This window comes from Ramlibacter sp. (assembly GCF_035548915.1).
Lineage (GTDB): Bacteria > Pseudomonadota > Gammaproteobacteria > Burkholderiales > Burkholderiaceae_C > Ramlibacter.
In genome coordinates this window covers 55,010-112,508 of sequence record NZ_DASZSE010000054.1, presented here as the reverse complement: position 1 = coordinate 112,508, position 57,499 = coordinate 55,010, and the positions used below count along the sequence as shown (strand labels likewise).

Here is a 57,499-nt window from a genome sequence, read left to right as displayed (position 1 = left end):
CACCGCAAAGCGAAGCGGGGACGCGAATCGAGCCGTTCGTGTCGGAGCCGAGCGTGAGCGGGACCTCGCCCGCCGCGACCGCGGCGCCGCTGCCGCCGGAAGAGCCGCCCGCGGTGCGCGACGTATCGTGCGGATTGCGGGTCGGCCCGTAGTGTGTGTTCTCCGTGGTGAAGCCGTAGGCGTACTCGTCCATGTTGAGCGCGCCCACGAGCACCGCGCCCGCAGCCTTCATCCGCTGCACGAGAACGGCGTCTTCGCGCGCGGGCGAGTGGCCCCGGTTGATCTTCGAGCCGGCAAGCGTCGTCACGCCTTCGATGTCGAAGAGGTTCTTCACCGCGTAGGGCACTCCCGCGAGCGGGCCGAGGCGTTCGCCCGCCGCGCGCCGCGCATCGACCGCATCGGCTTCGCGCCGCGCGCGCGCGAACGTGTGCTCGGTGAACGCGTTGATGCGCGCATCCGTCGACTCGACGCGCGCGATGGCGGCTTCGCAGACCTCGCGCGCGCTCGCCTCGCCGCCAGCGACGGCGTCGATCAGGCGCTCGGCCGCCGTCACGGCGCGTCCTCCGTCGGGAAGGGCGCCGGGCAATAGATTTCGGCGGGCTCGTTCGAGGAATGGGACGAGGACGATTCGAGCAGCCGCGCCATCGCCGCCGTGCGCGAGAGGTGCAACGCGACCTCCCGGACATGCGTGTCGTCGAGCGCGATGCCGGCGAGCGTCGCAGCCGCGCGCACGTACTCGATGAGCGAGCGCTCTTCCATGCGTCAGCGCCTCACTTCGCGCTGGAAGACTTCCAGGCTGCGCTTCTTGGTGGCGACGAAGCCCGCATCGGAGAGCGTCTCAACGGTGCGCGGGCGCGCTTCGCCGTAAGCGAGGATTTCGGCGATCTTCGTCGGCCGCTTCGTAAGCAGCAGCACCTGATCGGCGAGATACACCGCCTCCTCGAGGTCGTGCGACACGAGCAGCATGGTCGTGCCGGTGTGCATGAACACTTCCTGCAGCTTCTCGCGGATGAAAAGCGTCATCTCGAAATCGAGCGCGGAAAACGGCTCGTCCAGGAACAGCACCTCGGGGCCGTTCGCGAGCGCGCGCATGATCGAGGCGGTCTGCTGCTGGCCGCCCGACAGCTCGTAGGGGAACCGGTTGAGATCGAACTTCACGTCGAACGACGCGACGAGTTCCTGCATGCGCCGGTCGACTTCGGCCTTCGAGCGTCCCTCCAGCCGCAGCGGATACGCGATGTTGTCGATCGTGCGCATCCACGGAAAGAGCGCCTCGCGGTAGTTCTGGAAGACGTAGCCGATCTTCGTCTCCTTCAGCGACTTGCCGTCGAAGAGGATCTCGCCCGAGTCGATCGGGATCAGCCCCGCGATCATGTTGATGAGCGTGGACTTGCCGCATCCGTTCGGGCCGAACACCGACACGATGCGGTTCTTCGGGATGTCGAGGTCGAAGTTCTCGTAAAGCGGCCAGCCCGCGAAGTGCTTCGTGAGGCCGCGGATGGTGATCTCGGTGCCCGGCGGGCCCGGCTCGAACGCGCGCTTCGGCACGTCGGGGTAGGGCTCGATGGGAACGTTCAGGACGGCGTTCATCTTCCGCTCCAGTGCACGATGCGCCGCTCGGCGACGAGGAAGAGCACATTGAGCGCATAGCCGAGCGCGCCCGCCGCGAGGATCGCCGCGTACATGCTCCTCACGTTCAACACCTGCTGCGCGTCGATGATCCGGTGGCCCAGGCCGTTCTCGGAGCCGATGAACATCTCGGCCACGATCACGATCACGAGCGCCATCGACACGGCCGAGCGCAGGCCCACGAAGGAGGGCTGCAGGCTTTCCCAGAACAGCACGTCGCGAAACGTCTGCCAGCGCGTCGCGCCCATCACCTTCGCGGCCATCACGCGCTGCTTGCGCGCGTTCATCACGCCGTAGGCGCTGTTGAAGACGACGATCAGAAACGCGCCGAACGCGGCGATGGCCACCTTGTTGATGTCAGACACGCCGAAGATGAGGAGAAAGAGGGGGATCAGCGCGGAAGAGGGCGTGGAGCGGAAGAAGTCGATCAGGAACTCGAGACTGCGGTAGGCGCGTTCGGTGCTGCCGAGCGCGATGCCGAGCGGCATGCCCGCGGCCGCCGCGATCGCGAAAGCTTCCAGCGTGCGCTTGACCGTCACGGCGAAGTCACCGAGGAGGGCGCCGCCCAGGAGGCCGCTCACGAGCGTTTCGACCGTGGCCGCGGGCGGCGGCAAAAGGATCGGCTTGATGAGCCCGAAGCGCACCACCAGGTCCCACACGACGAAAAGCAGGAGCGGTCCGAGCGCGGGCAGCGCGCGCGAGAGGTGTTTCGCGTTCATGCTTTGTAGAGCAGGTCGGCGACGGGCACCTTGCGGCTGAAGATGCCCTTTTCCGTGAAGAGATCGAAGAAGCGCTGGAAGTAGGCGATGTCGCTCGGCCTGAAGTCGCTCGAGAAGAGGTAGTCCGACATCGGCACTTCCGCCGTGAGCGGGCCTTCGATGGCGGTGTAGCCCTTCAGGTGCGGACGCGCCTCGTCCGGCTTCGCGCGCACCAGATCGACGCCGCGCTTGTAGGCGGCGATGAACTTCTTCGCGACGTCGGGATGCTTCGCGATGAAGTCGCTCGTGAGGGTCGCCGAGCCGCCGTGCCACGGCGCCATCGGGTCGCCCAGCACGTACTTCGCGATCACGCCGACTTCGAGCGTGCGGGTGGTCCCGTTGAGCCGCCCGACCGTGCCGGTGGGCTCGAGCGTGTAGGCGGCGTCGACCTGTCCGGCGGCCACGGCCGCGACATGCTGGCCGATCGGCAGTTCGGTGACGCTGATGGCGCCGGCGCCGCCGCGCTCGAGCACCGTCTTCGCGAGCACGACGTTCTGCACGCCCGGGCCCGACGCGACGCGCTTGCCCTTCAGGTCCGCCATCGACTTGATCGGGCTCTCCTTCGCGACGATGAATTCGTCCAGCACGTATTTCGCGTTGGTCGGATTGGTGCAGAAGATCTTGAAGAGGCCCGGCTGCGCGATCTCGCCGATGGCGAGCACCGCGGATGCGGTGCCGTTCGAGCTGCCCTCGGCACGGCCGGAGAGCATCGCCTCCATCACCTGCTGCGCGCTCGCGAACTTGAGCGCCTCGACATCGAGGCCCGCTTCCTTGAAGTAGCCCTTGTCGACGGCGGCGAAGAAGGGCAGGCCCGACGCGACAGGCCAGAAGCCGATGCGGATCTTCGGCGTGGCCTGCGCTCGCGCGCGCGGCAGCGCGGCGAGTCCGAGCACGGTGGCCGCCATGGCGCCTTGCAGGAGTCTGCGGCGGCCGGGGACGCGAGCGGTCGGGATGTTCATGGCGAGTTCCTTTCGAGGTTCATGGCTGCAAGCGATGCGATGTGGTTGCGCCAGCCGCCGCTCGCGGAGATGTCCTGCGCGCCGTCGGTGGCGAGTTGTTCGCACAGGAAGCCCTGCACGCCGCTGCCGTCGGCGAGCTTCAGGGTGCCGATGGCGAGTGGCGAGGGCACCATCGCGACGAACGATCCGTACTGCGCGAGCGGCACGCGCCACACTTCGATCGCGATCGCGTGGCCGCGGCCGGGCGCCACGCGCACGAGTCCGGGCTTGGGCGGCACCGTGCCCGGCAGCGCGTAGAGGCGGTAGTCGGGCGCGGTGCGGTCTTCGCGCACGAAAGTGGCGCCACGCCCGGTGAGCTGGGCGTTGAGCGGCATGCCGCGCAGATGGGCGCCGACGACGGCCAGGTCCACCGAATCCCGCGCGCTCGAGAGCCCGGGGATCGGCTGCATCGGCGGCAGCGGTTTGCCTGTCGCGCCCTGCATGAGCGCGGTGGCGTGGTGGTAGCGTTGCCCGAGCTCGGCGAGCTGCCAGTCGCTGCCGCACGGCGCGACGAGCGTGATGCCGAACGGCAGGCCGTCGGGGCGCATGCTGCTCGGCACGGAGAGCGCGGCGCAATCGAGCAGGTTCACGAAGTTGGTGTGCGCGCCGAGGTTGCGATTCAACGCGACCGGGTCGGCCTGCATCTGCGCGATGGTGTAGTGCGTGGGCGCGGTCGGCAGCACCAGCACGTCGATCGCCTCCCACATCGGCGCCGCGCGCTGCGCGATCGCGTGCAGCCGCACCTGCGCGTCGCACCAGTCGGCCGCGCTGTAACGCCGCCCGCTTGCGATGATGCTTCGCACCGGCTCGATCACTTCCGCTTCGTGCGCGTCGAAGAATTCGCGCACCGCGGCGTAGCGTTCGGCCACCAGCGCGCTTCCGTACAGCATGGAAGCGGCCTCGGCGAGCGGCTCGTAGTCGATCGTGACCGGCGTGCCGCCCAGGCCGCGCAGACGCTCGACGGCCAGCGCGAACGCCGCTTTCTGCACCTCGTCGCCCTGGAAGTCGAGCGCATCGGGCACGCCGAAGCGAAAGCTCGCCGCCCACGGCGACGCGGCCAGAGCGATGCGGCGCGAATAGGGGTCCTGCGCGTCGGGGCCCGCTACCACCTGCAGCACCTGCGAAGCGAGGCCGACCGTGCGCGCGAAGATCGCGACGCAGTCCACGCTCTGCGCGGCGGGCACGACGCCATGCGCGCTCACGAGTCCGCGCGAGGGCTTCAGGCCGACGATGTTGTTCAGCCCCGCGGGCACGCGGCCGGAGCCCGCGGTGTCGGTACCGAGCGCGAAATCGACCTCGCCGCTCGCGACGACGAAGGCCGAGCCGGAGCTCGAGCCGCCGCCGATGAAGGCCGCATCGAACGCATTGGGCACCGCGCCGTAGGGCGAACGCGTTCCGTTCAGGCCGCAGGCGAACTGATCGAGATTGGTCTTGCCCGCAAATCGCGCACCAGCTTCGAGCAGCTTGCGCACTACGGTAGCGTGGGCCGTCGCACGCCGCGCGAACGCGGGGCAACCCGCCGTGGTCTCGAAGCCGGCAACGTCGATGTTGTCTTTGACGGCGAACGAGAGCCCCGCGAGCGGGCCTTCACGATCCGTCGGGATCGGGCCGTCGGGCTTCGAGATCCACGCATTCGCGCTTTGCACCATCACTGAGCATCCCACCTTGAATACAAGATGTGATGCAAAGGCCGTGCCATGGCACAGCCGTGGCGCGAAGCGTCACCGTGGAGGATGGCCGGGCGCGGGTTCCTTCGCCAGCATGCTGCGGATCAGATTCATCAGCAGCAGCGGATTCAGGTGGTTGATCCGAAAGGAGTTGTCCTGGGTGAGCTGGATGCCCTCTTCCACCAGGATGCGACGCGTCGCGCGCAGGCCGTGCGTGCGGCTCAGGGCCCGGCTGGCTTCGCCGAGGGCTTTCAGGATGAAGTCGCGTGTCGCCACCGGCAGCACGACAACGTCATCGGGCCGGGAATCGGGGGTGGACATGAGGCGCTCCGTCTGCTTAACGTGTTTGAAAAGAGTCTCTGCACATCGACGGCAAACCCTTGTCGGCAAAGGGCGTGACCCACCGTCAACGGGGGCCGACCGGGCCTTTTGTAAGAACAGGACGACAAGATAAAGCGGCCTCGGCCCATAAGCTAGGTCAGCCATTGCGCGGGAGTCGGCGAAATAATCTGCCTTCACGGGATGCAAAAGCGTCCCGCACCGGAAGGCCAACGCAACATGAACGATTCCATCATCAAAGTCGGCATCGTCGACGATCACGCGATCGTCCGATCGGGACTCAGGCAGTTCTTCAACGAGCAGGTCGACCTGCGCGTCGTGGGCGAAGCGTCCACCGGGCGCGAAGCCATCGACCTCGTGCGCACGACGGAGATGGACGTGTTGCTCATGGACCTGTCGATGCCCGGCCAAAGCGGCATCGACGCGCTGGCGATGATCCGCGCGAAGGCTCCGGATGTCGGCATCCTGGTGCTCTCCGGCTATCCGGAAGAGCAGTACGCCGTGAACCTGATCCGCCAGGGCGCGAGCGGCTACCTCAACAAGGGGTGCGAGCCGATGGAGATCGTGAACGCCATCCGCACCGTCGCGCTGGGGCGGCGCTACATCTCGCCCACGGTGGCCGAACTGCTCGCGCGCCAGCTCAACCGGCCCGAGGCGGGCGCGCCGCACGAGCAGCTTTCCGAGCGGGAATTCCAGGTGTTCCTGAAGCTCGCCAAGGGCGAATCGGCGGGCGACATCGCGAAGGACCTGTCGCTTTCGGTGAAGACGGTCAGCACGTACCGCACGCGCCTGATGGAGAAGATGAATCTCTCGTCCAACAGCGACCTCACGTACTACGCGCTGAAGAACAAGCTGATCGATTGAGGGAAAAGACTCACCGGCGCATGCAAAGCGCGGCGGCCTGATTCAGGCAGTGCAGGCCGATTGAATTCCCGTCACGCCTTCCCGGGCTTTCGCAGCCGCGGCGCTTCGCGCGTTCGCAATCGAAGTCTCGACGCTTGCGGCTTGCCGGGTGTCTGGAAGCGCCCGGAGGTAGCCTTGCAGGCGCTCGTAGCAGCGCACCGTCGGGTCCTGAGCGGCCGAGGTATTGGCCGCGTAGATGGCGCAACTCGTGCGCAATTGCTCGATGGCACGTGGTCGATTGGCGGCCGCCCAGAGCACCTTCGCCTCCGTCTCCAGGACAGCCGCGTATTCAGGGGAATGGCGACTTTCTTCGGGAAAGGATGCTTGCGCCAATTCCAGCGCGGGAAGCGCCAGGCGGGCATGCTCGCCATTGGCATCGACCAGCCCGAGCAGTGCCTGAAGGTAGAGCGTCTCCTGAGCCGCTCGGCCCGAAATCCGCTGCGCCATACTGAAGGCCTCCTGCAGCACGGCTTCGCTCCTTTGCTGCGCACCTTGTGCGATGAGCGCTTCCCCCAGAAAGCGAAGCACTCTCAGGTAGCGATATTCACCGGTGTGCCTTTGCTGCGCCAGGATCTGGCGCGCATCCGAATACGAACGTTCCGCGGCCGCCCAGTTTCCCTGGTGGAAGGCGACATGCCCTTCCAGCACGACACGACGGAAGCGGCTGTTCCAGTTCTCCGCCGGCAGTCTGAAAGCCGTTTCGAATACCTGGCGCGCGGCTGAATATCGGCCTTCCCGTATCAGTTCCGCCGAGAGGTTGTATTGCGCAATCCGGGTCCGCTCGCTGCGCTCGCCGGCCAGGCAGCGCCACAGATTCTCCGCTTGCGCGGCCCGCTGCCGAGCGACGTCGAACTGCCCTATCGAGTCGTACAGGGCCACGCTGTCGTTCAACAGCTGCGCGAGGAATTCCGAGCGCCGCCTTGCCAGCACAGGCAAGGCGGCATCGAACGCTTCCTTCGACTCCCGGTTCCTGCCCTGGAACCACAGCGAGATGGCGCGAAGACCGACGTAGTGGGCGAGGACATAGTCGTCGGATCCGCTGGCTCGAGCGTTGTCCTCGTGCCGCTGAATCAGCGCGTCGGCAATGTCGTGCCTGCCGATGTTGAGCGCGAGTCCCACCGCGCTGTCGAGAGCCTTCTCGTTGCCGGGCTGCGCGTCGGCGGCACGGGAATATTCGTCCAGCGCTTCCTCGAATCGCCCCGAGAACTCGAGCATGTCCGCGGCGATGGTCCTCGCGCGCGCCGCGGATGCCTCGTGAGAGGCGGCGATCTCCCGCAACTGCCGGATGGCAACGCTCGCGTCGCCCTTTTCGAGCGATGCCTCGATGTCGTCGATCTGGCGTGCCCCGGCTTGCTGCTCGCGCAGCAGGGCCCGCATGTCTCGAAGGACCGCGTTGAAGCGCTCCTTCTGCTGGGGAAGCGAATCGCGAGCGTATTTCTCGCGGGCAGAGGGCGCCGCGCCGCCCGTCACCGTCGCGGCCTGTGCCTGCCCGACGAGCATGTCGAAGATTTCCGCCTTCTGGCGGTTGGAGTCGCTCTGCGTGAAGAGCCAGGCACCGATCCCGATCACGGCAATCCCGAACGTCAGAACGATGACGAGCGTCAATATGTAGGTGGCCTGCCTGACCGGAAACCTGGGCAGGTCCAGCTTCTGGACGATCTGCCGGATGATCAGGAGGAAGACGGTCATCCCCATGCCGGCGACGCCTGCCACCTTCCCCCAATCGCGAACGATGTCGGTGACGATCATGAGGCCGGTGCCATGCCGGCTGCGGCGGTCGCCGCCGCCTTCTTCAGTACCGCCAGCATGGCTTTGGTTTGAGCCTGCACGGTGAGCCGGCATTGCTTCGTTTCACGCACCGCGAACGTTCCATGTTCGGCCAGGCGATTGGAGGTGAATGCGCCGCCGCATACGCCGTAGTACTCGCATCCTGTCCGGCAGGCATCCACCCCCGCCGAGACCTCGTCGAAGAGATCGGCGTGGCGCGTCGCCGCGCCGCGGATGGACGCGGCGTCATCGAAGATGTCGCCCAAGGCGAAGCCGTCCGGATAGCGAGCTGCTTTCGTACCCGCGAGTTCGGGAGAGAACGTGTAGTACTGGCCGGTGCGGTCCACCGTGAGGATGCGAAACGGCGTGGACTCGTCGGCTTGTCCGCCGGGTTTCGAGAAAATATTTCTGAGCGTGTTTTCGAATTCGCGGCTGAAGGGGGCTTGCGGGCCCGCCGCCTTGACGGACTCAAAGTATGTCTCGAAGAATCGATCGACGACTGCCTCGGTTGCGTGGGCGAAGAGCGTCGACGCTGAATTGCAGCCGTCGATTTCTTCGAGATTCAGCGAAACGGAAGCGACACCGAGACTTCGGAAGTAATCGTACAGACCGCACGGATCGTCGAGCGATTCGCGCGTGAGGACCGCCAGCGCATGGGCGGCAATCCCGTGCTTCTGCAAAAGGCGCAGGCCCCGGAGGGTGGCGGAGTGCGTGCCTTTGCCGGTTCGCGTGACTCTGTGCGCATCGTGCAGCCGGGCTGGGCCGTCGATGCTGATGCCCACTTCGATTCCGTGTTTCAGAAAGAATTCGCACCATGCATCGGTGATCAGGGTCCCGTTGGTCTGGACCACGAATCGGAGTTTCGTCGCCGGAAATCGAGACTGGAAGACGGCGATGCAATGTGCGTAGCCGCTGGCCGGGTACACCAGCGGCTCGCCTGCGTGGAACAGGATCGACAGGGCGTCGCCCACCAGGCCTTCCGAATGCAGCTTCTCGGCGGTGCGGTCGAACAGGCCGAGCGGGGCGAACTCCTTGACCGATCTTTCCGGAAGGTAGCAGTAGCGGCAATCCAAGTTGCAAAAGGGCGTGCCCTGGATGATCAGCAACTTGATCGTCCCCACAATGCACCTCGGCCGAGGCTTCAGGCGGGAAGCTTGTTGTCGAACTGTTTTTCGAAGGTCTTTTCGAAGTCCGCGACCAGGGTCTCCTCACCTTGCGCACCGGCGCGAAGGACCGATGCCGCGCCACCGTCGAAACACTGGCGCACCTCCTGCAAGGTCAACGCACCTTCGCTGCCCGCCCAGGCAGCGATCGCCTCGGACGTGGCGAGCACCGACAGGCCCGCGCCGGCAATCAAGACGATTCTGGCGGCAATTTGCTTGGCTTCACGATCCATGGCCATACCTCCTGGTGAGGCGGTCAGGGTAGGGCGATCCGTCGATCCGCGCATCCCACAAACGGATGAGGCAATAAGTTCGAGAAAGCGGATCACGCAGCGCGCAGGTGCCAAGCCTTCGGCCGCGTGAACGCCTGGATGCCGTAACGCGACAGCGTGAGCCCCACCCCGCTGTCGCCCACGCCGCTCCACGGCAGCCGCGGGCTCACGCGGTCGCAGCAGTTCCAGTAGACGCTGCCCGCATGCACCTGCGACAGGATCGCGCGCGCCCGCGCTTCATCGGGTGTGTAGACGCCGGCCGTGAGGCCATAGCGCGTATCGTTCATGAGGCGGACCGCCTCGGCGTCGTCCTTCACCTTCTGCACGCCGATCACGGGGCCGAAGCTCTCCTCGCGCATGATCGCCATGCTGTGATCGACGTCGGTCATCACCGTCGGCTCGAACCATTGGCCCGGCCCCTTGCCGATGCCGCCGCCCGCGAGCAGCTTCGCGCCGCGCGATCGCGCATCGGCGACCTGATCGGCGAGCACCTGCAGCTGCGGCGCGCGCGTGATCGCGCCGATGTAGGTGTCCTCGCTCATCGGATCGCCCATGCGATACGTCTTCACCGTGTCCACCAGCGCCGACACGAAGGCGTCGTGAATCTTCTCGTGCACGTAGATGCGCTCGACCGAGCAGCAGCTCTGGCCCGTGTTGTACATCGCGCCGTCGGCGAGTGACTCCGCCGCGGTGCGCGCATCGGCGTCGTCGCACACGTAGGTCGGGTCCTTGCCGCCGAGCTCCAGCTGCAGCTTGATGAAGCGGTGGCCCACCGCTTCGGCGATGCGCCGCCCCGTCGCGACCGAGCCGGTGAAGAAGACGCCGTCGATCGGCTGCTGCAAGAGTGCGGAGCCCACCGCGCCCTCGCCGATCAGGCACACCATGATTTCGCGCGGCACGCCGGCCTCGTGCAGGAGGCGCGCGATTTCCTGGCCCGTCATCGCCGCGAACTCCGAGGGCTTGTACAGCACGGCGTTGCCCGTGACGAGCGCGGGCAGGATCACGTTGCAGCCTACGAACCACGGATAGTTCCACGCCGAGATGTTCGCGACGACGCCGAGCGGAACGTGCTCGATCTGCTCGCGCATGCTGCCTGCAACGCCGCCGCCTTCGTCGTACACCGTTTCGCGCGCGACCGCGCCCTCGGCTTCCTTCAGGAAGAAGTCGATCCGCGGCAAGAGGCCGTTCAGCTCGTTGCGCGACATGCGGATCGGCTTGCCGGTTTCGCGCGTCATCACCGTCGCGAGCACTTCCAGATCGCGCACGACCAAAGCGCGGAAACGCTCGATGCAGGCGAGCCGCTGCGAAAGCGGCAGCGCCGCCCAGGATGGCTGGGCATCGCGCGCGGCCTGCGCCTTGGCGGTAACCGATGCGGTGTCGTCCGCGGGCAAGGTGGTGATGATCTCGCCGGTAGCGGGGTTGCGGATGGTGAGCATGCTCATCGTTTCTTCGTTCGTTGCGCTCGCGCCGATCCGGCCGCCGCGAGGAAGTCGCGCAGCAGCGGCGTGTCGTCGATCACGCCGAGCTCGGGGAAGTGGAATTCGGGATGCCACTGCACGGCCGCGATCCACGCGTCGCCCGCATGGCGGATGGCTTCGATCACGCCGTCGTCGGGCGACACGGCCTCGACGGTGAAGCCCGGCGCGAGCTTCTTGATGCCCTGGTGGTGGACGCTATTGATCTTGTGCCGGCCGGCGCCGCCCAGCAGTTGGGCCAGACGCGTGTCCTCCAGAATCTCCACCGGATGGAAGTTCAGGTCGTACGCCGCCGCGTCCCGGTGCGTAAGCGCACCGTGCTTTTGCGTCGAGATGTCCTGGTAGAGCGTGCCGCCGTGCGCCACGTTGATGAGTTGCAGCCCGCGGCAGATGCCGAACACGGGCTTGCCCGCGGCGTGAAAGGCGCGCACGAGCGCGATCTCGTAGTCGTCCCGCAGCTTGTCGCCGCTCCACTCGGGTTTGAGCGGCGCTTCGCCGTAGCTCGCGGGCGAGAGGTCCGCGCCGCCATGCATCACGAGGCCGTCCAGCCAGCGGGCATAGTCGTCCACCGTCACGTCGCCGCGCGCAGTGTCGCCGAAGGGCGAGGGGATCATGACGGGCAGCGCGCCTTCGGACATGACCCAGTGCGCGGTCGATTGCTCGATCCATTGGAGCGTTTTGGACGGTGCCGACTTGCGCTCGGGGTCGGGATGAAAGAAGCAGGCGCTGATGCCGATCTTCAGACGCTCAGGCATGGTGGCGACGCCTCACTGCATGGCTTCATGAAACAGCCGCTCGAAATCCTGCGCCGTGCACGGTCTCGGATTCGTCTGGTGGCAGATGTCCGCCACGGCGATCTCGACCAGCCGAGGAATCTGCTGCGCCTTCACGCCGTGCGAAGAGAGCGTTCCCGTAATCCCGATCTCGCGCTTCAGCTGCTCCAGCCATGCGATGAAGTTCGCCCCGCCGCCGGGCACCTGGCACACGTGGGCGAGCTCGTCGAACTTCTGCGGCACCGCTTGCTGGTTCCACGCGAGCACCGTATCGATCATCAGCGCGTTCGCGAGACCATGATGCATGTCGCATACGGCGCCCAGCGCGTGCGCGCACGAATGCACCGCGCCCAGGTCTTTCTGGAATGCGATGGCGCCCATCATGGAGGCCATGAGCATGTCGCCTCGCGCGGCCAGATTCGCCGGCTCCCGCACGGCCGTGGGCAGTGCCCGCGCCGCGATGCGCGTGCCTTCCAGCGCGATGCCGTCGCACAGCGGATGGTAGGCCGGCGAGAGGTAGCTTTCGATGTTGTGCGTGAGCGCATCCATGCCGGTCGCCGCGGTGATCGCCGAAGGCAGGCCCGTCGTGAGTTCCGGATCGGCGAACACCCGCTTCGCGAGAAGCTTCGCGCTGAAAACGATGCGCTTCAGGTGCGTGTCGTTTTCGCTCACGACAGCCGAGCGCCCCACCTCGGACCCCGTGCCGGCGGTGGTCGGCAACGCGACGAAATACGGCAGCTCGTGCGTGATGGGCCGCACCTTCGGGTGATCCCACGCGTATTCGAGGATGTCGCCTTCGTGCGTGGCGGCGACACCGACGACTTTCGCCACGTCGAGCGCCGCACCGCCGCCGAAACCGATCACCGCGTCCGCGCCATGCGCCCGGAAGGCCGCCGCGCCCTCCATCACCTGGCTTGCCGTGGGATTGCCGAATACGCCGCCGTACACGGCGGCGTCGAGGCCGGCGAGGTGCGACCTGAACTCGGCGAGCACCGGCAGCGCCGCGAGCGCCTTGTCGGTGACGATGAGCGGGCGCTTCACGCCTTGTTCGCGCAGATGCGCGGCGACTTCCTTGCGAGCGCCCGCGCCGAAGAGGATCGCCGTCGGAAACGAAAAGCTGCTGAGGCTCATGGGTTCAGATGATTTCGAAGTAGCGCTTCATTTCCCAGTCGGTCACCGCGTCTTGCCACTGGCGCCACTCCCACTCGCGGGTGGCGGCGAAATGGTCGACGAAGGTGTCGCCCAGGAAATCCCGTGCGATCTTCGACTCGCGAAAGACGCGCGTGGTTTCGATGAGCGTGCGCGGCGCGCGCGCAATGTTCTCGCCGCCCTGGTTGGTGCCGGTGATCGGCGGCGCCGTGAGCTTCAGGCCCTTTTCGACGCCGTAGAGGCCCGCCGCGACGACCGCGGCCATCGCGAGATAGGGATTCACGTCCGCGCCGGGGCAGCGCGTTTCCAGCCGGGTTGCCTTGGGCGAGCCCGCGATCACGCGGAACGATGCCGTGCGATTGTCCAGGCCCCAGGTCGGCTTCACGGGCGCCCAGAAGCCGTCCACGAGGCGCTTGTAGCTGTTGATCGTGGGCCAGATCATCGGCGCGAATTCCATCATGCAGGCGAGCTGCCCCGCAAGGTAGCTCTCGAAGAGCTTGCTCATGCCGCGCGGATTCTTCGCATCGGCAAAGAGGTTCGACTTGCCGTCGGAGAGGCTCTGGTGAATGTGGCCGCTGCAGCCGGGATAGTTTTGCGACCACTTCGCCATGAAGCTCGGCATGATGCCGTAGCGCTTGCCGATCTCCTTGGCTCCGGTCTTGAACAGGATCGCGCGGTCGGCCTGCTCGAGCGCCGGAGAGAACGCGATCGCCGCTTCGTACACGCCCGGGCCGGTTTCCGTGTGCAGGCCCTCGATGGGCACGCCGAAGGCACCCATGTCGTCCATGAGCGCGTTGAAGAACTCGCGGCTGTCGCCCATGCGCAGCAGCGAATAGCCGAACATGCCGGGCGTGATCGTCTCGGGTGCCACGCCCTTTTTCGCTGCCCACGATTGCGGCGTCTCGCGGAAGTTGAACCACTCGTATTCGAAGCCGCACATCACCTCGCAGCCGAGCTTGCGCGCACGCGCGAGCACGCGCTTCAGGGTCTGGCGCGGGCAGACGGGGTAGGGCGAGCCGTCCGCGTTCACGAAGTCGGCCAGGAAGAACGGGACGTTGCCGTCCCAGGGCACGTGGCGCGCGGTGTCGAGGTCGATCCGCGCCGTCGCGTCGGGAAAGCCGTGCTGCCATCCGGTGACCTGCGTGTTGTCGTAGGGCTGGTCGCCGGAGTCCCAGCCGAATACGACGTCGCAGAAGCCGAAGCCGCCGTCGGCTGCGCCCATGAACTTGTCGATGTGCAGGTATTTGCCGCGCAGCACGCCGTCGATGTCGCTCACGGCGACCTTCACTTTCGACGCGTTGTCTTTCTTCAGCGCGGCGAGGGCGGGGTGGTGTTTGTCGTTCTTGGCCATGGTCTTGGTTTTCTGGTTCGTATTCACCGCACAGGCGCAGAGGGCGCAGAGGGCCGCAGAGGAATTGAAGAAGAATCTCTGCGGCCCTCTGCGCCCTCTGCGCCTCTGCGGTGAACAACGCCCCACATGATCGTTCAGATCTCCGGCTCCCCGGAGGCAATCCCGAGGTCCTGCAGCGCCAGCTCGACCGCATGCACGGCCTGCTCCATCTCGGTCGTGCCGATCGCGCCGATGCAGCCGATGCGAAAGGTCTCCACCTGCGTCAGCTTGCCCGGATAGAGGATGAAGCCGCGCCGCTTCGCCGCTTCGTAGAACGCCTTGAATTCGTAGCGCGCATCGCCCGGCGCGTGGAACGTCACGATGACGGGCGCCTGCACCGACGGATCGAGGAACGTCATGAAGCCCAGCCGCGCCATGCCGTCCACGAGCGTGCGCCAGTTGCGCGTGTAGCGCGCAAGACGCGCGGGCTGGCCGCCTTCTTCCTCGAACTGCGCGATCGCCTCGGCCAGCGCCACCACCACGTGCGTGGGCGGCGTGAAGCGCCACTGGCCGGTCCGCTCCATGTAGGTGTGCTGGTCGTGCAGGTCCATCGCGAGCGACTGGCTGTTGCCCGCGCACGATTCGAGGATGTCCTTGCGCAGGAACACGAAGCCCATGCCCGGCACGCCCTCCAGGCACTTGCCGCTGGCTGCGACGAGCGCATCGAAACGCACTTCGCGCGCGTCGATCGGCAAGGCGCCGAACGAGCTCATCGCATCCACGATCAGTCCGCGGCCGCGCGCGGCACACACCTCGGCGATCCGCTCCAGCGGGTTCAGCACGCCCGCTCCCGTCTCGCAATGGACCGCGATCACATGCGTGATGCCGGCGTCGCCCGCGAGCTTCTCGTCAAGCGCCTGCGCCGACACCGGCTGCGCCTCGTCGAACGGCATTACCGTGCAGCGCCGGCCCATCATCTGCGCGAGCTTCGCGGCGCGCTTGCAGTAAGCGCCATTGTCGAGCACGAGCACGTGGCCGTCCCGCGGCACCACCGTCGCGACGGCGGCTTCGACGCTGAACGTGCCGCTGCCTTGCAAAGGCACGACCACGTGCGTCGACTCGGCGTGAAGGATCTTCAGCAGGCTCGCGCGCACGCGGGCCGTGACGGCGATGAAGTCCGCATCCCACGAGCCCCAGTCGCGCAGCATCGCGAGCTTCGTGCGCAGCGTCGTGGTGAGCGGCCCGGGAGTAAGAAGGACAGGTTCCATCGTCTTTTCTTTCCACTTTCTATCTTGACAGCGTTCTCCACGCCTGTGTGCGCTTCTCGATGCCGCGGCCCGCCGCCATGAAGAGCAGCGTGGCGATCGCCGACGCCACGGCGATCAGCACGGCCATGGCGGCGGCCGCGCCGATCTCGCCCGCCTCGTCCAGGTTCAGGATGGCGATGGAGGCGACTTTCGTCTCCGGCGCGTACAGGAACACCACCGCGGAGATCGTCGTCATCGCGTTCACGAAGAAGTAGCGCGCGATGTCCACGAGCGCCGGCATGCAGATCGGCAGCGTGACGCGGCCGAACGTGATGTAGAACGGCACCTTCAGCGACGCGCTCACCGCCTCGAACTCGCCGTCCAGCGCCTTGAGCGCCGTCACCGCCGTGAGGTGTCCGGTCGTGTAGAAGTGCACGATCGTGCACAGCGTGAGCAGCGCAAGCGTGTGGTAAAGGCCGTTCAGCGGGTTGTGCGGGTCGTTGAAGAAGAAGATGTAGCCAAGCCCCAGCACCAGGCCGGGCACGGCCATCGGCAGCATCGCGAGCAGGCGCACGATGACTCGCAGGCCCTCCATGCCTTTCGTTTTTTCCAGCAGGTAGGCCGTGCAGAAGACGAGCGCGGTGCCGAAGACCGCGGTGCCCGCCGCCATTTCGAGACTGTTCATGAAGGCGCTCGCCACTTCGGCATCGACCAGGCCCAGCCGGTAGTGGCGAAGGCTCGGCTGCAGGTTGTAGGGCCAGAAGCTCGCGAAGGACGCGAACACCGCCATGCCGAGCATCGCGAGCATGAGCAACGCGATGGCGCAGCAGTAAGCCGTCATCGCCGCGTCGCGCCGCTCGGACGGCCGCGGCCGGTAGGGAACGGCACGCGCGGTGAGCATCGCCGTCTGGCGCCGGCTCACGTAGTGGTCCACGCCGAAGGTGAGCACCGCCGGCGCGAGCAGCAAGAGGGCGACCACCGCGCCCCTCGAGAAATCCTGCTGCCCGATCACCAGCTTGAAGACGTCGGTGGCGAGCACGTTGAAGTTGCCGCCGATCACCTTGGGAATGCCGAAGTCCGTGATCACGAGCGTGAAGGTCACGAGCGCCGCCGAGATGAGGCCGTATTTCGCGCCGGGCAGCGTGATGGTGAAGAACTTGCGCGAGGCCGTGGTTCCCATCGCGTCGGCGGCTTCGTAGAGGCGCGCATCGGCGAGCGCGAGCGCCGTCACGAGGATCATGAGCGCGTGCGGGAAGACGGCGAAGCATTCGCCGAGCACGATGCCCGGCGCGCCGTAGATCGTGTCGATGCCGAGCGCCTGCATCCAGCCTTTGAGGGCGCCCTGGTTGCCGAACCAGTAGATCAGCGAGATGGCGGACAGCAGCGACGGCGCAAGCAGCGGGATCAGCGTGATGCCGCGAAGGAGTTTCTTCGCGGGCATGCAGGAACGCGTGAGCGCATACGCGAAGCCGAAGGCCAGCGGGATGTCGATGGCCGTGACCGCCATCGACACCCAGAGGCTGTGCCAGACGCTGCCGAGCAGCGCCGGCGTGCGCGCGTAGTCGAAGAAGTTGTCGAGGCCGACGAAGGCGTCCTGCCTGTCCTGCACCGAATGCAGCAGGATGGTGAGAAGCGGCAGCGCGAGAAAGGCAACGAGCGCGAGCGCCATGGCAAGGAGGAGGAGATGGGGCAGCTGGATGGAGGCCGTCCTCCCCGCCCCTCCCGTCCTCCCGGCCCTCTCCGTCATCCCCGCCCTCTCCGTCATCCCCGCTCTCTCCGTCATCCCCGCGAAAGCGGGGAACCAGCGTCTTCCCTCCGAAGCCCCTGGATTCCCTCTTTCGCGGGAATGACGGCTGGGGGACGCCGTGGAGCGACGGAGATCACTCTCCACGAACCTCTCCCGCGTCGAACACCCGGATGCGTTCCGGCAGCAGCTTCAGCTTCATCCGCGAACCCACTTCCAGCGATTGTTCGGACAGGTAGTTGAGCGAGAGAAACACCGTGAGACGGCTCGCCTCGAGCGCGGGTGCTGCGACATGCACGTGGCAATGCGAGCCGAGGAATTCGATCTTCTCGATGCACGCGTCGAATACGTGCGGGTCGCCCTCGGCGATGGGACGCGCCAGCACGTCCTCGGGCCGCAGGTAGATGCGCGCCTCGCGATCCACGCCGTCCTCGAAAGGAATGCGCAACTCGCCGAAGTGCAGCTCGCCCGCGGCCACCCGCGCGGGCAGCACGTTCACCTTGCCCACGAAATCGGCGACGAAGGGCGATGCCGGATCGCGGTACACCTGCAGCGGCGTGCCCACCTGCTCGATCGCACCATGGTTCATCACCACGATGCGGTCGGCAACCGAGAGCGCTTCTTCCTGGTCGTGCGTCACCATGATCGTCGTCACGCCGACTTGCTGCTGCAACGCGCGCAGTTCCTGCCGCAGGCGCACGCGCTCCAGCGCATCGAGTGCCGACAGCGGCTCGTCGAGCAGCAGCAAGGCGGGCGACGTCGCGAGCGCACGCGCAAGCGCGATGCGCTGCTGCTGCCCGCCCGAGAGCTGCGACGGATACTTCCTCTCGGTCCCCGGCAGCCCGACCAGCTTCAGCAGCTCGGCAACGCGCGGCGCGATCAGCGAGCGCGACTGCCGGCGATTCACGAGGCCGTAGCCGACGTTCGCGGCGACGTCGAGATTGGGAAAGAGCGCGTAGCTCTGAAAGACGATGCCGTAGTCGCGCTCGGCCGGCGGCAGGCGCGAGATGTCGCGGCCGTTTTGCCACACCTCGCCCGACGTCTGGGATTCGAGTCCCGCGACGATGCGCAGGAGCGTGGTCTTGCCGCAGCCCGAGGGGCCGAGGAAGCACACGAATTCCCCGCGGTGGATGGCGAGGCTGATATCGGCAAGCGCGGTGAACGCGCCGAACTCCTTGCGGATGCGGCGCAGTTCGAGAAAGGTGTCCACGCCGCTACCGCGACCAGGCGATCGCGCGCGCCAGGACGGGACGGGCGCGGGTGTTCATTTCTTCTCGGACTTGCCGTCGTAGCGCTTCATCCATTCGCCCAGCACGCGTTCGCGGTTGGCCGCGGTGGTCGCGAAGTCCATCTTCACGAGCCGCGCCTCGTAGTCCTTCGGCACGTTCGCAAGCGGCGCCGCGACGCCCGGCTGCGCGGTGATCGCGAAGTTCTTGCCGTAAAGCTGCATCGCGTCCTTGCTCGAAGCCCAGTCGGCGAGCTTCTTCGCGGCGTCGAGGTGCTTCGTGCCTTTCATGATGCCGAACGCTTCGAGGTCCCACCCGAGGCCCTCCTTCGGAAACACGAGGTCGATCGGAGCGCCCTTGGCCTTGTTCGTGTTGGCGCGGTATTCGAACGAGATGCCCATCACGTACTCGCCCGAGGCGGCCATGTTGCACGGCTTGGAGCCCGAGTGCGTGTACTGCGCGATGTTCTCGTGCAGCGCGTCCATGTATTTCCAGCCGCCGCCCTTGCCGTTGTCGTCGCCCCAGAGCGTGAGCCAGGCCGACACGTCGAAGAAGCCCGTGCCCGACGACGCCGGGTTGGGCATCACGATCTGGCCCTTGTAGACCGGCTTGGCGAGGTCCTTCCAGGTCTCGGGCTTCGGCAGGCCGCGCTTTTGTGCTTCCACCGTGTTGAAGCAGACGGTCGCGCCCCACACGTCCATGCCCCACCACGCGGGTGGATTCTTCCTGTCACGGTACTTCGCCATGATCGCGTCGAGATTGAGCGGGGCGTAGCCCTGCAGCATGCCCTGGTTGTCCAGCAGCGCGAGGCTCGAGGCGGCGACGCCCATCACCACGTCGGCCTGCGGATTGTTCTTCTCGGCAAGGAGCTTGGCCGTGATCACGCCGGTGGAGTCGCGTACCCACTTCAGCGCGATGTCCGGGTTGGCCTTGGAAAAGCCGTCCTCGTAGGCCTTGATCTGATCGGTCTCGAGCGCGGTGTAGACGAGCAGCGTCGTCTTCTGGGCCGAGGCGGCGCCGGCGTAAGCGATGAGGGCAAAGGCAGCGAGCGACGCGAGCGGACGGGGCGACAGGCGCATGGGAGCTCTCCTCACAGGTAGTGGATGGCGATTGGATGACTGCCATCTCATCATGTCAATTGTTTTTTGCAGATTGTTGACAGTCTGCGATCGGCGCAGTCCAATCGCGTGCGTGACCGCAGGACCGCACCCGACCATCGCCTTGCTGCAGACCAGCTCCCTCGCAAGCGTTGTGCAGCAGGAGGTGGAGCGCGCCATCCTCGAAGGCGAATACGGGCCGGGCGACAAGATCACCGAGGCGCTCGTCGCGCAGAAGCTCGGCGTGTCGCGCGGGCCCGTGCGCGAGGCCTTCCGCATGCTGGAGGAAGCGGGTCTCGTGCGCACTGAAAAGAACCGCGGCGTGTTCGTGCGCGACATCCCGCTCGAAGAGGCGCTCGAAATCTACGACCTGCGCGCGGCGATGGACGAACTCGTGGGGCGGCAGCTTGCCGAGAAGATCACGCCCGCGCAGCTGAAGGAGGTGCGCGGCCTGCTCGATGCGATGGAGAAAGCGGCCCGCGGCGAAGACGCTCGCCAGTACCACCTGCTCAATCTGCGGTTTCACGACCGGCTGGTCGAACTCGCGGGCAACGGCAAGCTCGTGGGCTTCTACCGCAAGCTGATCAAGGAGCTGTCGCTCTTTCGGCGCATCAACCTCGCGGGTTCGCCGCAGCTGGCCCAGTCGGCGAGCGAGCATCGCCAGATCGTGAAGGCGATCGCCTCGGGCGACCCCGACGCGGCGGGCCGTGCGATGTTCCAGCACGCCGTGGGCAGCAGGCAGCGCACCCTCGACCACCACGCGCGGCGCCAGTCGCGCGCGCGAGCCGAAGCGGCTTGAGGAGAAGCGTCATGTTGACGGTCAATCGACGCAGCTATCGCCCGCCCGCTGTCCCGACCGTGGTCGTGTGCGTCGATGGCTGCGAGCCCGACTATCTCTCGCAGGCGGTGTACCGCGGCCGCATGCCCTGGCTGAAGCGCACGCTCGCCGAGGGCACGGGGCTCATCGCCGAGTGCGTGGTGCCGAGTTTCACCAACCCGAACAACGTGTCCATCGTGACCGGCGCTGCGCCTTCGGTGCACGGCATCTGCGGCAACTACCTGTACGACCCCGCCAGCGGCAGCGAGGTCATGATGAACGACCCGAAGTGGCTCACCGCGCCTTCGATCCTCGCGGCCCTCGCCGACGCCGGCCACAAGATCGCGGTGGTGACGGCCAAGGACAAGCTGAGGCGGCTTCTCGGCCACGGCATGCGCGGCATCTGCTTTTCCTCGGAGAAGGCGCACGAGGCGACGCGCGAAGTGAACGGCATCGACGATGTGCTGTCGCTCGTGGGCCTGCCGCTGCCGGACGTCTACAGCGCGGCGCTCTCCGAGTTCGTGTTCGCGGCGGCCGTGCGGCTGATGCGCCGCGAGCGGCCGGACGTGATGTACCTGTCCACCACCGACTACGTGCAGCACAAGCACGCGCCGGGCACGCCCGAGGCCGATGCTTTCTGCGCGATGATGGATCGCTACCTGGGCGAGCTGGACGCGCTCGGCTGCGTGATCGCGCTCACCGCCGATCACGGCATGAATTCGAAGGTGGGGCTGGACGGTTCGCCCGACGTGATCTACCTGCAGGAGTGGTTCGACCAGCAGTTGGGCGCGGGCCGCGCGCGCGTGATCCTGCCCATCACCGATCCCTACGTCGTGCACCACGGCGCGCTCGGCTCTTTCGCGACCGTGTACCTCTCGCCCGCGACGCCGGCGGCCGAGGTGATCGGGCCCTTGCAGCGGCTCGCCGGGATGGAGACGGTGCTCGCGCGGGACGCGGCGGCCGAACGCTTCGAGCTGCCGAGCGCGCGCATCGGGGACGTCGTATGCGTGTCCGCGCGCTCCACGGTGATCGGCACGTCGCCTGCGCGGCACGATCTCTCCGGGCTGGATGCGCCACTGCGTTCGCACGGGGGCGTGAGCGAGCAGCGCGTCCCGCTGATCGTCAATCGCAGGCTGGCGGGGGTGGACTCGACGCGGCGGCTGCGCAATTTCGATGCGTTCGATCTTGCCTTGAATCGCGCGCAATAGGGATGCGAACCGCCGCGAACCGCGTAGCGCCACACGACATGACTTCCATCTCCGGCTTCATCCGCGACCGCGAGCTCGACCGAATGCGCATCGCCGGCCGGCGGGCCGACGGCGACGGGTCGTTCGACGTGTTCGACCCCTACCGCGGCGAGCGCATCGGATCGGCGCCGAAGGCCACTTTGCAGGACGTGCGCGAAGCGTTCGAGAAAGCGCACGCATTTGGCGCCGCCCTCTCGCGCGACGAACGCTCGCGCATCCTGAGCCGCGCCGCCGCGGCCGTGCGCGAACGCACCCCCGAGATCGCCGCGCTCATCTGCGCCGAGTCCGGCCTCTGCCTGAAGGATGCGACCTACGAAGCCGGCCGCGTCGCCGACGTCCTCTTCTTCGGCTCGACCGAGGCGCTGAAGGACGACGGCCAGATCTTCAGTTGCGACATCACCCCGCACGGCCGCGCGCGACGCGTGTACACGCAGCGCTCGCCGCTGCTTGGCGTGATCAGCGCGATCACGCCCTTCAACCACCCGATGAACCAGGTCGCGCACAAGGTCGTGCCCAGCGTCGCGACCAACAACCGGATGGTGCTGAAGCCTTCCGAGAAAGTGCCGTTCTCCGCGATTCTCTTCGCCGACATCCTGTACGAGGCGGGCCTGCCGCCCGAGATGCTGAGTGTCGTCACGGGCGACCCGAAGCAGCTCGCCGAGGAGCTGATCACGAACGACCGGGTCGATCTGATCACCTTCACGGGCGGCGTCGCCATCGGCAAGTACATCGCATCGAAGGCGGGCTACCGGCGCGTGGTGCTCGAGCTGGGCGGCAACGACCCCCTCATCGTGATGGAGGATGCCGACCTCGAGGAAGCGTCGTCGCTCGCGGTGCAGGGCTCGTACCGCAACTCCGGCCAGCGATGCACGGCGGTCAAGCGCATGCTGGTGCACGAGGCCGTGGCCGCGAGTTTCACCGAGCTCGTGGTGCAGAAGACGCAGCGCTTCAGCTTCGGCGATCCGTGCGATCCGGCGGTCGAGATGGGAACGGTCATCGACGAGGCGGCGGCGAAACTGTTCGAAGCGCGCGTGGACGAAGCCGTCTCGCAGGGCGCGCGCCTCCTCGCGGGCAACGAACGCCGTGGCGCGCTCTATGCGCCCACGGTGCTCGATCGCGTGACGCCCGACATGACCGTCGTGCGCCAGGAGACGTTCGGGCCGGTGTCGCCCATCCTCGTTTTCAGTGACATCGACGAGGCCATCCGCATCGCCAACGGCACCGCGTACGGCCTGTCGAGTTCGGTGTGCACCAACCGCCTCGACTACATCACCCGCTTCGTGAACGAACTGCACGTGGGCACGGTCAACGTGCGCGAAGTGCCCGGCTACCGGCTCGAGCTCACGCCTTTCGGCGGGATCAAGGATTCGGGCCTCGGCTACAAGGAAGGCGTGCAGGAAGCGATGAAGAGTTTCACCAACCTCAAGACCTATTCGCTGCCATGGCGCTGACGATGCAGGCCATCGAACGGCTCTTCGCCGAACGCGGCGGCGAGCAGTACAGCGGCGAGCCGGTGACCCAGCTCGAACATGCGCTTCAGTGCGCGGCGCTCGCGCAGGACGAAGGCGGCGACGACGAGCTGATCGCCGCCGCGCTGCTGCACGACCTCGGACACCTGCTGCACGACTTCGGCGCCACGCCGACGCTGCGCGGGCTGGACGACAGGCATCAGTACCGGGCGCTGCCGATGCTGCGCGGCGTGTTCGCAGCATCGGTGCTGGGCGCGATCGCGGGGCACGTGGATGCGAAGCGGTATCTGTGCGCCACGCGCCCCGGATACCACGATTCGCTCTCCGAGGATTCGAAGCGTTCTCTCGCGCTGCAAGGCGGCGTATTCACGCCGCTTCAGGCCGAGCGCTTCATCCGCGGGCCGCATGCGCAACGCGCCGTGCAGTTGCGGCTCTGGGACGACCGCGCGAAAGCCGAAGGACTCGCGACTGCGCCGCTCGGCCATTTTCTGCAGCGGGCGCGCCGCTCGATGCTGGTCACGGCGTGAGCCGGCGGGGCGCCGGGACGATCGTGGCCGTGCGGCGCGCGGCGCGGGAGAACGTGCGGTGACCCTCGGCGGGGGCGTGCTCGCGGCCGTGCTGTTCGGCGCGTTGCTGCACGCGGGCTGGAACGCGCTCGTGAAGTCCAGTCCCGACAAGGCGCTGGATACGACGGTGATCCATCTCGCGGGGTCGATGCTCGCCTTGCCGCTCATCGCCTTCACCGGGCTGCCGCCTTCTTCGGCCTGGCCCTACATCCTCGCATCGGTCGTGATCCACATCGCGTACTACACGGCGCTCACGGGTGCGTACCGCCACGGCGACCTGGGGTTGACCTATCCGCTCATGCGCGGAACCGGCCCGATGCTGGTGGCGCTGTCGGCGAACGCGACGGTCGGCGAATCGCTCTCGTCGATTGCGTGGGCGGGCGTCACGGGCATCTGCGGCGGTGTGCTTCTGCTCGGCCTGACCTCGCATGCGCTGGAGCGGCCCAAGGCCGTGGCTTTCGCGCTGGCGAACGCGGTGGTGATCGCCCTCTATACGACCGTTGACGCGCTGGGCGTGCGAACGACGGCGGCTGGCGGCGGCAACGCGGCGCAATACGTGATCGCGCTTTTCGTGCTCGATGGGTGGCCGTTCGGGCTGGTCGTGCTGTATCGCCGCGGGCTCGCGGTGGCGTGGCCCTATGCCAAAGCGCGCGCGCCGCTCGCCTTCGTCGGCGCGGCGGCCTCGCTCGGCTCTTACGGCATCGCGCTGTGGGCGATGACGCGCGCGCCCGTGGCGCTGGTCGCGGCGCTGCGCGAAACGTCGGTGCTGTTCGCCGTGCTCCTCGGCGTGTGGCTGCTCGGGGAACGATTCACTGCCCAGCGCGCCGCCGGCACGGCCGCCATCGTGGCGGGCGTGCTGGCGTTGCGGCTCGGCTAGCCAGGATGCGCTCTCAGCGCCGGCACGACGTTTCGTTGACCACGTTGTCGCGATTCCGGCGGTTGCGCTGGCGCTCTTCCTCCTGAAACAGCAGCCTGACGAACGTGTTCACGTTGTTGTCGTCCTCCCTTAGGACCGCGCCGATCAGGCCATCGCCGGCATCGGGCACGATCTCGCGGAATCGCTCGATGAGCGACAAAGACGGCGGCGGCGATGCTGGTGTGGGCGCGGGTGTGGGCGCTGGTGTCGGTGCAGGCGTCGGCGCGGGTGTCGGTGCAGGCGTCGGCGCGGGTGTCGGCGCGGGTGTCGGTGCAGGCGTTGGCGCAGGCGTCGGCGCGGGCGTTGGCGCAGGCGTCGGCGCGGGCGTCGGTGCAGGGGTCGGCGCGGGGGTCGGCGCGGGTGTCGGTGCGGGCGTCGGCGCGGGCGTCGGTGCAGGCGTCGGCGCAGGCGTTGGCGCAGGCGTTGGCGCAGGCGTTGGCGCGGGCGTCGGCGCGGGCGTCGGTGCAGGTGTCGGCGCAGGCGTCGGCGCAGGCGACGGGAACGGCGTGTTCGCCACCAGCACGAGCTGCGTCGCCGGCGGTGTCGCGGGCGTGGCCGTCACCGTGAAGTCCGCATTGACCGTGGGCAGGAAGGACGTGTCCACGGTGCCTGCGGAAACGATCGCGAGGCTCGATCCCTGCGGCACCGGATTCGCGGGGCTGCCGACGAACGTGACGTCGATCGCGGGCGGCGCCAGCGTCGACACCGAGAGCGAGGTCGAATTCTGGAAGCGCACGAGGCCCGTCACGCCGATCGTGTCGTAGCTGCTGTCCGACGCCACGTCGATGTCCAGCACCGAGCCGCTCTGGTCGAACAGGTCGCCGCCGATGCTCAGGTGACCGATCTGCCCCGCGCTCGCACCGGGTGCGATGTGGCCGTAGTTGTACAGCTCACCTCCGGCAAGCGAGATCGATCCCGTGCCCGAGATCGTCCCTTCGTTGGCGAGCGCCGCGATCGCCGGCGCATTCGACGGAGGCGACGCGCAGCCGAGGCAGCTGCCGTCGATGACGAGGCTGCCCATGACGTGCAGCGTGCCGGTGTTCAGCGCGAAGGCCGGCGCGACGAGCGAACCGCCGATGTCGACGAGGCCGTCGTTGGTGAGGAGGTTCACGCTCGCGGCATTGCCCACCGGCACGCTGAGTGTCCCGCTCGCCGCATTGCCGAGGCCGAGGTCCGGGTTCACGAGCGCGCCGTTGCCCACCACGAGCGACCCCGAGTTCACCATGCTGCCCGACATGCCGCCGATCGAGCCGTTCACGCTCAGCATGCCGGTGTTGGTCCACGCACCCGCGAATCCCACGGAGCTTCCCACGGGGATCGTCACGCCACCCGATGCCGTCGCGGCGATGGCGCCGGGTGCGCCGACGGTGCCGTAGGTCACGGTGTCGGATGCGAGCCCCGCGTAGCCGCCCGCGGCGCTGAAATGGTGGCCGCCGTCGAGCGTCAGCGTGCCGCTGTCCGCGCCGAGCGAGAGCGTGCCACCCGCGCCGCCCGCGGCACCGATGCTGCCGCCATCTCCGCCCGGTCCGCCGCTCGCATCGATCATGAGCGACGTCAGCACGAGATTGCCCGTGGCGCGCTCGAGCAGCACCGTGCCGCCCGCGCCACCCCCGGCCGCGCTTGCGCCATAGCCGCCTGCGGCGAAGATCGCCGATCCGAGGCCGATGCTGCCGCCCTGCGTCGCGAGCGACACCCCGCCGCCCGCGCCCGCCGTCGCGCCTTCGCCCGCCGCGCTGCCGCCGCCCACGTTGACGCCATAGGCGATGGAGCCGGTCTGCACGATGTCCTTGCCGGCATCGATGGTGACCCGGCCGCCCGCGCCGCCGCCGGCGATGGAACCGTCGCCATAGCCGCCGCTCGCATCGATGCTCTCGAACGTGACGCTCCCGCTCGCCGTGTTGGTCGCCTTCAGGGTCACGGTGCCGCCCGCGCCGCCCGGTTGACCGAAGCCGCCCTGCACGTCGAGCGAGCCGAGCTTCATGCTGCCATTGGTCACCGAAACGAGGATCGAGCCGCCCGGACCACCGGCGGCCCCGATCGACGTGGACGGGTCGAACTGGTTGCTGCCGCCGAACGCATCGAGCTGCGTGCCGGTGAGATCGAGATTGCCGCCGGTCTTCTCGATGCTGATCGTGCCGCCGCCGCCCGCGGCCGCCGATGCGCCGCTGCCCCAGCCGCCCGCCACGTTCACGCCGCCCGCGACACTGATGCTGCCCGACGCGGTGGAAAGCGACACCGTGCCGCCCGAGCCCGCCACGGCCTGCGCTCCCGCGCCGCCATAGGCGTTGATGCCGCTGCCGATGGAGGGCGTGCCGCTTTGCATGATGTCGCGGCCGGCCCGGATGCTCACGAGGCCGCCGCCGCCGCCGGCCGCGATGGTCACGGTGTTGCCGTGGCCGTCTCCGCCCGACGCATCGATGCCGTCGAACATGACCGCGCCGAGCGTCCCGTCGGTGGCCGTGAGGAACACCGAGCCCGCGTGACCCGCCGGTTGCCCGTCGCCGCCCGAAGCGTCGATCCTGCCCGTGACGATGCCGCCCCCGCTGGAGACGATCGACACGGTGCCGCCGTTGCCGCCGCCCACCGGCGTCGAGCTGTTCAGCTCCGCCTGGCCGCCCGACACGTCGATGAGCGAGCCGCCGAGGTTGACGGTGCCCGCATCGTTGCGCACGAGGATCGTGCCGCCCGCCGCCCCGCCCGCGCCGTCGCCCGGGCCCCATCCGCCCGCGGCGCTGATGCCGCCCGCGATGCTCAGGCTGCCGCCGGAAGTGGTGATGGATACGTCGCCGCCGATGCCGCCATCGGCGCTTTCGCCTTCGCCGCCCGAGGCATTGATGTTGCCCTGGGCGCCCGTGATGCCCTTGCCGGCTTGCAGCGTCACCTTGCCGCCCTTGCCGCCCTGGCCGCCGATGGTCGTATTGCCCCAGCCGCCGCTCACGTTGACGGACTCGTAGCCGATCTTGCCGTTGGCCGTTCCGAGTGCCGAGAGCAGCACCGTGCCGCCGTCGCCCGCGGGACTGCCCGATGCGCCATAGGCTTCCACTTCGCCCACGGTGATGCCGCCCGCGCCCGCGACGATCGAGATCGTCCCGCCGCCACCCCCCGCGCCCGCCGTGTTCGCATAGCCGCCGGACGCATACGTGTCGCCGTCGACGACGATGTTGCCCGACGTGGAGGCAAGCACTACGAGCCCGCCGTTGCCGCCCGCGAGGCTGTAGCCTTCGCCGCCCGATGCGTCGATGTCGTCGGTCGCATGCAGGCCCGCACCGGCCTTCACCACGATCTGCCCGCCGTTGCCGCCGGCTGCGATGCTGGCGGAGCCGTAGCCGCCTTTGGCCTCGATGCTCTCGAAGCCGATGGTGCCGACACTCGCGCTGGTCGCGGAGAGCGACACGACTCCGCCCTTGCCGCCGGGCTGTCCCCAGCCGCCGTCCGCGTTCAAGGTGCCAGCGAGGATGCCGCCTCCTGTCGCGGAGATCGAGATCGTCCCGCCATCGCCGCCGCGCACGGGCACGCTGCTGTCGTCTTGCGCATTGCCACCGCTCGCATCGATCGTGCCGGTGCCGAGGTCGATCGGGCCCGAGAGGTTCTTCACGATGATCGTGCCGCCATCGCCGCCGGCGGCTCCGTCGCCCGGCCCCCAGCCGCCGCCGGCCTGCAGCATCGCGCCGGCCAGCGCGATGCTGCCGCCCGCGGTCGTGATCGAGATGAGCCCGCCCTTGCCGCCCGTCGCGGATTCGCCTTCGCCCCCGGTCGCGATGATCGATGCGCCGCCGATGACGATCAACCCGTGCGGCGCGCTGCTGGTCTGCACGGACTGTTCGACTCCGTGCCCCGCGCCGATGACCACCGAGCCGCCGTCGCCGCCTGCGCCGCCGCCCGTGTTGCCCCAGCCGCCACGCGCGTCGATGTGGCCGATGGTGATGACGCCGTTGGTGGCGTCGTTGGCCTGCAGCCACACGGTGCCCCCGTTGCCTCCGGGCGAACCCTGGCCGCCGTAGGCCGCGAGGTGAGCGAAGGAGATGCCGCCCGTGCCGCTGCCGATGGAGATCGCGCCACCGTTGCCGCCTCCCACGCTGCCCGAGCCGCCGCCCGCATCGGCCGACGACAGATCGACGCTGCCCGCGGCGGACGCGATCGTGACGCTGCCGCCTCCGCCGCCCGGGCTGTTCGTGCCCGTGCCGCTGCCGCCATAGACGTTGATGCCACCGAGCTCGATGTCGCGGTGCGACGAGACCGAGAGCGATCCGCCCTGGCCGACCGCCGAATCGCCGTTGCCGCCGTGCGCGTCGATGCCGGTGAAGACGCTCACGAATCCCGCTGCCGCCGCGGAGCCGTTGGCCTCGAGCACCACGTGCCCGCCGTCGCCGCCGCTCTGGAAGCCGTCCTTGCCGTCGGCGAAGATGTTGTTGAGCTGGATGCTGCCGCCGGCGCTCGTGACGGTCACGTGCCCGCCGGCTGTCCCCGTGGTGCCGTCGGTCGTGCCTTCGGCGGCGATTTCGGTGCCGTTGACGTCGAGCCCGGCGAGGATGTTGACGGTGCCGCCCGCGATGCCCGAAGAGACGCCACCGACGTCGATGCGATCGAAGTTGACGGCGCCGTTGGGCGCGTTCACGACCACCGTGCCGCCACCGGCCGAATCGAGCGTCGCGAACCCCGTCACGCTGCCCGCGGATGCCGTGACCTGCAGGAGAGCGCCGCCGCCGCCCACCCAGGGGCCGCTGCCGAAGTTGCCGCTTCCCAGCACGATGTCGCCCGTATCCGAGACGAGGGAAGTTCCGTGGCCGGTAAGGAAGAGGGAGTCGCCGACGACCAGGTCGCCCTTCGCGTGAATGGCGAGCGTGGAAGATGCCATCACGTTGGAGCCGATGCCGATGCTGCCGCTCGTGGACTTGAGTCCCACGAGGCCGCCGCTCAAGCTGCCGTTCGTGCCGACGTCGAGCACGCCGCCTTGCAGCGCGAGACTGCCGGCGGTGCCGACGGCGATGCCGGTATCGATGAGAAGGCTGCCGGTGGCCGCGATCGCGACGCTCGCCGTGCCCGCGTTCATCACGCCCGTGACTTCGGCGTTGCCCGTGTGCGTCACGTTGACGATGGACGGGGTGCTGCCCGACAGGCCCGCACCGACACTGAGCGATGTCCCGTTGCCCGCGGTCTGGATCGCGCCGGCCGCGGTGCCGATGCCGAGCGAGCCCGACTGCAGCTGGATGAACGAATCGGCGGTGAGCGTGCCGCCCGTGCGCGTGATCCCGCTTGCGGCCGCGTCGCCCGCGATACGGATGCCGCCGTCGTTGCCGGTCACGTTGCCGCTGAGCGTGATGCTGCCGCTCAGCTCGTGGATGTCGATGGCGCCGCTCGCCGCGGTCACGCTCACCGATCCCACCGTGAGCGCACCGCCGGCGAGGAACGTGCTGTTCGTGAAACGCACGTCCCCGCCCGCGGCGTCGGTCTGCTTCGCCTGGAAGAGGTCGACCTGGTTGGACTGCGTGAGCTGGATGTCCTTGGCCGTCACATCGAGCGTGCCCGCCTTGATGATGCCGCCGCCCGCCTGCGAGACCGTGCCGCCCACGTCGAGCAGCACCGTGCCGCCCGCGTTGATGCCGCTCGCGGAAGGATCGATCGTGAGGTCGCCGCCGCTCACGGTGACCGAGACCGAGCCGTCATAGTTGATGAGGCCGCCCACGCTGCCGTAGCTCGCCATGCCGCCGGGCAGGCTCACGCTCGCGATGTGAAGCGTTCCGTTGTTGGCAACGGCGATCCGCGAGCCCGCGCCCGCGCCGGAAGCGATCCCCGCGCCGATCGAGCCGATGCTGTTGGCGGTGTTGGCAAGCAGGATCGAGCCTTTGTCCGTCTGCGCCCACAACTGCGAGATCGTGATGCCGCCGCCCGACGTGCCCTGCGTGATGCCGCCGGTGCCGCCCTTCATGCCCAGCACGCCGAAGGGCGCGAAGATCGGCGCGTTCACGAACACGCCGTTGTTCGAATCGAGCAGGAGCGTGCTGCCCGAACCCCATGAGACGGAATCCGCGACGGTGATCGTGCCGCCGTTGGTGGCGCCGCCGCCGGTGTTGGTCTCGATCACGAGGTTGCTGCCCGACAGCAAACCCTCGATGGTGGCCGGCGTGATGGTCGAAGTGCCGCTGCCGCCGCCGAGCGTCGTCGGGTTGCCGCCGGACTGCGTGTTGCCACCGGAATCCGAGCCGTTCTGGATGACGATGTCGTTCGGATCGAGCAGTAGCGTGCCGGTCGCGCCGTTGGGCGCGCGCAGGTCCGCGCTGCCACGGAAATCGAGGTACTTCCCACCGGACACTTCGGCAACGCCGCCGCTGCCGGCTTCGGCGCCGCCGCGCGCGGACAGGTGCCCCGCAAACCGGGTGGCATCGTCGGCCCACACGACCACCTTGCCGCCGTCGCCGCTTGCCGTGGCATCGGCACGGAGCGTGGCACCGTCCTCGACCGTGGTCTGCTTCGCGTTGGCGATGCGCGCGTCCTGCCCGCGCAGTCCGCCGCCCACCAGCACTTCGCCGCCGCCCGCAGCGCCGCTCGCATCGAGCGTGGCGGTCGAACGCAGCGTGAGCTGGTCCGCCGTCACCTGGATGTCGCCGCCGGCATCGCCCTTTTGCGCGCTCACCTGGCCCGACACATCCGCGCTCTCGACGCCCTGGATGACGACCTTGCCGCCTTCGGCGCTCACCGCGCGCGCCTGGATCATGCCGCTGTGCTTCAACCGGCTCGCGAAGATCGCGACGGCATCGCCTTGCAGCGTGCCGAGATTCACCGCCCGGTCGCTGGGTGCCTGCAGCTGAAGCTGGATGCCTTCGAGGCCGCGCCCCGTGATCGCGACCTTCTGCCCGGCCGCGAGGATCGCCGCGCCGTCGGGCGCCTGGATCACCGCGCTCGACGCGGTCTGCACGTCCGGGGCGATGAGCACGACGTCGCCGTGGTGCGCGACGATCTTCCCCGCCACGTTGACCGAGCCGGTCGAAAGGCTGCCGTCGCCGAACACGAGGCGCCCGGCGGCCGCGTCCGCATCGCTCATCTTCAGCACGGAAGCGGTGAACCCGTTGGTGTCGACCACCGCACCCGAGCCGACCGTGATGCCGGCCGGGTTGACCAGCACGAGCTTGCCGTTCGAAGAAAGCGTGCCGAAGATTCGCGACGGGTCGTTGCCCAGCACGCGATTGACGGACGTGCTGGCTGCGGAAGGCTGCAGGAAATTCGTCGTCGTGCCGCCCGGCACGGAGAAACTCAGCCAGTTGAGCACCGACGTGTTCGTGCCCGCGCCGTTGAGCGTGGTGACGAGCGTGGTCGCGCCGTGCTGCGTGAGCGTTGCCGAGCCGAGCACGGGCTGCAGGCCGCTCGGCTGCGCCAGCGCGGGCGGCCCGGAGCCGAAGGCGACCGCGATGGCAACGGCAATCCCGACTGGCCGGAAGCCGGCGACGGCGGGGCTCGAAGCGGGCCGGAGCGGACCGGCCGCGCGTGCTGGAATCGTTTTCATGCTCTCATCCCCCGGCAGGCCCTCCTCGAAGGCGCCCCACGCCGCCGTGCCCACGGTGGGACCAGCGCTTGTCACCAAAGGTAGCACAGCCTCACGGCAGCGGACAATCGCAGCCGGTGCGCATACGGCAATAAGTCACATGGCCCGCGAAGCCGGGAAGACTTCGCGGTCTTGCGATGCGATGCGCCCTCGCGGGTGTGCATCGCGATGCGCCCTGGCGGGCGCGCATCGAATCCCCGGTCGAGCTCGCCCCGTTGCCGCAACCGCGCAGGGTGCCGTACGATGGGTCTTGCCTGCACTTTTGCCCACACATTTCCCGAACACACAGGAGACACGCCTTGGCAACTCACCGTGACATAGCGGCCCGCCGCACCCTGGCCCTGGTCGGTCCCAGTGCGGCGGGCAAGACGAGCCTGGTCGAGGCGCTGCTCTGGAAGGCCGGGGCGATCGGCGCGCCCGGCAGCGTCGAGCGCGGATCGACCGTGAGCGACTACGACCCGCTCGAAAAGCGCGCCTTGCGATCGCTCAGCGCCTCCGTCGTCCATTTCACCCACAAGGACATCACCACGCATCTCGTCGACACGCCCGGTGCGCCCGACTTCGTCGGCCAGTCGCTGCCCGCGCTCGAAGCGGTGGAGACCGCCGCGATCGTCATCAATGCCTCCGCCGGCATCGAGCCGATGGCCGTGCGCATGATGGAGTGGGCTCGGCAGCGCGAACGCGACCGCGTCATCATCGTGAACAAGATCGATGCGCAGGGCGTGAACCTCGCGAACCTGCTCGCGCAGATCCAGGACACCTTCGGCCGCGAATGCCTGCCCGTGAACCTGCCGTCGCAAAAGGGCGAGGCGGTGATCGACTGCTTCTACAACCTCTCGAACGACGGGCCGCCGCCCGACTTCTCGTCGGTGGACGAGGCGCACCGCAAGCTCGTGGAGCAGGTGGTGGAAGTGGACGCGGCGTTCGTGGAACGCTACCTGAACGACGGCGACGTCGATCCGCGGGAGCTGCACGCGCCGCTCGAGCAGGCGCTGCGCGAGGGCCATCTGATCCCGGTGTGCTTCGTCTCGGCGCGCACGGGCGCGGGCGTGCCCGAGCTGCTGGACGTGATCGAGAAACTCCTGCCCGATCCGACGGAAAGCAATCCGCCCGCGTTCCTGGAGGGCGAAGGCGACGCGGCCAGACCGATCCACGCCGCGGTCGATCCCGACAAGCACGTGCTCGCGCACGTCTTCAAGATCACGCAGGACCCGTACGTGGGCAAGATGGGGCTCGTGCGCGTGCACCAGGGCACGATCACCAAGGAAAGCCAGCTCTTCGTGGGCGACGGTCGCCGCGCGTTCAAGGTGGGCCACCTCTTCATGCTGCAGGGCAAGGAAGTGGTGGAAGTGCCCAGGGCCGTGCCGGGCGACCTCTGCGCGATCGCGAAGGTGGAGGAACTGCACTTCGACGCGGTGCTGCACGACGCCGCGGAGGATTCGCACATCCACCTGAAGCCGCTCGACTTCCCCTATCCGGTGCACGGCCTCGCGATCGAGCCCAAGCGGCGCGGCGACGAGCAGCGCCTGCACGACATCCTGCAAAAGCTCGTGAGCGAAGACCCGTGCCTGCGGCTGGAGCACGTCGCGAGCACGAACGAGAGCGTGATCTACGGGCTGGGCGAGCTGCACCTGAAGACGCTGCTCGATCGACTGCAGGAAACGCATCGCTGCGAGGTGAGCACGCGGCCGCCGCGCATCGCCTACCGCGAGAGCATCTCGCTTGCGGCCGAGGGCCATCATCGCCACAAGAAGCAAACGGGCGGCGCGGGCCAGTTCGGCGAGGTGTTCCTGCGCATCGAGCCGCTGCCGCGCGGCTCGGGCTTCCAGTTCTCGGATGAAGTGAAGGGCGGCGCGATCCCGAACAACTTCATGCCCGCCGTCGAGAAGGGCGTGCGGCTCGCGATGGAGCAGGGCGTGGTGGCGGGCTACCCGGTGGTCGACCTGAAATGCATCGTCTACGACGGCAAGCACCACACCGTGGACAGCAAGGAAATCGCGTTCGTGACGGCCGGCAAGAAGGCCTTGCAGGCCGCGGTGCAGGCCGCGCGGCCGGTGGTGCTGGAGCCGATCGTGTCGGTGGAGATCTCGGCGCCCGAGCACTTCATGGGCGACATCACCGGCGACCTCGCGTCACGGCGCGGGCAGGTGAGCGGCACGGAGTCGAACAGCGCGGGGTTCCTCACGGTGAAGGCGCAGGCGCCGCTGTCGGAGCTCGCTGCCTACCAGTCGCGGCTGAACTCGATCACCGGCGGCCAGGGCCGCTACACGATCGCTTTCAGCCACTACGAGGCGGTACCGCCGCAGGTGCAGCAGCAGCTCGCGAGCCAGTACAAGATCAAGGAAGAAGAGCACTGACGCGCCGGTTGCGGGCTCGCCCGGTGCGTCGCGCCGGGGCGTCTCAATCCCCGCGCCTGCGCGCCCTTTCGTCATCGTCGCGTCGCACCTCTCGCGGCTCCCGCGGCGCTTCGCGCCGCATCTCGCGGCCCGCCTCGCGCCGCTGCGTGCGTTCAGCCTGTGCTTCCTGCTCGCGCTGAGCCCGAGCCTGCTGCTGCTGAGCGACTTCGCGCTGCTGACGGGCCTGCGACTCGCGCGCGGCTCGTTCCGCCTGCATGCGCTCACGCACTTGAGGCTGCACTTGCGGTTGCACTTGCGGCTGCACTTGCGGCTGCGGTTGTGCCTGCACGAAGGGCCGTCGCACGTCGCCTTCCCGGCGCACCTCTGGCCGCACCTCCCGCCGATCTTCGCGCCGCTCGACACGCACCTCGCGCCGGTCGAACCCCGGCGTCACGAGATGCTGCGTCGCCGACGGCGGATTCGCCACCAGCCGCGGCTCTCGTGCCGCACCCACCCGCGCCGGACGCTCGGGCCGCGGCAGCGCCGTGGTCGGCGCGAGATGCGCGAGCTGGTCGGCACGCACGTGCTCGAAGCGATCGTGCACGCGCCTTCCACGGTTGAAATCGTCCACGCGCACGACCGTCACCGCATCCGGCCGATGGCGAAGGAAGAAGTGTTCGCGGTCGCGCCGCTGGAAGCGCATGTCGTGATTGACGTGCGTCACGTACACGTTCGTCGTTCGATAAGTCGGATACCACCACTCGCCGGGCGCAAGCGGATACCAGCCGATCTCGCCGCCCGCTCCCACGTTCACGCTCAGGTCCAGGCCGCTGCCGACGAAGCCGACCAGCGCCGGCGCATACCAGGGACGCGGCCCCAGCGTGCCCGGCACCCACGCCCACCGCGTGCCGATGATGGCCCAGCGGCCATAGTGGAACGGCGCGAAGCCCCAGGGTTGCGCATCGACCCACGTCCACCCCCAGGGCGCGATATAGCTCCACGATCCATCGCGGTACGGCGCCCAGTCGCTGTCGGTCACGTTCGGGTACCACACGGCCCCGTAGTCGGGTTCGTTCGACCACGTGCCGTAGTTGTCCAGCTCGTAGGAGCCCACCGTCTCCGGCGGAATGTACTGCGCGGAGATCGACTGGTCCTCACGCCGGTTCAAGTCGCTCACCCAGCGGTCGAAGTCGTCGCTGCCGTAGCGCGCCGGATTGCGCGCGAGGTCGCGGCCCTCGAAAGTGGCCTGCTCGCCCTGGCCCAGCCGCACCGATTGGCCGCTTTGCCCGAACACCTGCACCATGCCGCTGTGCACGGCCACGTGGGTCGTCTGCCGGTCCGGGTCGATGTCCACGCGGTAATCGCCGGGGCGCAGCGCACGCACCGCGACATTGGGCGTGTCGATCTCCATGTTCTCGCGCGGCGCGAGATCGCGAACGTGCACGTTCATCGTGCCCTGCGTGATGCTCAGCTGCGCCGCGCGGTCGTCGAGTTCGTAGAAGGCGAGGTGCGAGCGGCTGTCGAGGTGAAGGGTGGCCGTTCCCATGTGCAGTTCCGCGCGCGCTCCGTCGTCGGTCCACACGCGGTCGCCGCGCGTGAGCGGGCGATTGAGCGGCAAGTCGATCCACTCTTCCTCGCCGGCCGGCGCGAACACCACGGAGCCGATCTGGTGCGTGAGCGTCGCGACGCGCCCCGGCGGATCGGCATCCTGCGCCGAATCCGGCAGCGCGCCCTGCGCCATCGCCGACGATGCGAAGCAGACGAGCAGCGCCGGCAGCCACGCGCACATGCGCAGCCACCGACCGCCATGGGATGTGTTGGTGTCCATACTTCTTTGAACGCGCAGGCAGCCCGGCGGAAGTAAACGCCAGGTAAATTCCGCAACCCCGCGGTCAGTCGGCGGGCAGGCCGATGGCCTCCTGCACGGCCGCGACGTCCAGGCCATACATCTGCGCGAATTCCGTCACGCTGCGGCCGCTGCCTTCATAGGCGCGCCGGACGGCTTCGCGCTTCGCAGCGCGCTCGGCGCGCAACGCGAAAGCGTCGGCGAGCGCTCTTTGCGCGCCGGGGTCGCCGGTGCGCACCTGCTGCAAGTAGGCCTCCTTGTCCAGGCCGCTTGCGTCGATCGCGCAGATGAGCCGCTCGAGGAGCCACGGCCCCAGGTCGGTCCCGAGCCGCGCCTGTCGCCGGCGGAAGACTTCCATGATGGCGTGATGCCGGTGCTCGGGCGCGATCGGCTCGACCGGGCGGCCGTCGAGGTCATGGCGCTGTTCGCCCGCGGCGACGCTTTCCAGGTAGGGCGTGGAGCGCGCATGCTGCGCGAGCGCGGCCTTCAGGTCGGACGGCGCCAGCTCGGGGTGCCGCGCGACGAGTTCCTCGAACGTTCCGACCTTCAGCGGCATCGGGCGCGGGCCGAACACCTGCGGGTGCCAATGGGCGAGTTGCCGCAGGAGCGGGTGCAATGCGCGCCTCGGGCGCTGTGCCTTGTTGCGGTCTTTCTTCGGTGCCTGCTGCGGGAGGGAGTCGTCGGTCATCTTCGGAGGTGTGTTTTCTGCCTTGCCCTCCATTGTCGGCGGTGACGACCCCACGCACGGCCCGGGTGCCGCGCGCGGGGCACAATCGCACGCATGAAGATCGACAAGGACACCGTCGTGAGCGTCCAGTTCAAGGTGGCCGATGCCGCCACCGGACAGCTCGTCGAGCAGACGCGCGAGCCGCTTGTCTACCTGCACGGCGGATACGACAACATGCTGCCGAAGATCGAAGCGGCGCTCGACGGGCAGGAGAAGGGCTACGAAACGACGCTCACGCTGCAGCCCGCCGATGCCTTCGGGGTGCGCGACGACTCGCTCGCACGCACGATTGCGAGGAGCGAATTCCCGCCCGGCGTGAAGGTGGGCGGCCAGCTCGAGGGCCGCACCGATTCCGGCGAGCCGCACGTCTTTCACGTGGTGAAGATCAAGGGCGACAAGGTCCTGCTCGACGGCAACCATCCGCTCGCGGGCAGGACGCTGCGCTTCACGCTGAGGGTGACCGGCGTGCGCGCGGCGACCGCCGAGGAGATCACGCACAAGCATGCGCACGGGCCGGGCGGGCATCACCACCATTGATCCGCGGCGCCGCGGCCTCATCTTGATCGTTTGAAAGGCCGACCATGAGTTCTTCCGCATCCGCCATCCTGCAAGTCCAGCCCCTCGGTTTTCCCTGGCAGACCCAGGACCCCTTCCTCTTCTGCGCGTATCACGACGACGCGTACCCGCGCGGCAATGGCCGGATGGCGCCGGCCGCGTCGCTCGCGGGCCGCGACATCGGCCAGGACTTCAGCCGCAAGGACGGCTGGAGCATGTACCACGGCGACTCGGTGCCGGGCTTTCCCGCGCATCCGCATCGCGGCTTCGAGACCGTCACGCTCGTGCGCAAGGGCCTCATCGACCACTCCGACTCGCTCGGCGCCACGGCGCGCTTCGGCGGCGGCGATGTGCAATGGGTGACGGCCGGGCGCGGCATCGTGCACTCCGAGATGTTTCCGCTCGTGAAGGAAGACGAGAGCAACCCGCTCGAGCTTTTTCAGATCTGGCTGAACCTGCCCAGGCGCAGCAAGATGGCGGCGCCGCACTTCACGATGTTCTGGTCCGGCGACATTCCGCGCCTCACGGTGCGCGACGAGTCGGGACGCGAGACGCAAGTGGCTGTCGTGGCCGGTCGCTTGGGCGATGCAACGCCGCCCGCGCCGCCGCCGGATTCCTGGGCCGCTCACCCCGAAGCGGATGTCGCGATCTGGACGCTGCGCCAGGAGCCGGGTGCGAGGTTCACGCTGCCGCGCGCGGCGCACAGCGATGCGCGGCGTACCTTGTACTGCTTCAAGGGCGCTTCGGCGTCCATCGATGGGCAGCGTGTGCAGGCGCCCTGCGCCGTCGTGCTGCGCGCCGATGCCGAGGTCTCGGTCGAAGCGGGTGAGACCGTCACCGAATTCCTGCTGCTGCAGGGCCGGCCGATCGCGGAGCCGGTGGCGCAGCACGGCCCCTTCGTTATGAACACGCAGGAAGAGATCGTGCAGGCCTTCTCGGACTATCGCCGCACGCAGTTCGGCGGCTGGCCGTTCGAAGGGAGCGCGCCGGTCCATGGCCGAGACGCCAGCCGCTTCGCGAAACACCCGGACGGACGCGTCGAGGCGCCGATCTGAGCGTCATTCCCGCGGGCGCGTTCGGGCCGCGGGAACTTTCCGGGGTCGAAGGCGCAATCAGTGCTGAACAACCACAACGACGCATGCGCCTCTGGCCCCAAGCCACCGCAACCGCCACCGCCACCGATCCCGGCACGCTGGTCTCACGCATCGCGCGTGGCGACCGCGAGGCACTGGACCTGATCTATCGCGCCGAGGCGGCGCCGGTCTACCGGTTCGCGTTGGCGATGTGCGGCAATCCCGCATGGTCGGCCGACGCGACGCACGATGCCTTCATTCACCTCGCGGAACACCCGGCCGGCTACGACGCCGCCAGGGGGCCGCTGCGCGCGTGGCTCTGCGGCATCGCCCGGCACAAGCTGCTCGCACGCTGGCGCGACCCGGGGGACGCGGCGTTCGACGAGGAAAGCGACGTGGACGCGACCGACACATCGCCCGAGTCGCAGCTGGTGCGGGTGCAGGACAGCGACTCGTTGTGGAGCGCGGTGCGCGCGTTGCCGTGGCCCTTTCGCGAGGCCGTGGTGCTCGTGGACCTGCAGGAGCGGCCCTATGCCGAGGCCGCGCAGATCGCGGGCGTGGAGCTCAACACGCTGCGCACGCGCGTGCATCGCGGCCGGCAGCGCCTCGCCCGGGCGCTCGCGCCGCTTTACGGAGAGATCGATCATGACTGAATCGCACGTGACACTCGCCACGCGGCTGGCCGCCGCCGCGTACGAATTGCGCTCGCAGCCTTTGCCGCCCGGACTGCTCGCGCGCATTCACGACACGCTCGGCCGCCACGCGGCGAGCTCGGCCGCGCCGCGCCGCCTGGGCTGGTCGTGGATGTGGGCCGGCGTCGGCACGGCGTTCACGGCACTTTTCGCCTGGGCGAGCGTCATGTTCCTAGCGCCCGCGCAAGGCGACGCCGAAGCCACCTTGCTCGCGGGCGGCTTCGTGCCCGTTGCCGCGAACGAACGCTGGCAGGCTGCTTCCGTTTCGGGGGACGCCGCGTGGCTCGTCGCGACCGAGCTCGCGCCCGAACGGCTCGCGGCCCTCGGCCTGCCCTACGACCCCGGCCGCGCCGGCCAGCCGGTGCGCGCGCAACTGCTCATGCACAGCTCCGGCGACGTGCTGGCCGTGCGCGTGCTTCACGAGGATTCGCAATGACGACAAAGCCCTCTGTCACGATCCGCTGCGGCGCGCTCGCGGCCGCGCTGGCCGCGTTGGCCGCGGTGCCCTGCGCTTTTGCTCAGCCCGGTCCTCGAGCCACGACTGCGCCCGGGCCCGAACTGCACGCGCCATGGATGAGCGGCCCGCTGCGGCACGACTCGATGTTCCTCGCCGCGTCCGAGCTGGAGCGCGAACGCATCGTGAAGGACGCGCCTTATTGTGCCGACGCCGTGCACGAACATGTGCAGACGCTCGCGGACGGCAACCGCATCGTGCAGCGCGAGCAGACGCGCCTTTGCCGCGACGGCCAGGGCCGCACACGGCAGGAAATCGCATCCGGCGCGCGTCGCAAGGTCTTCCTGAACGACCCCGTGGCGCGTGAGGCGTGGCTGCTCGAGCCCGAGGCGAAGACGGCCGTGCGTCTTGACGGCATGCGTCACGCTCGCGGCCCCGACGTCGATTCGGGCGCGATCGAGCATCTGCGGGAGTGGGCGCGCGAAATGCGCGAGTGGGGCCACGCCGTGGGCGAGCGCATGCGAGCGCAATTCGGGCGGCCTCCGGATAGTCCTCTGCCCGCGGCCGCCGAGCGCACGGACGCGTCGCCGCAGCCGGTGCGCATCGTGATCGGCGGTCCCCAGTTCGCGGAATTCCTGCCGCCGCCACCGCCGATGGGTGCGATGCCGCCCATGATCGCGTTCCAGGCGCGCCTGCATGCGCCGCGCGGACCGGGCAGCGTCACCGCCTTGCCGGCCGAAACCATCGAGGGCCTGCGCGCCGAGGGCAAGCGCACGACCTGGACCGTCGAGGCCGGCCGCTTCGGCAACGAAAAGCCGCTCGTCACGGTGCGCGAGGTGTGGACTTCGCCGGAACTGCTCGTCACATTGCGGTCGCGCGAATCTGATCCACTCGCGGGCGAAGACAGCTACCGCGTGCAGAACCTGGTGCGCGGCGAACCCGACACGGCGTTGCTGCGCGTGCCCGCCGACTATGCCCGCATCGAGCCGCCTGCGCTGCCGATGGGGCCGCGCAAGCGTCCCTAGCGTTTCCTCGACTGTCCGAGGGTTCTCCAGACCTTTTCATTCCTGAAAGGTCTTTCATGCCCCGCGCCACTTCGGCGCGGGGCATTTTTTCACTTTCGTTCGAAGGGTTTGCCCCTGCGGAATAAGCGTGCGCCCGCGGCTGTTCATGTGAGAAGTCCCACCACGGAGGTTCCATGCCCTCGAAGTCTCTCCTCGCCGCGCTGCCGGCCGCGGCCGCGCTGCTGGCCGGCTGCGCATCCATGTACGGCTCCGCCGCGCCGGCCCACATGCACGAAGGCATGCTGGTCGACTCGAAGGGCATCACGCTCTACACATTCGATCGCGACATGGCCGGCAGCGGCAAGTCGGCCTGCACCGGCGACTGCGCGGTGAAGTGGCCGCCTCTTCTCGCCGGCGCGAACGATCGCGCCGTCGGCGACTGGAGCATCGTCGCGCGCGACGACGGGCGGCGTCAATGGGCCTGGCGCGGCAAGCCGCTCTACACATGGCCGGAAGACCAGGAGCCCGGCGACAAGTACGGCGACAACTACAACAAGGTCTGGCACGCCGTGCGCGAGTGATGCCATGGCGCGCTGGATGATGTTCGCGGCAGGCACCGTGCTGGCCGCACTGGCACCCTTCGCCGCATCGGCGGGAGCGCTGCAGGTGACCGTGCTCGACAAGGAAGGCAAGCCCGTTGCCGACGCCGTGGTCGTGCTGCGCCCCGTCGCGGCGGGCGCGCCGGTGAAGCCGCTGCCGGATCACGTGACGATCAACCAGGAGAAGATGCGCTTCGTGCCCGCGGTGTCGCTGGTGGCGGTGGGTGCGAAGGGCACCTTCACCAACAACGATCCGTGGGAGCACCACGTGCGCGCGTCTCCCGCGGGCGTGCTGAATTTCGATGCGGGCAGCGGCTTCGAGCTGAGGCTCGACGGCAAGCCCGAAGGCAAGGCCGCGAAGAGCGCGGAGGCGGTCTTCGACAAGGCCGGCCCGATCCTTCTCGGCTGTCACCTGCACGCCTCGATGCGCGGCCATGTCTACGTGAGCGACTCGCCCTGGGCCGCGCTCACGAATGGAGAAGGCATCGCGTCGTTCGAACGCGTTCCCGAGGGCAACGCGCAGATGCGCGTGTGGCAGGCCGACCAGCTGATCGATCTGCCGCCGGAGGAGCTGAAGCTCACGGCCGCGCCGGCCAAGGCGAGCGTGCAGCTCACGGTCGTGCCCAAACGCAGGCGGATCTAGCCCGGGGCCGGGCCGCGGCAACGCGGGGGGCTTGCGCGAAAACTACTCGAGCGCGACGGTGCCGGCCGCAGGCGCCGACGCGACTACTTCGGCCGCGTCCCGATCAGCACCGGCTGGTAGAACGCGCCGTCGAGCCGCTGCACGTCCGTGAAGCCGGCCTCGCGCATCAGCTCGCAAAGGCGGTCGGTCGACACCGCGTAGTAATGAGTCTTCATCACGCGGACACTGCTTTCGCGCGTCGCGAGGTCTTCCTGCACGATGCAAAAGCGCACCGAGCAGTAGGCGCCCTTGAACTCCAGCTGCTGGAACACGATGTAGCGCTTGGCCGCGCTCTCGTGCAACGGATAGGGCACGAGCAGGCCCTTGCCCGCCTTCATCAGCCCCTGGTAGTCGCGCACGGTGACGATGCAGCCGCCGCCGGGAAGCAGGCATTCGAACATCTGCCCGAGCGCCTGCAGGATCTCCTCGTCGGTGAGCAGATGCGGCAAGGCGTTGTCCGCGCACACGACGACGTCGAAGCCGCTGCCATGACCCTCGTGCGCGCGCCGCATGTCGCAGCGGGTGAACGCGATCATGAGGTTGCGCTTCTGCGCTTCGAGCCGCGCGCGCTTGAGCGCGACCTCGCTCATGTCGGAGGCGAACACGATGTAGTTGCGCTGGGCGAGCGCGAAGGACTGCGTGCCGATGCCGCACGCGACGTCCAGCACGCGCCGCGCGAAGGGCCAGTGTTTGTCGATCAGCGCGGCGAGCTGTTCGCCCTGCCTGCGGATGCTCCGATCCCAGTCGGTGAAGATGAGATGGTAGTAGGGCGCCAGTTCATCGTAGAACTCGGCCATGCGCCCCGCTTCCATCTCAACCCGCGATCACGCGTGCCATCTCCAGGCACTTGTTGGAGTAGCCCCACTCGTTGTCGTACCAGCTCACGAGCTTCACGAACGTGGGGTCGAGCTGGATGCCGGCGTCCGCATCGAAGATGGACGTTCGCGGGTCGCCGCGGAAGTCGGTCGCCACCACCTTGTCCTCGGTGTAGCCGAGCACGCCCTTCAGCGCGCCTTCGGACTGCGACTTCATCTCGGCGCAGATCTCGGCGTACGTGGCGGGCCTGTCGAGCTCGCAGGTGAGGTCGACCACCGAGACGTCCGAAGTCGGCACGCGAAACGACATGCCCGTGAGCTTCTTGTTCAGCTCGGGGATCACGACGCCGACCGCCTTGGCGGCTCCGGTGGAGGACGGGATGATGTTCTCCAGGATGCCGCGGCCGCCGCGCCAGTCCTTGTTGCTCGGGCCGTCCACGGTCTTTTGCGTGGCGGTCGCCGCGTGCACGGTGGTCATGAGCCCGCGCTTGATGCCCCACTTGTCGTGGACCACTTTCGCAAGCGGGGCCAGGCAGTTCGTGGTGCAGGAGGCGTTGGAAATCACCTTCTGCCCGTCGTACTTCGCATGGTTCACGCCGTACACGAACATCGGCGTGTCGTCCTTCGAGGGCGCGGAGAGGATCACCTTCTTCGCTCCGGCGTCCACGTGCTTCTGCCCGGATTCGCGGGTGAGAAAGAGGCCGGTGGATTCGATCACGACATCGGCGCCGACGTCGCCCCACTCGAGGCTCGCGGGGTCCTTCTCGGCCGTGAGGCGGATGCGCTTGCCGTTCACGATGAGCGTGGAGCCTTCCACCGCGAGCTCCCCTTTGAAGCGGCCATGCACGGAGTCGTACTGCAGCATGTAGCAGAGGTAGCCGGGCTCCAGCAGGTCGTTGATGCCGACGATTTCCACGTCGGGGAAGTTCTGCACCGCCGAGCGCAGCACGTTGCGCCCGATGCGGCCGAAGCCGTTGATGCCGATTCTGAGAGTCATGTCGATAAGCTCCAGTTCAAAGAATGCCTTGCCGCTAGCCTACGCCGAAAAACGTTGCTGCAAAACCGTCTGCACCGTATCCGCCACGTTTTGCGGCGTGAAGCCGAAATGCTTGAACACGGCCGACGCCGGCGCCGATTCGCCGAACGTGTCGATTCCCACGACGGCCGCGCAGCCGAACTTCCACCAGAAGTCCGTGACGCCGGCTTCCACCGCCACTCGCGGGATGCCCGCGGGAAGCACCTCTTCCTTGTACTCGCGGCTCTGCCGTTCGAACGCCGTCGTGCAGGGCATCGAGACGACACGCACCGCGAGCCCCCGCTGCGCGAGCAGCTCCTGCGCTTTGAGCGCGAGCTGCACTTCCGAGCCGGTGGCGATGATCACCGCGCGCGCCTTGCGCTTCACCCCCACTTCGGCCGGCTCGGCAAGCACGTAGGCGCCCTTCTCGATGGCCTCGAGGCCTTCCCTGGCCGCATAGGGCAGATTCTGCCGCGACAGCAGGAGCGCCGTGGGCCGCGTCGCGTTGCGCAGGGCGCAGGCCCATGCGACCGCCGTCTCCGCCGTGTCGCAGGGACGCCAGACTTCGAGATTGGGGATGAGGCGCAGGCTCGCCGCGTGCTCGATCGACTGGTGCGTGGGCCCGTCCTCGCCGAGGCCGATCGAATCGTGCGTGAACACGTGCACCACGCGCTGCTTCATGAGCGCCGCCATGCGGATCGCGTTGCGGCTGTAGTCGCTGAACGTGAGAAAGGTTCCGCCGTAGGGGATGTAGCCGCCGTGCAGCGCGACGCCGTTCATGATCGCGGCCATGCCGAATTCGCGCACGCCGTAGTTGATGTGGCGACCGATGCCGCCTTCGGCCGTGCGCACCACGTCGCCCGCCTGGTCGAAGCGCAGCGGCGGCGTGCTCTTCGTGTTGGTGAGGTTGGAGCCCGTGAGGTCCGCCGAGCCGCCGAGCATCTCCGGCAGCGCGGCAGTGAACGTTTCGAGCGCCATCTGCGACGCCTTGCGCGAGGCGACCGTCTCCGCCTTCGCGTGCGCCTCGAGGGCGACTTCGGCGGCCACCTGAGCGAAGTTCTTCGGCAACTCGCCCTTCATGCGGCGCAGGAACTCGGCCGCGAGTTCCGGATGGGCCGTGCGGTACGCGTCGAAGCGCTTCTGCCATTCCGACTCCAGCGTGTCGCCTCTGGCGCGCGCGTCCCATTCGTCGTAGACGCCCTGCGGCAAGTGGAAGGGTTCGTGCGCCCAGCCGATCGCGCTGCGCGTGAGCGCCACTTCCTCCGCGCCGAGCGGCTCGCCGTGCGCCTTGGCCGTGTTGGCCCGATTGGGCGAGCCCTTGCCGATCTGCGTCTTCGCGACGATCAGGGTCGGCCGGTCGGCACTGAGGCGCGCCGAGGCAATGGCCTTGTCCACCGCTTCGATGTCGTGCCCGTCCACCGGGCCGATCACGTTCCAGCCGTAGGCCTTGAAGCGCGCTGCCGTGTCGTCGACGAACCAGGGAGTCACCTGGCCGTCGATCGAGATGCCGTTGTCGTCGTAGACGGCGATGAGCTTGTTGAGCTTCCACGCTCCGGCGATCGAGCAGCATTCGTGGCTGATGCCTTCCATCAGACAACCGTCGCCCAGGTACACGTAGGTGTGATGGTCGACGATGGTGTGGCCGTCGCGATTGAATTCCGCCGCGAGCAGCTTTTCCGCGAGCGCCATGCCCACGGCGTTGCTGATGCCTTGGCCGAGCGGCCCGGTCGTGGTCTCGACGCCGGGCGTGAGGCCATGCTCCGGGTGCCCGGGCGTCTTGCTGTGAAGCTGCCGGAACCCCTTCAGCTCGCCGATCGGCAGGTCGTAACCTGTCAAGTGCAGCAGGGCGTACAGCAGCATCGAGGCATGGCCGTTGGAAAGCACGAAGCGGTCCCGGTCGGGCCAGCGCGGATTCTTCGGGTTGTGCCGCAGATGGCGGTGCCAGAGCGCCACCGAGATGTCGGCCATGCCCATCGGCGCGCCCGGATGTCCCGAATTCGCTTGCTGCACGGCATCCATGGCGAGCGCGCGAATCGCGTTCGCCATCAGTGAATCGTTGGACATCGGGGGCGGCCTTCGAAGGAGGAATATCGGGACAAACCCGGCATTTTACTTGGAGCGCACGCATGGGGCGCCCACATCCGGCGTGGCCGCGCCTGGAGCGCGCCCGATGCACTAAAGTCTCGTCATGAAAGGCCTGCACCTCACCGCCGACCTGTACGTCTGCCGCTGCGATACCGCCTGGCTGACCGACGTGGACCGGCTCGGGCCCTGGTGCGTGGAGGCGGTGAAGGCCGTGGGGCTGCAGGTGGTGAACCAATTGTTCCACGTCTTTCCCGGATCGAACGCCTCGCCCGGGGGCATCACGGCAACGGTGCTGCTTGCGGAATCGCACGTGTGCCTGCACACCTGGCCCGAGCAGAAGGCGGTGACGCTCGACGTGTACGTGTGCAACTTCAGCGGCGACCACTCGGCCAAGGCGCGCAACCTGATGGCCGCCCTCGTGAATCGCTTCGTGCCCGAGTGGACCGAGCAGCGCTCGATGGACCGCGGTGACGACGAATGAATGCCGCATTGAATGCCGCGTGAATGCCGAGTGAAATGCCGCATGCATGGCCGGTGAGCGACGCATGAGCGACCCCGGGAAGGGCGAGGCGCTGATCCTGGCCGCGGGGCGCGGCGAGCGCATGCGGCCGCTCACCGACGCCTGCCCCAAGCCGCTGCTGAAAGTCCGCGGCAAGCCGCTCATCGAGTGGCATCTCGAAGCGCTCGCGCGAGCCGGCATCGGCCGCGTCGTGATCAACACGGCATGGCTCGAGGCGCAGATCCCCGCCGCGATCGGCGACGGCTCGCGCTGGGGACTGGCCATCGACTACTCGATGGAAGGCCGCGACCACGGCGGCGCGCTCGAGACGGCCGGCGGGATTGCGAAGGCGCTGCCGCTGCTGCGGGAGACGTTCTGGCTCGTGTCGGCCGACATTCACGCGCCGGACTTCGTCTACGACCCACAGGCGGCGCAACGGTTCGCCCGGACGAATCTGCTCGCGCACCTGTGGCTCGTGCCCAATCCAGGATTCCATGCGAAAGGGGACTTCGGCATCGGCGCGGACGGCTACGGCCTGGCCGATGGCCCCGGCCCCGATGGCAGCACGTGGACCTACGCGAATCTGGCGCTCGTGCGCGCCGAGCTCTGCGCAGCGATCCCCGTCGGGCAGAAGGTGGCGCTCGGCCCGCGGCTTTATGCCGGCATGCGCGAGCACCGCATCACGGTCGAGCGGTTCGGGGGCGAATGGCACAACCTCGGCACGCCCGCGCAGCTGGCCGCGCTGCAGCAAACGGCCTGCCGCGAACTGCCGAGACACGGCGGCTCGTAAAGGCCGACAATCGGGGGCATGAACACGAACGTCCCCACCTCGCTTTATGCACAGCGGCGCGCGCGCATGGCCCGGCAGCTCGGCGGCAACGGCGTCGCGATCGTTCCGACCGCGCCGGAGCGGCCGCGCAACCGCGACTCGGACTTCCTCTACCGCCACGACAGCTACTTCTACTACCTCACCGGCTTCACCGAGCCGAATGCATGGCTCGTGGTGGCGGCAGACGGAACCAGCACGCTCTTTTGCCAGCCGAAGGACACGGAACGCGAGATCTGGGACGGCTTTCGGCTCGGCCCCGAGGCGGCGACCGCCGCGCTCGGCGTGAACGAAGCGCATCCCATCGGCGAACTGGATGCGCGCCTGCCGAAGCTGCTGGAAAACAAGGCCTCGGTGTGGTTCCCGTTCGCCACGCATGCGGGACTCGAGCAGCGCATCGCGGGCTGGCTGTCGCAAGTGCGTTCGCGCGTCCGCTACGGCGCGCTCTGCCCCGAAGAGCAGCACGACCTCTGCGCGGTGCTCGACGAGATGCGCCTCTTCAAGGACCCGCACGAGCAGGACGTGATGCGCCGCGCGGCCGCGATCAGCGCGCGTGCTCACGTGCGCGCGATGAAGGCGAGCGCGCGCATGCTGCGCGAAGGCCACGACCTGCGCGAATACCACCTGGACGCCGAGCTGCTGCACGAATTCCGCGCGGGCGGCTCGCAGTACACGGCCTACGGCTCCATCGTGGCCGCGGGCGCGAATGCCTGCGTGCTGCACTACCGCGCCGACGCCGCGCCGATTCGTCCGGGCGAGCTCGTGCTGATCGACGCGGGCTGCGAGCTCGATGGCTACGCGAGCGACATCACGCGCACCTTCCCCGCCGACGGCAAGTTCACCGGGCCGCAGCGCACGCTGTACGACCTCGTGCTCGCTTCGCAGCAGGCCGCGGTCGATGCGACCAAACCCGGCGCGCGGTTCACCGACCCGCACGATGCGGCCGTGAAGGTGCTCGCGCAGGGCATGCTCGACACGGGCCTCCTGGATCGCAACAAGGTGGGCACGCTCGACGACGTGATCGAGAAGCGCGCGTATTTCCAGTTCTACATGCACCGCACGGGCCACTGGATCGGCATGGACGTGCACGACGCCGGCAGCTATGTGGAGCCCGGCCAGACGGGGGAGGTGAGCGAGCGCAAGGACCCGCTGTCGGGCGAAGTGATCAAGAACCGCCCGAGCCGCATCCTGCGGCCCGGCATGGCCCTCACCATCGAGCCGGGCCTCTACGTGCGTCCGGGCGAAGGCGTGCCGGAAGCCTTCCACCACATCGGCATCCGCATCGAGGACGACGCGATCGTCACGCCCGAAGGCTGCGAGCTCATCACGCGCGGCGCGCCGGTGAAGGCGGACGAGATCGAAGCGCTGATGCGTGGCTGATGCGTCGTCTTCTCCCTCCCCCTCCGCGGGAGGTCTCGGGTGGGGGCAAACGGAGGGCGTGCTTCGGCTTCGCCTTCAGCGTCCCGAGCGTCTCAACGCGCTCACGCTTTCACTCGCGCGCGACCTGCTTGCCGCCATCGAGCGGGCCAATGCCGACGACAGCGTGCGTGTGGTGCTGCTTTGCGGTGAAGGCCGGGCCTTTTGCGCCGGCAAGGACCGCGACGATGCCGCCACCGGCGAGTTCGTCGATGTGCTGCAGCGCGTGGCCGCCGCATTGATGGATTCGCCGAAGCCCGTGGTGGGCGCCGCGCAAGGCTGGGCGGTCGGTGCGGGGCTGGAATTGCTGCTCAATTGCGACATCGTCGTTGCCGCGCGCAATGCGCAGTTCAAACTGCCCGAGGTCGCCTCGGGGCTGTTCGTGACGGGCGGCGCAGCCGCGCTGCTGCCGCGCGCCATCGGCCTGCCGAGGGCCAAAGGCGTGCTGATGCTGGGCGAACCCTTCACGGCGGAGCAGGCGCTGGCGTGGGGTCTGGTGTGGGAGGTGGTGGACGATGCGCGGCTGGAAGCGAGGTCGCTTGCCATCGCGACGCATCTCGCGCTCGGCGACCGAGGCATCCTCGCCGATGCGAAGCGGCTGCTCCATCGCGAATCGATCGGTGAGCTTGACGGTGTCTTGCAGCGGGAAGCCGTGGTGCATGCTGTGTTGATGCGCAAGCTCGTGCTATAGATTCACTTCAGCGCAACAGGGCCACGAACCCGGCCTGTTCGAAATGATGGTCGTGTGCCAGTGCCTCCGTCACGCCCCGCTCTCGCATGAGATTGAAGGATGCGCAGTCCGTGAGACTCCACTCTTTGTCTACCATCGCTCGGAATCGCTCGAACGCCGACAGGAATTGCAGCGACGTTTGCGGCACGACCTCCACGTTGGGGTCCAGACGAATCGCTTCCACACACCTCACGGCCGAGGGTCTGAGCGAAATCTTCGAAAGTGCCGCGAGCAACTCGACGAGCACCATTTCGCTCGTGAGAACTCGGACCTTTCCCAAGCCTCTCGACACTTCCAACGATTTCGCGTGCAGGCGATCCTGCGGATTGAGCGTGGCCGCCCAGTATCCAGTGTCTGCAAAGACGACTTTCACCGGTCTGCATCTCCCCGGCCATAGACCACCTCATCTATCCTTTCGGAAAGATCGTTCGGGACGGAACTCCAGATTCCTGCGGGAGCCTCCTCTCCGATCCTGGCCAATTGGTCCCAGATGGGAGGCGCGGAATCATCGAAGTCCCCTGCCGATGAGGGCGCCAGGCCAACCTGCTCGATGCGGATGAATCGCTTGACCTGGCGATCGCGTGTGGAGAATTCCGCATTCCCGATGACGTGGAGGCGCACACTGCGATGATTCTTCAGCGCATCGAGGACGACCATTTCCTGGCTGGCGTCGAAGTGACCTTCGATAGACACGCCGGATTCGACAATCTGAAGCTTGAACACGCCGGGGCCGAGGTTCGCCATGCGGACCTCACCGATGACGTCCACTCTGTCTTCGTAAGTGGGGCCCACCCAGGCGGCAAGTGATACCCGCGCCTTCTGTGTGTATGGTGCTTCCCGAGACGATCCACGCGCGGAGGTGAACAGCACTTCATCCTCGCGTAGCGTCCGACCGAAGTTCGCGAACAGCGGGATAACGTTTGAAGGAAGTTGTTCGGGCAGCAAGTCATCGCGATCGGCGGCGACAATCGCCGCATCGATCAGGGCAGCTGCCTCTTCGAACTCATCGCCAAGATCCAGCTCTCCCTGCGCGGCCCCTCGCACACGGCGCAAAGGCACCCTGGCCGATCCGTCTTCGATTCGGTCGAACTGAAGTCGGAAGCCCTCTTCAAATCCTCGTGGCAAACGTTCGCGCGCCGGGTTCTTGCGCCGCCAAAGCTCCTTCGCACACTCCAGCACCAGCGTCCGATACGCAATCAGCTCCTGCGTGCACTCGACATCGAGGGCGTGGCCCTGGAAGCGGCTGCCTTCGAAGCGCAACGACGCGAGCTCCAATGTGGCTTCATCGACCATATCGGCCTCCTTGAGTTGCTATTGTCCTTCTTTGGGAGAAGCACGGCAAAGTGACCCACCATCCCATTTTGCGGCATCGACAGGCACGCAGCCTTGGAGAAGGGGCTGGCTACACCTGCATGAGCGCGATCGCTCCCGCCCTATGCCCCATCGTGAACGCCTCCTCGAAGATCGAATAACCCGCCCAGTCCGCATGCGCGAAGCTCAACGGCTTCGTCACGGCAGGCATGCCTGAAAGCGCGAGCGAACCCGGCACGGGAATCGACATGGCGTGACCGTAGCGCGCGACTTCGACGCGCGTGACCTTGGCGGCAAGGTCGGGGTGCGGGGCGGAAAGTTCCGCGAGCGCCGCATCGCGCCAGTGCTGCCACGAAGAATCCAGCACTTCCCGCCGCTTCGATTCGCCCGGCGCGCAATACCAGCTGAACACCGTCGGGCCCGGCCGCGGGTCGAGCTTCTGGTGCGTCGCTACGACGTAGCCGAGCCCCGCCGTCCCGTACACGACGTTGTCCCACGCGATTTCCGCACCGGCGCGATCGTCGGGCAGCGCGCGCAGATGCAGGTTCGCCACGACCCAGGGCGCGTAGCGCATTGCGGCCGCCTTTCGTTGCAGAAAGACAGGCGCGTTCACGATCACGCGAGCCGCGATGAAAACCGGCAACGCGACGATGCAGTGATCGGCCTGCCAGCGGTCGATGCGCCCGGTTCGAACATCGAGCGCATCGACTTCGACGCCACGCCGCATGGCTGCGATGCGAACGACGACGCAGCCGCCATGAAATCGCTCCTTCAACGAAGCCGCCAGCGTGCGCGCGAAGAACGCATTGCCCTCCGGCCAGGTGAGGAGCCCTTCGCGTTCGGCATCGTCCGCCGCGAGCGGATGAAAGCCATGGCGCGCCGCGAAGTAGTGGATGCCGGCCCACGCCGACACGGTGTCGATGCCCGCGCCGTAGTCGTCGCGGCAGCAGTAGTCGAGCAGCCAGCGCAGCTGCGCGTCATCGAGCCGCTGCCGGTCCAGCCACCGCGCGAAGGTCATCGCGTCGAGTTCCGTCGCGGCGCGCGTGTCGTCGCGCACGGCCATCGGGATCGCGAACCGATGCACTCGCCTCGCATCCTCCACGAGCTGCGCGAATCGCCTGTACTGCGCGATCGTCGCGTTGCCGACGGCGTCCAGCGGCACCACGCCGTCTTGCCAGCGGCCGCGAAACCAGAGGCGCTCCTGCGGCGCGTGCACCAGATGCAGTTCCTCGTATTCCCAGCGGCCCGCCACGCGCCTTCTCAGGCCCAGTTCCTCGAGAAAGTCCTGCACCTCGGGTGAGTCGTCGCCGGGGACCGGCAGATAGTGCGCGCCCCAGGGGCAAGCGATGCCGTTCACCGCGCCCGCGCGGCTGTTGCCGCCGGGATCGTCCTCGAGATCGAGCACGGCGAAATCCTCGATGCCGCGCAAGCGCAGCGCGCGCGATGCGGCAAGGCCCGCGATGCCGGCGCCGGCGATGACGACGCGTACGCGGTGAGTACGCGCAGGGGCGGACGAGGTATGCGCTTCGCGCAGGAGATGGCCACGATCGAAGGACGCACCGCCCGCGAAGCCGCCCGGGATGTCCCGCGCAGGATGACACCCCGAGGCGAGAGCCGACGCGGTGCCTGCGAGAAAAGCGCGGCGCGCAATGCCCCTACCCCGGCCCTCCACCAAAGGGGGAGGGAGTTTGCCGGAGACATCGCGGATCACTGATGCACCTTGCCCCACTCGCGCTCGTACGTCGTCACGAGCACCTGGTTCGACAGGCGATTCACTTCGGCCGGCACGCGCGCCATGTCGCGCGGGAAGTCGAAGAGCGCGGGAAGGCCGCCAACCGTGAGGAAGCGCAAGCCCCCCGGCAATTCCGTCGGCAGTCGATAAGGCCTGTGGCTCGCGATCACATAGCCCCACTCGCCGAAACTCGGCACATGCGCGTGATACGGCGTGGCGACGAGCCCCACGGATTCGATCGTCGTCACCACGGTCCAGAAGCTCTGCCGCGCAAGCAGCGGCGACGTCGTCTGCACCACCGCATAGCCGCCCGCGGCGAGACGCTGCTCCAGCAGCGCGTAGAACGAGCTCGTGTAGAGCTTGCCGATCGAGAAGTTCGTCGGATCGGGGAAGTCGACGATGATCGCGTCGAACATCTCGCGCGAGTCTTCGAGCCACTTGAACGCATCGGTGTTCACGATCTTCAGCTTCGGTGACGAGAGCGAGCCGCCGTTCAGACGCGTGAGTGCTGGGTGCGTCGAGAAGAGTCGCGTCATGTCCGGATCGAGCTCCACGAGCGTCACGCTTTCCACCTGGGGGTAGCGCAGCACTTCGCGCAGCGCCATGCCGTCGCCGCCGCCGAGGATCGCGATGCGGCGCGGCGCCCCTTGTGCCGCGAGCACCGGATGCACCAGCGCTTCGTGATAACGGTATTCGTCGCTCTGCGCGAACTGAAGGTTGCCGTTCAGGAAAAGCCTGATCCCCCCGGTGCGGCTTGTGGTGACGACGATGCGCTGCCACGGTGTGGTCTCGGCCACCAGCACCTGTGCCTGGTAGACGCGGTCTTCCGCGAGCGTTGTGATCTCCTGCGCCCCCGCGAATGCCGCACCCAGCGCCAGCACCGTCAGCACACACGCGACCGCATGCGCGCGAAGCCGCCGCAGCTCGTTGCGAAAGAGCCAGAGCGCCCAGAACGCCACCGCCGCGTTCATGAGCCCGAAGAGAAGGCCCGTTCGCACGAGCCCGAGCTGCGGCACGAGCACGAGCGGAAAGGCGATGGATACCGCGAGCGCGCCGAGGTAGTCGAACGTGAGGACCTGCGACACGAGATCGCGCAAGGCGACGTCGCGCTTCAGGATGCGCATGACCAGCGGAATCTCGAGTCCCACGAGCACGCCGACGGCCACGACCAGCCCATAGAGCAGCACACGGAACACGGCGGGCTGCCATGCGTTGGCAACAAAGAGGACCGCGGGCATCGCGCCGCCCGCGAGCGCCACCATGAGCTCGATGCGGAGAAAGTGCGCGGGCAACTGCCGCTCGAAAAAGCGCGAAAGCCAGGAGCCCACCCCCATCGCGAACAGGTAGCTGCCGATCACGGTGGAGAACTGCAGCACCGAGTCGCCCAGCACGTACGACGCGAGCGCGCCCGCGGCCAGTTCGTACACCAGCCCGCAGGCGGCCACGACAAAGACGGACGCGAGCAACGCCACCTCGAGCGGGCGCGGCGCGGAGGCACTCACGCTTTCAGCCGTGGACCGCCGCCGCAACGATGATCGAAATGCCGAGCGACATCGCGCCCACGACGATCGCGAGCGCCACGTTGTGCTTCTCCACGATCTCGGCCCATAGGTCGTACGGCGTGATCTTGTCGACGACGATGAAGCACACGAGAAATACCACGACGCCGATCAGGGCGTAGAGGATCGAGCCGAAAAAGGCACTGGGCTTGAGCCATTCCAGATCCATGGGAGTTTCTCCTTGGGTTGATCTCACTTGTGGCTGCCGCCACTCGAATAGCCGCCGAACGAGCCGCCGCCCGTGCGGTAGCCCGAAGAACCGCTGCCGCCCTCGCAGGCGCGCAGCAGCGCGATCAAAATCAGGATGATGAACAGCATGAGGAAGATGGAAAAGCACCCCATCCCGCCCTTGACGCCGCCTGCGCCCCCGCTGAGCGGGCCGGCATCGCCGCGCCCGGCCATCTTGTCCTTGATGTTGAAGGCCGCGCCGACGAGATCGCTCGTCACCATGCTGCCCGCCGACCAGGTGCGCTCGCGCGGCGTCTCTTCCAGCGACAGGAGGTTCCTGCCTTTCTGGAAATCGCGGTTGAAGCTCTTTTGCCCGCGCATCACGGGCCAGTAGAACTCCCCCGCGACGTACGTCGTTTCGGCGCTATAGCTGTACTTGAGCTGGTAGGTCGCGCCTAGGTAGCTCGCGCTCGATGCGCCGTCCTTGTACGCGGGGGCGCCAGTCGTAGGCTTCACGATGCTCCAGCCCTCGCTCGTGTCGACGAGGAAGATGAAGCCGCGCTTCCTGTTGAAGAGCAAGTATTCGTCCCAGCCGAATTTCTCTTCGTCCTCGTCCTGCGGATCGTGGCCGAGCCGGTGCTGGTAGCCCACCACCTGCCACTGCGCGCCCTGAAGCTGTCCCATCGAGCCGAGCGGAATGAACGGCTCGAACGCCTCTTCCTGCTCGACGTGATGCAGCTCGCCGCCGAGGCCCGCCGCCAGATCGATCACGCTGTGGCACGAACCGCACGTGATGCTCTTGCTCGCGTCGAGATGCACTTCCACCGGCGCGCCGCAGTTCGGGCAGGCGAACTGCCGCCCCTTCTGCTCGGCGGCGACTTCCTCGCGCAGGCCGGTGATCTGCAACTCGTCGAGCGCCACCGCGCGGCCGCGCGTGAGCTGCGGCGGCACGCTGCCGTAGTCGATCGCGAGCACCTCGCCATCGGCGCTGCGCATCTCGATCATCGCAAACGGCTGGTTCATGGGCGGCAGCTTCGGCAGCTCGCCTTGCGCCGAGACGAGGGCGACCTCCTCGTTGGACGTCACCTCGTAGGTCTTGCCGGCGATCGCGGTGTTCGCGCCCACGCGAAACGAGCTCGTGAAGAGCGGCAGCGCGCGCCCGGCTTCGGCGGGCGACGTGAAGACGTACGAGCCGTTGTCCTCCGCGAGGAAGTGCGGCGTGCCGTCGTCGGTGAGCGCGATCCACTCGGCCCACGGGCCGCTCGGTCCGCGGTATTGCAGCCGGCCGACGAGCGTGAAGGCCCGCCCCTGCCAGCGGCCGCTTGCCATGAGCTGCAGCGGACTGTGGTCCTCGAAGACTTCGGCCATCTTGCCGACGCGCGAGAGGACTTCGCCTTCGCGCACGACGGTGCTCTTGCAATAGCTGCAGACGGCGTAGAGCGACGAAGCGCTGCGGAACTCCACCGGCGCGCCGCAGCCCGGGCAGGGAGCCCGGTAGATTCGCTGGAAAGTCTCCGTCGCCACGTTCGCTTGTTTTCGGGGCTGTGCGCGGTTGGGGGTGTCGCTGCGCTCCTCGAGCCGCCCCGGCGCTTGCCGGCACTTACACGAGCTTCTTCAGCAACTCGGCCTTCTTCGCATCGAACTCTTCCTGCGTGAGGATGCCCTTGGCCTTCAGTTCGCCCAGCTTCTCGAGCGTGGCCATCACGTCGTCCGGCTTCACCGGCACCGCGGCGGGCGCAGCCTGTTGCGGTGTCTGCGCGCTCTGCAGCCCCTGCGACAGGTTCTGTGCCAGCACCTGCCCCATCGCGATACCCGCGCCAAGGCCCATCGCGTCCCCCGCCAGGCCGCCGCCACCGCCCTGACTCACCCCACGGGCAAGCTCCGGGATCGCCTGACCGGTCTGGTACTGCATGAACTTGCCCATGTCGCTGCCGACCATGCCCATGCCGATGCGCTGATCGAGGATCTTCTGCAGCTCCTCGGGCAGCGACAGGTTCTGCACGGTCATCGTTTCGAGCTTGAGCCCGATGCCCTCGAACGCGGGCGCAACGGCTTTCTGCAGCGCGTTCGCGAATTCAACCTGGTTTGCCGCGAGATCGAGAAAGGGCAAGCCGCTTTGCGCCACCGCGTCGCTGATGTGCTGCAGCACGATGCCGCGCAGCTGGCCGTCGATTTCCGGCACGGTGTAGCGCTCGCGCGTGCCGGACACCTTCTCGTAGAAGGTCTTGGCGTCGCCGATCGAATACGCGTAGTTGCCGAAGACGCGCACGCGCACCGCGCCGAAGTCCTTGTCGCGGATGCTGATGGGCTGCGGCGTGCCCCAGCGCTGGTCGGTCTGCAGCCGGGTGGAGAAGAAGTAGACGTCGCTCTTGAAGGGCGACTCGAAGAGCTTGTCCCAGTTCTTGAGGTAGGTGAGGACCGGAATCGTCTGCGTCGTGAGCTTGTACTGGCCGGGGCCGAACACGTCGGCCACCTTGCCCTCGTTCACGAACACCGCCATCTGCGACGCGCGCACCGTGAGCGCGGCGCCGTACTGGATTTCCATGTCGGCCATCGGGAAGCGCCAGGCGAGCACGCCTTGCTCGTCCTCCGTCCACTGGATGACGTCGATGAACTGTTTCTTGATGAAATCCATCAGGCCCATGGTGTCCGCTCCTTGGCTCGAAGTGACGGTGGCGGCCATGATACCGCCGGGCAGCATTGCGCCACCTCAGACGAGATTGCGCAATTCCCGCAACGCCACCGACAGCATCGCCAGATCGCCGCCGCCCTTGGCTTCGCGCAGTTCCGTGAGCAGCCGCTGCGCACGGTCCATCGCCTGGCGATTTCCCTGTTCCCACAACGCGAGCACCGCGGCGGCTGTGCCCTCGTGATGCGTCACGGCCTCCAGCGCGATCGAGCGCTGCAAGTCCGCGAGATCGTCGCCCAGCGCCAGCTTCGCGAGCGTCGCCCAGTAGCTTTCGGCCGGAAGCAAGTCGATCTGCTGGCGCAGCCGCTCGAGACCCAGGCGTTCGCCCACTCCCGCGTGCACGCCCGCCGTTTCGTCGAGCGGCCGATGCGCCGTCTCGGCGATCTCGGTGATGTCCAGCGCGTTGAACAGGCCTTCGGCCGAATCCACGTGCACGGCCAGCGCCTGCGGCACACCCGCCTGCATCCACGCCGCGGCGCGCGGGGATCGACCGGCGCCCTGTTCCAGCCGCGCCGTGAGCGCCTGGACGGCCGGTGCGAAGCGCTTCACCTGCAATTCCGTCGATTCGTTGAGACGGCGCGAACGCAGGAACCACGT

The 57,499-nt window shown here is 67.9% G+C and carries 50 protein-coding genes (2 of these 50 cut by a window edge); 18 read left to right on the top strand and 32 right to left on the bottom strand.

Annotation, left to right across the window (positions count from 1 at the left end):
- The 7 genes from VHA82_RS24625 to VHA82_RS24595 all read right to left on the bottom strand — a co-directional run.
- Positions 1 to 553 carry the 5' end (the start) of an AtzE family amidohydrolase gene (locus VHA82_RS24625; RefSeq protein WP_325548256.1) on the bottom strand. The gene continues 818 nt to the left of window position 1, outside the view, so only the first 553 of its 1,371 coding nucleotides appear in the window; its start codon is at positions 551 to 553; its stop codon lies off the left edge, out of view.
- Positions 550 to 759: an AtzG-like protein gene (locus VHA82_RS24620; protein ID WP_325548253.1), complete on the bottom strand. Its 210-nt coding sequence runs from the start codon at positions 757 to 759 to the stop codon at positions 550 to 552. Before VHA82_RS24620 ends, VHA82_RS24625 begins: the two co-directional genes overlap by 4 nt.
- Positions 760 to 762: 3 nt before the next feature.
- Complete coding sequence (locus VHA82_RS24615; RefSeq protein ID WP_325548251.1) at positions 763 to 1,590, bottom strand: ABC transporter ATP-binding protein; 828 nt, start codon at positions 1,588 to 1,590, stop codon at positions 763 to 765.
- A complete protein-coding gene (locus VHA82_RS24610) occupies positions 1,587 to 2,348 on the bottom strand; it encodes an ABC transporter permease (protein WP_325548248.1) in 762 nt (253 codons plus the stop codon). Before VHA82_RS24610 ends, VHA82_RS24615 begins: the two co-directional genes overlap by 4 nt.
- Positions 2,345 to 3,346 carry an ABC transporter substrate-binding protein gene (locus VHA82_RS24605; RefSeq protein WP_325548246.1) on the bottom strand — a complete coding sequence of 334 codons (1,002 nt, stop codon included), beginning with the start codon at positions 3,344 to 3,346 and terminating at the stop codon, positions 2,345 to 2,347. The genes VHA82_RS24610 and VHA82_RS24605 overlap by 4 nt, the downstream gene beginning before the upstream one ends.
- Entirely contained in the window at positions 3,343 to 5,034 is a 1,692-nt protein-coding gene (gene atzF / locus VHA82_RS24600; protein WP_325548243.1) for an allophanate hydrolase, read from the bottom strand. Before atzF ends, VHA82_RS24605 begins: the two co-directional genes overlap by 4 nt.
- 72 nt (positions 5,035 to 5,106) lie before the next feature.
- A complete protein-coding gene (locus tag VHA82_RS24595; RefSeq protein WP_325548240.1) occupies positions 5,107 to 5,373 on the bottom strand; it encodes a hypothetical protein in 267 nt (88 codons plus the stop codon).
- Positions 5,374 to 5,622: 249 nt separating this feature from the next.
- On the opposite strand from VHA82_RS24595, the gene VHA82_RS24590 reads away from it, so the two are divergent.
- Positions 5,623 to 6,255 (top strand): response regulator transcription factor, encoded by a 633-nt coding sequence (locus tag VHA82_RS24590; protein ID WP_325548521.1) that lies wholly within the window; start codon positions 5,623 to 5,625, stop codon positions 6,253 to 6,255.
- A 42-nt stretch (positions 6,256 to 6,297) separates the two neighbouring features.
- Here the strand turns inward: VHA82_RS24590 and VHA82_RS24585 are convergent, their stop codons facing one another.
- The 11 genes from VHA82_RS24585 to VHA82_RS24535 form a co-directional block, all read right to left on the bottom strand.
- Positions 6,298 to 8,043: a hypothetical protein gene (locus VHA82_RS24585; RefSeq protein ID WP_325548238.1), complete on the bottom strand. Its 1,746-nt coding sequence runs from the start codon at positions 8,041 to 8,043 to the stop codon at positions 6,298 to 6,300.
- On the bottom strand, positions 8,040 to 9,167 hold the full coding sequence (gene grrM / locus VHA82_RS24580) for a cyclophane-forming radical SAM/SPASM peptide maturase GrrM/OscB (RefSeq protein ID WP_325548236.1): 1,128 nt from the start codon (positions 9,165 to 9,167) through the stop codon (positions 8,040 to 8,042). The genes VHA82_RS24585 and grrM overlap by 4 nt, the downstream gene beginning before the upstream one ends.
- 35 nt (positions 9,168 to 9,202) lie before the next feature.
- On the bottom strand, positions 9,203 to 9,457 hold the full coding sequence (locus tag VHA82_RS24575) for a hypothetical protein (protein WP_325548234.1): 255 nt from the start codon (positions 9,455 to 9,457) through the stop codon (positions 9,203 to 9,205).
- Between the two features lie 92 nt (positions 9,458 to 9,549).
- The gene (locus tag VHA82_RS24570; protein WP_325548231.1) at positions 9,550 to 10,938 is read right to left on the bottom strand and encodes an aldehyde dehydrogenase family protein; all 1,389 of its coding nucleotides are present in this window, start codon (positions 10,936 to 10,938) and stop codon (positions 9,550 to 9,552) included.
- On the bottom strand, positions 10,935 to 11,726 hold the full coding sequence (locus VHA82_RS24565; RefSeq protein WP_325548229.1) for a type 1 glutamine amidotransferase: 792 nt from the start codon (positions 11,724 to 11,726) through the stop codon (positions 10,935 to 10,937). Before VHA82_RS24565 ends, VHA82_RS24570 begins: the two co-directional genes overlap by 4 nt.
- 12 nt (positions 11,727 to 11,738) lie before the next feature.
- A complete protein-coding gene (locus tag VHA82_RS24560; protein WP_325548227.1) occupies positions 11,739 to 12,875 on the bottom strand; it encodes an iron-containing alcohol dehydrogenase in 1,137 nt (378 codons plus the stop codon).
- 4 nt (positions 12,876 to 12,879) lie between these two features.
- Entirely contained in the window at positions 12,880 to 14,244 is a 1,365-nt protein-coding gene (locus VHA82_RS24555) for a glutamine synthetase family protein (RefSeq protein WP_325548225.1), read from the bottom strand.
- Positions 14,245 to 14,378: 134 nt separating this feature from the next.
- Positions 14,379 to 15,491, bottom strand: coding sequence for a 2-aminoethylphosphonate--pyruvate transaminase (locus VHA82_RS24550; protein WP_325548222.1), 1,113 nt, complete (start codon positions 15,489 to 15,491; stop codon positions 14,379 to 14,381).
- 19 nt (positions 15,492 to 15,510) lie between these two features.
- Positions 15,511 to 17,217, bottom strand: a complete 1,707-nt coding sequence (locus VHA82_RS24545; protein WP_325548220.1) for a putative 2-aminoethylphosphonate ABC transporter permease subunit — start codon at positions 17,215 to 17,217, stop codon at positions 15,511 to 15,513.
- Between the two features lie 133 nt (positions 17,218 to 17,350).
- Positions 17,351 to 18,424 (bottom strand): putative 2-aminoethylphosphonate ABC transporter ATP-binding protein, encoded by a 1,074-nt coding sequence (locus VHA82_RS24540; RefSeq protein WP_414708697.1) that lies wholly within the window; start codon positions 18,422 to 18,424, stop codon positions 17,351 to 17,353.
- A 54-nt stretch (positions 18,425 to 18,478) separates the two neighbouring features.
- Positions 18,479 to 19,519 carry a putative 2-aminoethylphosphonate ABC transporter substrate-binding protein gene (locus tag VHA82_RS24535; RefSeq protein ID WP_325548218.1) on the bottom strand — a complete coding sequence of 347 codons (1,041 nt, stop codon included), beginning with the start codon at positions 19,517 to 19,519 and terminating at the stop codon, positions 18,479 to 18,481.
- 112 nt (positions 19,520 to 19,631) lie between these two features.
- On the opposite strand from VHA82_RS24535, the gene VHA82_RS24530 reads away from it, so the two are divergent.
- The 5 genes from VHA82_RS24530 to VHA82_RS24510 all read left to right on the top strand — a co-directional run bounded on the left by VHA82_RS24530 (position 19,632) and on the right by VHA82_RS24510 (position 24,513).
- A complete protein-coding gene (locus tag VHA82_RS24530; RefSeq protein WP_325548216.1) occupies positions 19,632 to 20,336 on the top strand; it encodes a phosphonate utilization associated transcriptional regulator in 705 nt (234 codons plus the stop codon).
- Positions 20,337 to 20,347: 11 nt separating this feature from the next.
- Complete coding sequence (gene phnA, locus VHA82_RS24525; RefSeq protein ID WP_325548214.1) at positions 20,348 to 21,562, top strand: phosphonoacetate hydrolase; 1,215 nt, start codon at positions 20,348 to 20,350, stop codon at positions 21,560 to 21,562.
- A gap of 83 nt (positions 21,563 to 21,645) precedes the next feature.
- Entirely contained in the window at positions 21,646 to 23,052 is a 1,407-nt protein-coding gene (gene phnY, locus VHA82_RS24520; RefSeq protein ID WP_414708699.1) for a phosphonoacetaldehyde dehydrogenase, read from the top strand.
- Positions 23,043 to 23,597, top strand: coding sequence for a phosphonate degradation HD-domain oxygenase (locus tag VHA82_RS24515; protein ID WP_325548209.1), 555 nt, complete (start codon positions 23,043 to 23,045; stop codon positions 23,595 to 23,597). Before phnY ends, VHA82_RS24515 begins: the two co-directional genes overlap by 10 nt.
- Positions 23,598 to 23,655: 58 nt before the next feature.
- A complete protein-coding gene (locus tag VHA82_RS24510) occupies positions 23,656 to 24,513 on the top strand; it encodes an EamA family transporter (RefSeq protein WP_325548205.1) in 858 nt (285 codons plus the stop codon).
- Between the two features lie 13 nt (positions 24,514 to 24,526).
- Here the strand turns inward: VHA82_RS24510 and VHA82_RS24505 are convergent, their stop codons facing one another.
- Complete coding sequence (locus VHA82_RS24505) at positions 24,527 to 32,050, bottom strand: filamentous hemagglutinin N-terminal domain-containing protein (RefSeq protein ID WP_325548203.1); 7,524 nt, start codon at positions 32,048 to 32,050, stop codon at positions 24,527 to 24,529.
- Between the two features lie 338 nt (positions 32,051 to 32,388).
- Between VHA82_RS24505 and fusA the strand changes: the two genes are divergently transcribed.
- Positions 32,389 to 34,446, top strand: coding sequence for an elongation factor G (gene fusA, locus VHA82_RS24500; protein ID WP_325548201.1), 2,058 nt, complete (start codon positions 32,389 to 32,391; stop codon positions 34,444 to 34,446).
- Between the two features lie 43 nt (positions 34,447 to 34,489).
- On the opposite strand, the gene VHA82_RS24495 is transcribed toward fusA, so the two are convergent.
- Both VHA82_RS24495 and VHA82_RS24490 read right to left on the bottom strand, forming a co-directional pair.
- Positions 34,490 to 36,253, bottom strand: coding sequence for a DUF6600 domain-containing protein (locus VHA82_RS24495; RefSeq protein WP_325548198.1), 1,764 nt, complete (start codon positions 36,251 to 36,253; stop codon positions 34,490 to 34,492).
- Positions 36,254 to 36,317: 64 nt separating this feature from the next.
- Positions 36,318 to 36,959 (bottom strand): ProQ/FINO family protein, encoded by a 642-nt coding sequence (locus tag VHA82_RS24490; RefSeq protein ID WP_325548196.1) that lies wholly within the window; start codon positions 36,957 to 36,959, stop codon positions 36,318 to 36,320.
- A gap of 93 nt (positions 36,960 to 37,052) precedes the next feature.
- On the opposite strand from VHA82_RS24490, the gene VHA82_RS24485 reads away from it, so the two are divergent.
- The 7 genes from VHA82_RS24485 (at position 37,053) to VHA82_RS24455 (ending at position 42,018) form a co-directional block, all read left to right on the top strand.
- Positions 37,053 to 37,535, top strand: coding sequence for a peptidylprolyl isomerase (locus VHA82_RS24485; protein ID WP_325548194.1), 483 nt, complete (start codon positions 37,053 to 37,055; stop codon positions 37,533 to 37,535).
- Between the two features lie 44 nt (positions 37,536 to 37,579).
- Entirely contained in the window at positions 37,580 to 38,608 is a 1,029-nt protein-coding gene (locus VHA82_RS24480; protein WP_325548191.1) for a pirin family protein, read from the top strand.
- Positions 38,609 to 38,691: 83 nt separating this feature from the next.
- A complete protein-coding gene (locus VHA82_RS24475; RefSeq protein ID WP_325548189.1) occupies positions 38,692 to 39,279 on the top strand; it encodes an RNA polymerase sigma factor in 588 nt (195 codons plus the stop codon).
- Positions 39,272 to 39,754, top strand: coding sequence for a hypothetical protein (locus VHA82_RS24470; protein WP_325548186.1), 483 nt, complete (start codon positions 39,272 to 39,274; stop codon positions 39,752 to 39,754). Before VHA82_RS24475 ends, VHA82_RS24470 begins: the two co-directional genes overlap by 8 nt.
- Positions 39,751 to 40,797, top strand: coding sequence for a hypothetical protein (locus VHA82_RS24465; RefSeq protein WP_325548183.1), 1,047 nt, complete (start codon positions 39,751 to 39,753; stop codon positions 40,795 to 40,797). The genes VHA82_RS24470 and VHA82_RS24465 overlap by 4 nt, the downstream gene beginning before the upstream one ends.
- A gap of 173 nt (positions 40,798 to 40,970) precedes the next feature.
- On the top strand, positions 40,971 to 41,357 hold the full coding sequence (locus VHA82_RS24460) for a hypothetical protein (protein WP_325548181.1): 387 nt from the start codon (positions 40,971 to 40,973) through the stop codon (positions 41,355 to 41,357).
- 4 nt (positions 41,358 to 41,361) lie between these two features.
- Entirely contained in the window at positions 41,362 to 42,018 is a 657-nt protein-coding gene (locus VHA82_RS24455) for a plastocyanin (protein WP_325548179.1), read from the top strand.
- A gap of 83 nt (positions 42,019 to 42,101) precedes the next feature.
- On the opposite strand, the gene VHA82_RS24450 is transcribed toward VHA82_RS24455, so the two are convergent.
- Genes VHA82_RS24450 through tkt form a run of 3 tightly spaced genes read right to left on the bottom strand, consistent with a single transcriptional unit; the run spans position 42,102 to position 45,951 of the window.
- The gene (locus tag VHA82_RS24450) at positions 42,102 to 42,854 is read right to left on the bottom strand and encodes a class I SAM-dependent methyltransferase (RefSeq protein WP_325548177.1); all 753 of its coding nucleotides are present in this window, start codon (positions 42,852 to 42,854) and stop codon (positions 42,102 to 42,104) included.
- Positions 42,855 to 42,870: 16 nt separating this feature from the next.
- On the bottom strand, positions 42,871 to 43,869 hold the full coding sequence (gap, locus tag VHA82_RS24445; RefSeq protein WP_325548174.1) for a type I glyceraldehyde-3-phosphate dehydrogenase: 999 nt from the start codon (positions 43,867 to 43,869) through the stop codon (positions 42,871 to 42,873).
- Between the two features lie 39 nt (positions 43,870 to 43,908).
- Positions 43,909 to 45,951: a transketolase gene (tkt, locus tag VHA82_RS24440; protein ID WP_325548172.1), complete on the bottom strand. Its 2,043-nt coding sequence runs from the start codon at positions 45,949 to 45,951 to the stop codon at positions 43,909 to 43,911.
- Between the two features lie 124 nt (positions 45,952 to 46,075).
- Between tkt and speD the strand changes: the two genes are divergently transcribed.
- The 4 genes from speD to VHA82_RS24420 all read left to right on the top strand — a co-directional run bounded on the left by speD (position 46,076) and on the right by VHA82_RS24420 (position 49,404).
- Entirely contained in the window at positions 46,076 to 46,453 is a 378-nt protein-coding gene (gene speD / locus VHA82_RS24435) for an adenosylmethionine decarboxylase (protein WP_325548169.1), read from the top strand.
- A 64-nt stretch (positions 46,454 to 46,517) separates the two neighbouring features.
- A complete protein-coding gene (locus VHA82_RS24430) occupies positions 46,518 to 47,261 on the top strand; it encodes a nucleotidyltransferase family protein (RefSeq protein WP_325548167.1) in 744 nt (247 codons plus the stop codon).
- Between the two features lie 18 nt (positions 47,262 to 47,279).
- Positions 47,280 to 48,677, top strand: a complete 1,398-nt coding sequence (locus tag VHA82_RS24425) for an aminopeptidase P N-terminal domain-containing protein (RefSeq protein ID WP_325548165.1) — start codon at positions 47,280 to 47,282, stop codon at positions 48,675 to 48,677.
- Between the two features lie 58 nt (positions 48,678 to 48,735).
- The gene (locus VHA82_RS24420; protein ID WP_325548162.1) at positions 48,736 to 49,404 is read left to right on the top strand and encodes an enoyl-CoA hydratase/isomerase family protein; all 669 of its coding nucleotides are present in this window, start codon (positions 48,736 to 48,738) and stop codon (positions 49,402 to 49,404) included.
- 7 nt (positions 49,405 to 49,411) lie between these two features.
- Here the strand turns inward: VHA82_RS24420 and VHA82_RS24415 are convergent, their stop codons facing one another.
- The 8 genes from VHA82_RS24415 to VHA82_RS24380 form a co-directional block, all read right to left on the bottom strand.
- Positions 49,412 to 49,816: a type II toxin-antitoxin system VapC family toxin gene (locus tag VHA82_RS24415; protein ID WP_325548160.1), complete on the bottom strand. Its 405-nt coding sequence runs from the start codon at positions 49,814 to 49,816 to the stop codon at positions 49,412 to 49,414.
- Complete coding sequence (locus tag VHA82_RS24410; RefSeq protein ID WP_325548158.1) at positions 49,813 to 50,736, bottom strand: hypothetical protein; 924 nt, start codon at positions 50,734 to 50,736, stop codon at positions 49,813 to 49,815. The genes VHA82_RS24415 and VHA82_RS24410 overlap by 4 nt, the downstream gene beginning before the upstream one ends.
- 109 nt (positions 50,737 to 50,845) lie before the next feature.
- Positions 50,846 to 52,405, bottom strand: a complete 1,560-nt coding sequence (locus VHA82_RS24405; protein ID WP_414708698.1) for an NAD(P)-binding protein — start codon at positions 52,403 to 52,405, stop codon at positions 50,846 to 50,848.
- A 56-nt stretch (positions 52,406 to 52,461) separates the two neighbouring features.
- Positions 52,462 to 53,988 carry a polyamine aminopropyltransferase gene (locus tag VHA82_RS24400; RefSeq protein ID WP_325548154.1) on the bottom strand — a complete coding sequence of 509 codons (1,527 nt, stop codon included), beginning with the start codon at positions 53,986 to 53,988 and terminating at the stop codon, positions 52,462 to 52,464.
- A gap of 4 nt (positions 53,989 to 53,992) precedes the next feature.
- Entirely contained in the window at positions 53,993 to 54,214 is a 222-nt protein-coding gene (locus VHA82_RS24395; RefSeq protein ID WP_325548151.1) for a DUF350 domain-containing protein, read from the bottom strand.
- A gap of 23 nt (positions 54,215 to 54,237) precedes the next feature.
- Positions 54,238 to 55,737, bottom strand: coding sequence for a DUF4178 domain-containing protein (locus VHA82_RS24390; RefSeq protein ID WP_325548149.1), 1,500 nt, complete (start codon positions 55,735 to 55,737; stop codon positions 54,238 to 54,240).
- Between the two features lie 76 nt (positions 55,738 to 55,813).
- Positions 55,814 to 56,857 (bottom strand): SPFH domain-containing protein, encoded by a 1,044-nt coding sequence (locus VHA82_RS24385; protein ID WP_325548147.1) that lies wholly within the window; start codon positions 56,855 to 56,857, stop codon positions 55,814 to 55,816.
- Positions 56,858 to 56,923: 66 nt separating this feature from the next.
- On the bottom strand, positions 56,924 to 57,499 hold the end of the coding sequence (locus VHA82_RS24380; protein ID WP_325548145.1) for an NAD-glutamate dehydrogenase. The gene runs 4,233 nt beyond the window's last position; only the last 576 of its 4,809 coding nucleotides appear in the window; its start codon lies off the right edge, out of view; its stop codon occupies positions 56,924 to 56,926.

Bases quoted from the DNA above. Each gene is read 5' to 3' on its own strand.
- VHA82_RS24620 (WP_325548253.1), bottom strand. From the start codon at position 759: ATGGAAGAGCGCTCGCTCATCGAGTACGTGCGCGCGGCTGCGACGCTC.
- VHA82_RS24615 (WP_325548251.1), bottom strand. From the start codon at position 1,590: ATGAACGCCGTCCTGAACGTTCCCATCGAGCCCTACCCCGACGTGCCG.
- VHA82_RS24610 (WP_325548248.1), bottom strand. From the start codon at position 2,348: ATGAACGCGAAACACCTCTCGCGCGCGCTGCCCGCGCTCGGACCGCTC.
- VHA82_RS24605 (WP_325548246.1), bottom strand. From the start codon at position 3,346: ATGAACATCCCGACCGCTCGCGTCCCCGGCCGCCGCAGACTCCTGCAA.
- atzF (WP_325548243.1), bottom strand. From the start codon at position 5,034: ATGGTGCAAAGCGCGAATGCGTGGATCTCGAAGCCCGACGGCCCGATC.
- VHA82_RS24595 (WP_325548240.1), bottom strand. From the start codon at position 5,373: ATGTCCACCCCCGATTCCCGGCCCGATGACGTTGTCGTGCTGCCGGTG.
- VHA82_RS24585 (WP_325548238.1), bottom strand. From the start codon at position 8,043: ATGATCGTCACCGACATCGTTCGCGATTGGGGGAAGGTGGCAGGCGTC.
- VHA82_RS24575 (WP_325548234.1), bottom strand. From the start codon at position 9,457: ATGGATCGTGAAGCCAAGCAAATTGCCGCCAGAATCGTCTTGATTGCC.
- VHA82_RS24570 (WP_325548231.1), bottom strand. From the start codon at position 10,938: ATGAGCATGCTCACCATCCGCAACCCCGCTACCGGCGAGATCATCACC.
- VHA82_RS24565 (WP_325548229.1), bottom strand. From the start codon at position 11,726: ATGCCTGAGCGTCTGAAGATCGGCATCAGCGCCTGCTTCTTTCATCCC.
- VHA82_RS24560 (WP_325548227.1), bottom strand. From the start codon at position 12,875: ATGAGCCTCAGCAGCTTTTCGTTTCCGACGGCGATCCTCTTCGGCGCG.
- VHA82_RS24555 (WP_325548225.1), bottom strand. From the start codon at position 14,244: ATGGCCAAGAACGACAAACACCACCCCGCCCTCGCCGCGCTGAAGAAA.
- VHA82_RS24550 (WP_325548222.1), bottom strand. From the start codon at position 15,491: ATGGAACCTGTCCTTCTTACTCCCGGGCCGCTCACCACGACGCTGCGC.
- VHA82_RS24545 (WP_325548220.1), bottom strand. From the start codon at position 17,217: ATGACGGAGAGGGCCGGGAGGACGGGAGGGGCGGGGAGGACGGCCTCC.
- VHA82_RS24535 (WP_325548218.1), bottom strand. From the start codon at position 19,519: ATGCGCCTGTCGCCCCGTCCGCTCGCGTCGCTCGCTGCCTTTGCCCTC.
- phnA (WP_325548214.1), top strand. From the start codon at position 20,348: ATGTTGACGGTCAATCGACGCAGCTATCGCCCGCCCGCTGTCCCGACC.
- phnY (WP_414708699.1), top strand. From the start codon at position 21,646: ATGCGCATCGCCGGCCGGCGGGCCGACGGCGACGGGTCGTTCGACGTG.
- VHA82_RS24515 (WP_325548209.1), top strand. From the start codon at position 23,043: ATGGCGCTGACGATGCAGGCCATCGAACGGCTCTTCGCCGAACGCGGC.
- VHA82_RS24505 (WP_325548203.1), bottom strand. From the start codon at position 32,050: ATGAAAACGATTCCAGCACGCGCGGCCGGTCCGCTCCGGCCCGCTTCG.
- VHA82_RS24495 (WP_325548198.1), bottom strand. From the start codon at position 36,253: ATGGACACCAACACATCCCATGGCGGTCGGTGGCTGCGCATGTGCGCG.
- VHA82_RS24490 (WP_325548196.1), bottom strand. From the start codon at position 36,959: ATGACCGACGACTCCCTCCCGCAGCAGGCACCGAAGAAAGACCGCAAC.
- VHA82_RS24485 (WP_325548194.1), top strand. From the start codon at position 37,053: ATGAAGATCGACAAGGACACCGTCGTGAGCGTCCAGTTCAAGGTGGCC.
- VHA82_RS24480 (WP_325548191.1), top strand. From the start codon at position 37,580: ATGAGTTCTTCCGCATCCGCCATCCTGCAAGTCCAGCCCCTCGGTTTT.
- VHA82_RS24475 (WP_325548189.1), top strand. From the start codon at position 38,692: ATGCGCCTCTGGCCCCAAGCCACCGCAACCGCCACCGCCACCGATCCC.
- VHA82_RS24470 (WP_325548186.1), top strand. From the start codon at position 39,272: ATGACTGAATCGCACGTGACACTCGCCACGCGGCTGGCCGCCGCCGCG.
- VHA82_RS24465 (WP_325548183.1), top strand. From the start codon at position 39,751: ATGACGACAAAGCCCTCTGTCACGATCCGCTGCGGCGCGCTCGCGGCC.
- VHA82_RS24460 (WP_325548181.1), top strand. From the start codon at position 40,971: ATGCCCTCGAAGTCTCTCCTCGCCGCGCTGCCGGCCGCGGCCGCGCTG.
- VHA82_RS24455 (WP_325548179.1), top strand. From the start codon at position 41,362: ATGGCGCGCTGGATGATGTTCGCGGCAGGCACCGTGCTGGCCGCACTG.
- VHA82_RS24450 (WP_325548177.1), bottom strand. From the start codon at position 42,854: ATGGCCGAGTTCTACGATGAACTGGCGCCCTACTACCATCTCATCTTC.
- gap (WP_325548174.1), bottom strand. From the start codon at position 43,869: ATGACTCTCAGAATCGGCATCAACGGCTTCGGCCGCATCGGGCGCAAC.
- tkt (WP_325548172.1), bottom strand. From the start codon at position 45,951: ATGTCCAACGATTCACTGATGGCGAACGCGATTCGCGCGCTCGCCATG.
- speD (WP_325548169.1), top strand. From the start codon at position 46,076: ATGAAAGGCCTGCACCTCACCGCCGACCTGTACGTCTGCCGCTGCGAT.
- VHA82_RS24430 (WP_325548167.1), top strand. From the start codon at position 46,518: ATGAGCGACCCCGGGAAGGGCGAGGCGCTGATCCTGGCCGCGGGGCGC.
- VHA82_RS24425 (WP_325548165.1), top strand. From the start codon at position 47,280: ATGAACACGAACGTCCCCACCTCGCTTTATGCACAGCGGCGCGCGCGC.
- VHA82_RS24410 (WP_325548158.1), bottom strand. From the start codon at position 50,736: ATGGTCGATGAAGCCACATTGGAGCTCGCGTCGTTGCGCTTCGAAGGC.
- VHA82_RS24395 (WP_325548151.1), bottom strand. From the start codon at position 54,214: ATGGATCTGGAATGGCTCAAGCCCAGTGCCTTTTTCGGCTCGATCCTC.
- VHA82_RS24385 (WP_325548147.1), bottom strand. From the start codon at position 56,857: ATGGGCCTGATGGATTTCATCAAGAAACAGTTCATCGACGTCATCCAG.